This window comes from Alphaproteobacteria bacterium US3C007 (genome assembly GCA_034423775.1).
Taxonomy (GTDB): domain Bacteria; phylum Pseudomonadota; class Alphaproteobacteria; order Rhodobacterales; family Rhodobacteraceae; genus Thalassovivens; species Thalassovivens spotae.
This window is the reverse complement of sequence record CP139918.1, coordinates 2,651,612-2,709,282: the sequence shown is the minus strand read 5'-3', so window position 1 is coordinate 2,709,282 and position 57,671 is coordinate 2,651,612. Positions and strand designations below refer to the sequence as shown.

54 protein-coding genes and 1 pseudogene (2 of these 55 running past the window's edge) are annotated in these 57,671 nt (G+C 52.0%); 22 read left to right on the top strand and 33 right to left on the bottom strand.

The features are described 5' to 3' along the window. The 6 genes in view from UM181_12950 to UM181_12925 are tightly spaced (at most 33 nt apart) and all read right to left on the bottom strand, a layout consistent with a single transcriptional unit that may run on beyond the window. On the bottom strand, window positions 1–688 hold the 5' portion of the coding sequence (locus UM181_12950; protein WQC62223.1) for a carnitinyl-CoA dehydratase. The gene continues 98 nt to the left of window position 1, outside the view; 688 of the gene's 786 nt are visible here — the first part of the coding sequence; it begins with the start codon at window positions 686–688; its stop codon lies off the left edge, out of view. Beyond that, on the bottom strand, window positions 669–2,729 hold the full coding sequence (locus UM181_12945) for an acetate--CoA ligase family protein (protein ID WQC62222.1): 2,061 nt from the start codon (window positions 2,727–2,729) through the stop codon (window positions 669–671). The genes UM181_12950 and UM181_12945 overlap by 20 nt, the downstream gene beginning before the upstream one ends. Window positions 2,730–2,759: 30 nt before the next feature. Next, window positions 2,760–3,920, bottom strand: a complete 1,161-nt coding sequence (locus UM181_12940) for an acyl-CoA dehydrogenase family protein (GenBank protein WQC62221.1) — start codon at window positions 3,918–3,920, stop codon at window positions 2,760–2,762. Then, complete coding sequence (locus UM181_12935; protein WQC62220.1) at window positions 3,917–5,332, bottom strand: carnitine 3-dehydrogenase; 1,416 nt, start codon at window positions 5,330–5,332, stop codon at window positions 3,917–3,919. Before UM181_12935 ends, UM181_12940 begins: the two co-directional genes overlap by 4 nt. Window positions 5,333–5,365: 33 nt before the next feature. Further along, window positions 5,366–6,127 carry an SDR family oxidoreductase gene (locus UM181_12930; GenBank protein ID WQC62219.1) on the bottom strand — a complete coding sequence of 254 codons (762 nt, stop codon included), beginning with the start codon at window positions 6,125–6,127 and terminating at the stop codon, window positions 5,366–5,368. A gap of 5 nt (window positions 6,128–6,132) precedes the next feature. Continuing rightward, window positions 6,133–7,044: a 3-keto-5-aminohexanoate cleavage protein gene (locus tag UM181_12925; protein WQC62218.1), complete on the bottom strand. Its 912-nt coding sequence runs from the start codon at window positions 7,042–7,044 to the stop codon at window positions 6,133–6,135. Window positions 7,045–7,124: 80 nt separating this feature from the next. On the opposite strand from UM181_12925, the gene UM181_12920 reads away from it, so the two are divergent. Then, window positions 7,125–8,111, top strand: a complete 987-nt coding sequence (locus UM181_12920) for a helix-turn-helix domain-containing protein (GenBank protein ID WQC62217.1) — start codon at window positions 7,125–7,127, stop codon at window positions 8,109–8,111. Here UM181_12920 and UM181_12915 read toward each other — a convergent pair. Together UM181_12915 and UM181_12910 are read right to left on the bottom strand one after the other, a co-directional pair. Next, window positions 8,067–8,783, bottom strand: coding sequence for an RlmE family RNA methyltransferase (locus tag UM181_12915; GenBank protein ID WQC62216.1), 717 nt, complete (start codon window positions 8,781–8,783; stop codon window positions 8,067–8,069). The two genes, UM181_12920 and UM181_12915, sit on opposite strands and share 45 nt — an antisense overlap. Continuing rightward, complete coding sequence (locus UM181_12910; protein ID WQC62215.1) at window positions 8,783–9,895, bottom strand: Ppx/GppA phosphatase family protein; 1,113 nt, start codon at window positions 9,893–9,895, stop codon at window positions 8,783–8,785. Before UM181_12910 ends, UM181_12915 begins: the two co-directional genes overlap by 1 nt. A gap of 297 nt (window positions 9,896–10,192) precedes the next feature. Between UM181_12910 and UM181_12905 the strand changes: the two genes are divergently transcribed. The 5 genes from UM181_12905 (at window position 10,193) to UM181_12885 (ending at window position 13,742) form a co-directional block, all read left to right on the top strand. Continuing rightward, complete coding sequence (locus UM181_12905; GenBank protein WQC62214.1) at window positions 10,193–10,489, top strand: virulence factor; 297 nt, start codon at window positions 10,193–10,195, stop codon at window positions 10,487–10,489. 23 nt (window positions 10,490–10,512) lie between these two features. Next, on the top strand, window positions 10,513–11,445 hold the full coding sequence (locus UM181_12900) for a methylenetetrahydrofolate reductase (protein WQC62213.1): 933 nt from the start codon (window positions 10,513–10,515) through the stop codon (window positions 11,443–11,445). A gap of 3 nt (window positions 11,446–11,448) precedes the next feature. Next, the gene (locus UM181_12895; protein WQC62212.1) at window positions 11,449–12,504 is read left to right on the top strand and encodes a methyltetrahydrofolate cobalamin methyltransferase; all 1,056 of its coding nucleotides are present in this window, start codon (window positions 11,449–11,451) and stop codon (window positions 12,502–12,504) included. Window positions 12,505–12,645: 141 nt separating this feature from the next. Next, the gene (locus tag UM181_12890) at window positions 12,646–12,969 is read left to right on the top strand and encodes a hypothetical protein (GenBank protein ID WQC62211.1); all 324 of its coding nucleotides are present in this window, start codon (window positions 12,646–12,648) and stop codon (window positions 12,967–12,969) included. A gap of 152 nt (window positions 12,970–13,121) precedes the next feature. Next, window positions 13,122–13,742, top strand: a complete 621-nt coding sequence (locus tag UM181_12885) for a hypothetical protein (GenBank protein WQC62210.1) — start codon at window positions 13,122–13,124, stop codon at window positions 13,740–13,742. A 279-nt stretch (window positions 13,743–14,021) separates the two neighbouring features. Here the strand turns inward: UM181_12885 and UM181_12880 are convergent, their stop codons facing one another. After that, window positions 14,022–14,201, bottom strand: coding sequence for a hypothetical protein (locus tag UM181_12880; protein ID WQC62209.1), 180 nt, complete (start codon window positions 14,199–14,201; stop codon window positions 14,022–14,024). 507 nt (window positions 14,202–14,708) lie between these two features. On the opposite strand from UM181_12880, the gene UM181_12875 reads away from it, so the two are divergent. Together UM181_12875 and UM181_12870 are read left to right on the top strand one after the other, a co-directional pair. After that, window positions 14,709–15,737 carry a proline racemase family protein gene (locus tag UM181_12875; protein WQC62208.1) on the top strand — a complete coding sequence of 343 codons (1,029 nt, stop codon included), beginning with the start codon at window positions 14,709–14,711 and terminating at the stop codon, window positions 15,735–15,737. Window positions 15,738–16,168: 431 nt separating this feature from the next. After that, the gene (locus tag UM181_12870) at window positions 16,169–16,645 is read left to right on the top strand and encodes a hypothetical protein (GenBank protein ID WQC62207.1); all 477 of its coding nucleotides are present in this window, start codon (window positions 16,169–16,171) and stop codon (window positions 16,643–16,645) included. A gap of 111 nt (window positions 16,646–16,756) precedes the next feature. Here UM181_12870 and lpdA read toward each other — a convergent pair whose 3' ends face one another. From lpdA to UM181_12845, 5 genes are all read right to left on the bottom strand, one after another. Beyond that, window positions 16,757–18,151, bottom strand: a complete 1,395-nt coding sequence (gene lpdA / locus UM181_12865; GenBank protein ID WQC64755.1) for a dihydrolipoyl dehydrogenase — start codon at window positions 18,149–18,151, stop codon at window positions 16,757–16,759. A gap of 73 nt (window positions 18,152–18,224) precedes the next feature. Next, window positions 18,225–18,800, bottom strand: a complete 576-nt coding sequence (locus tag UM181_12860; protein ID WQC62206.1) for a DUF924 family protein — start codon at window positions 18,798–18,800, stop codon at window positions 18,225–18,227. Between the two features lie 95 nt (window positions 18,801–18,895). After that, window positions 18,896–20,167, bottom strand: coding sequence for an MFS transporter (locus UM181_12855; GenBank protein WQC62205.1), 1,272 nt, complete (start codon window positions 20,165–20,167; stop codon window positions 18,896–18,898). Between the two features lie 86 nt (window positions 20,168–20,253). Further along, complete coding sequence (gene queA, locus UM181_12850; GenBank protein WQC62204.1) at window positions 20,254–21,312, bottom strand: tRNA preQ1(34) S-adenosylmethionine ribosyltransferase-isomerase QueA; 1,059 nt, start codon at window positions 21,310–21,312, stop codon at window positions 20,254–20,256. A gap of 9 nt (window positions 21,313–21,321) precedes the next feature. Beyond that, on the bottom strand, window positions 21,322–24,597 hold the full coding sequence (locus UM181_12845) for a DUF3971 domain-containing protein (protein ID WQC62203.1): 3,276 nt from the start codon (window positions 24,595–24,597) through the stop codon (window positions 21,322–21,324). Between the two features lie 83 nt (window positions 24,598–24,680). Here UM181_12845 and UM181_12840 point away from each other — a divergent pair, with 83 nt between their 5' ends. From UM181_12840 to UM181_12825, 4 genes are all read left to right on the top strand, one after another. After that, window positions 24,681–25,142 carry a peroxiredoxin gene (locus tag UM181_12840; GenBank protein WQC62202.1) on the top strand — a complete coding sequence of 154 codons (462 nt, stop codon included), beginning with the start codon at window positions 24,681–24,683 and terminating at the stop codon, window positions 25,140–25,142. Between the two features lie 18 nt (window positions 25,143–25,160). Further along, window positions 25,161–26,012 (top strand): ferritin-like domain-containing protein, encoded by an 852-nt coding sequence (locus UM181_12835; GenBank protein WQC62201.1) that lies wholly within the window; start codon window positions 25,161–25,163, stop codon window positions 26,010–26,012. A 161-nt stretch (window positions 26,013–26,173) separates the two neighbouring features. Continuing rightward, entirely contained in the window at window positions 26,174–27,454 is a 1,281-nt protein-coding gene (locus UM181_12830; GenBank protein WQC62200.1) for a DUF5930 domain-containing protein, read from the top strand. Further along, window positions 27,444–27,956, top strand: a complete 513-nt coding sequence (locus tag UM181_12825; GenBank protein ID WQC62199.1) for a polymer-forming cytoskeletal protein — start codon at window positions 27,444–27,446, stop codon at window positions 27,954–27,956. Before UM181_12830 ends, UM181_12825 begins: the two co-directional genes overlap by 11 nt. A 69-nt stretch (window positions 27,957–28,025) precedes the next feature. Here the strand turns inward: UM181_12825 and UM181_12820 are convergent, their stop codons facing one another. After that, on the bottom strand, window positions 28,026–28,463 hold the full coding sequence (locus UM181_12820; protein WQC62198.1) for a PaaI family thioesterase: 438 nt from the start codon (window positions 28,461–28,463) through the stop codon (window positions 28,026–28,028). Window positions 28,464–28,510: 47 nt separating this feature from the next. Between UM181_12820 and UM181_12815 the strand changes: the two are divergent. The 4 genes and pseudogenes from UM181_12815 (at window position 28,511) to gluQRS (ending at window position 32,223) form a co-directional block, all read left to right on the top strand. Next, window positions 28,511–29,305: pseudogene (locus UM181_12815) on the top strand (enoyl-CoA hydratase). A gap of 81 nt (window positions 29,306–29,386) precedes the next feature. Beyond that, window positions 29,387–30,736 (top strand): methylenetetrahydrofolate--tRNA-(uracil(54)-C(5))-methyltransferase (FADH(2)-oxidizing) TrmFO, encoded by a 1,350-nt coding sequence (gene trmFO, locus UM181_12810; protein ID WQC62197.1) that lies wholly within the window; start codon window positions 29,387–29,389, stop codon window positions 30,734–30,736. Window positions 30,737–30,760: 24 nt separating this feature from the next. Next, window positions 30,761–31,372 (top strand): class I SAM-dependent methyltransferase, encoded by a 612-nt coding sequence (locus UM181_12805; protein ID WQC62196.1) that lies wholly within the window; start codon window positions 30,761–30,763, stop codon window positions 31,370–31,372. After that, window positions 31,369–32,223, top strand: a complete 855-nt coding sequence (gene gluQRS, locus UM181_12800) for a tRNA glutamyl-Q(34) synthetase GluQRS (GenBank protein WQC62195.1) — start codon at window positions 31,369–31,371, stop codon at window positions 32,221–32,223. Before UM181_12805 ends, gluQRS begins: the two co-directional genes overlap by 4 nt. Here the strand turns inward: gluQRS and hisI are convergent. Then, window positions 32,220–32,579 (bottom strand): phosphoribosyl-AMP cyclohydrolase, encoded by a 360-nt coding sequence (hisI, locus tag UM181_12795; protein ID WQC62194.1) that lies wholly within the window; start codon window positions 32,577–32,579, stop codon window positions 32,220–32,222. The genes gluQRS and hisI overlap by 4 nt on opposite strands. 67 nt (window positions 32,580–32,646) lie before the next feature. On the opposite strand from hisI, the gene UM181_12790 reads away from it, so the two are divergent. Further along, window positions 32,647–33,102, top strand: a complete 456-nt coding sequence (locus UM181_12790) for an iron-sulfur cluster assembly scaffold protein (GenBank protein ID WQC62193.1) — start codon at window positions 32,647–32,649, stop codon at window positions 33,100–33,102. 711 nt (window positions 33,103–33,813) lie between these two features. Here the strand turns inward: UM181_12790 and UM181_12785 are convergent. The 4 genes from UM181_12785 to UM181_12770 all read right to left on the bottom strand — a co-directional run bounded on the left by UM181_12785 (window position 33,814) and on the right by UM181_12770 (window position 36,218). Continuing rightward, complete coding sequence (locus UM181_12785; protein WQC62192.1) at window positions 33,814–33,981, bottom strand: hypothetical protein; 168 nt, start codon at window positions 33,979–33,981, stop codon at window positions 33,814–33,816. Further along, window positions 33,978–35,132, bottom strand: coding sequence for a glycine cleavage T C-terminal barrel domain-containing protein (locus UM181_12780; protein WQC62191.1), 1,155 nt, complete (start codon window positions 35,130–35,132; stop codon window positions 33,978–33,980). Before UM181_12780 ends, UM181_12785 begins: the two co-directional genes overlap by 4 nt. 463 nt (window positions 35,133–35,595) lie before the next feature. Beyond that, window positions 35,596–35,949 carry a transposase gene (locus UM181_12775; protein ID WQC62190.1) on the bottom strand — a complete coding sequence of 118 codons (354 nt, stop codon included), beginning with the start codon at window positions 35,947–35,949 and terminating at the stop codon, window positions 35,596–35,598. Between the two features lie 47 nt (window positions 35,950–35,996). Further along, window positions 35,997–36,218, bottom strand: a complete 222-nt coding sequence (locus UM181_12770; GenBank protein WQC62189.1) for a DUF1127 domain-containing protein — start codon at window positions 36,216–36,218, stop codon at window positions 35,997–35,999. Window positions 36,219–36,406: 188 nt separating this feature from the next. Between UM181_12770 and UM181_12765 the strand changes: the two genes are divergently transcribed. Further along, complete coding sequence (locus UM181_12765; GenBank protein ID WQC62188.1) at window positions 36,407–37,072, top strand: SOS response-associated peptidase; 666 nt, start codon at window positions 36,407–36,409, stop codon at window positions 37,070–37,072. Window positions 37,073–37,351: 279 nt separating this feature from the next. On the opposite strand, the gene UM181_12760 is transcribed toward UM181_12765, so the two are convergent. The 8 genes from UM181_12760 to UM181_12725 all read right to left on the bottom strand — a co-directional run bounded on the left by UM181_12760 (window position 37,352) and on the right by UM181_12725 (window position 44,836). Continuing rightward, window positions 37,352–38,575, bottom strand: a complete 1,224-nt coding sequence (locus UM181_12760) for a cysteine desulfurase (protein WQC62187.1) — start codon at window positions 38,573–38,575, stop codon at window positions 37,352–37,354. Window positions 38,576–38,581: 6 nt separating this feature from the next. Further along, on the bottom strand, window positions 38,582–39,139 hold the full coding sequence (locus UM181_12755; protein WQC62186.1) for a YIP1 family protein: 558 nt from the start codon (window positions 39,137–39,139) through the stop codon (window positions 38,582–38,584). Between the two features lie 11 nt (window positions 39,140–39,150). Further along, window positions 39,151–39,585, bottom strand: coding sequence for a YIP1 family protein (locus tag UM181_12750; protein ID WQC62185.1), 435 nt, complete (start codon window positions 39,583–39,585; stop codon window positions 39,151–39,153). 53 nt (window positions 39,586–39,638) lie between these two features. Then, a complete protein-coding gene (locus UM181_12745; protein ID WQC62184.1) occupies window positions 39,639–40,922 on the bottom strand; it encodes a SufD family Fe-S cluster assembly protein in 1,284 nt (427 codons plus the stop codon). Continuing rightward, the gene (gene sufC, locus UM181_12740) at window positions 40,922–41,677 is read right to left on the bottom strand and encodes a Fe-S cluster assembly ATPase SufC (GenBank protein WQC62183.1); all 756 of its coding nucleotides are present in this window, start codon (window positions 41,675–41,677) and stop codon (window positions 40,922–40,924) included. The genes UM181_12745 and sufC overlap by 1 nt, the downstream gene beginning before the upstream one ends. Before the next feature lie 107 nt (window positions 41,678–41,784). Further along, window positions 41,785–43,308, bottom strand: a complete 1,524-nt coding sequence (sufB, locus tag UM181_12735) for a Fe-S cluster assembly protein SufB (protein WQC62182.1) — start codon at window positions 43,306–43,308, stop codon at window positions 41,785–41,787. Between the two features lie 20 nt (window positions 43,309–43,328). Next, on the bottom strand, window positions 43,329–44,378 hold the full coding sequence (locus UM181_12730; GenBank protein WQC62181.1) for an aminotransferase class V-fold PLP-dependent enzyme: 1,050 nt from the start codon (window positions 44,376–44,378) through the stop codon (window positions 43,329–43,331). Further along, window positions 44,375–44,836: an Rrf2 family transcriptional regulator gene (locus tag UM181_12725; GenBank protein WQC62180.1), complete on the bottom strand. Its 462-nt coding sequence runs from the start codon at window positions 44,834–44,836 to the stop codon at window positions 44,375–44,377. Before UM181_12725 ends, UM181_12730 begins: the two co-directional genes overlap by 4 nt. 150 nt (window positions 44,837–44,986) lie before the next feature. Here UM181_12725 and UM181_12720 point away from each other — a divergent pair, with 150 nt between their 5' ends. Then, entirely contained in the window at window positions 44,987–45,640 is a 654-nt protein-coding gene (locus tag UM181_12720; GenBank protein WQC62179.1) for an alpha/beta hydrolase, read from the top strand. A gap of 47 nt (window positions 45,641–45,687) precedes the next feature. On the opposite strand, the gene mfd is transcribed toward UM181_12720, so the two are convergent. Both mfd and UM181_12710 read right to left on the bottom strand, forming a co-directional pair. Continuing rightward, on the bottom strand, window positions 45,688–49,143 hold the full coding sequence (gene mfd / locus UM181_12715; protein ID WQC62178.1) for a transcription-repair coupling factor: 3,456 nt from the start codon (window positions 49,141–49,143) through the stop codon (window positions 45,688–45,690). Window positions 49,144–49,183: 40 nt separating this feature from the next. Beyond that, the gene (locus tag UM181_12710) at window positions 49,184–49,756 is read right to left on the bottom strand and encodes a hypothetical protein (GenBank protein ID WQC62177.1); all 573 of its coding nucleotides are present in this window, start codon (window positions 49,754–49,756) and stop codon (window positions 49,184–49,186) included. A 62-nt stretch (window positions 49,757–49,818) separates the two neighbouring features. Here UM181_12710 and hemB point away from each other — a divergent pair, with 62 nt between their 5' ends. The 3 genes from hemB (at window position 49,819) to gyrA (ending at window position 54,369) form a co-directional block, all read left to right on the top strand. Further along, window positions 49,819–50,823, top strand: a complete 1,005-nt coding sequence (gene hemB, locus UM181_12705; GenBank protein ID WQC62176.1) for a porphobilinogen synthase — start codon at window positions 49,819–49,821, stop codon at window positions 50,821–50,823. Window positions 50,824–50,904: 81 nt separating this feature from the next. Next, on the top strand, window positions 50,905–51,504 hold the full coding sequence (locus tag UM181_12700) for a YSC84-related protein (protein ID WQC62175.1): 600 nt from the start codon (window positions 50,905–50,907) through the stop codon (window positions 51,502–51,504). A 120-nt stretch (window positions 51,505–51,624) separates the two neighbouring features. After that, on the top strand, window positions 51,625–54,369 hold the full coding sequence (gene gyrA, locus UM181_12695) for a DNA gyrase subunit A (GenBank protein WQC62174.1): 2,745 nt from the start codon (window positions 51,625–51,627) through the stop codon (window positions 54,367–54,369). A 48-nt stretch (window positions 54,370–54,417) separates the two neighbouring features. Here gyrA and UM181_12690 read toward each other — a convergent pair whose 3' ends face one another. The 3 genes from UM181_12690 to UM181_12680 form a co-directional block, all read right to left on the bottom strand. Beyond that, a complete protein-coding gene (locus tag UM181_12690) occupies window positions 54,418–55,902 on the bottom strand; it encodes a carboxypeptidase M32 (protein ID WQC62173.1) in 1,485 nt (494 codons plus the stop codon). Window positions 55,903–55,905: 3 nt separating this feature from the next. Next, complete coding sequence (locus UM181_12685) at window positions 55,906–57,054, bottom strand: COX15/CtaA family protein (protein ID WQC62172.1); 1,149 nt, start codon at window positions 57,052–57,054, stop codon at window positions 55,906–55,908. A 62-nt stretch (window positions 57,055–57,116) separates the two neighbouring features. Continuing rightward, window positions 57,117–57,671: the 3' portion of an RNA methyltransferase gene (locus tag UM181_12680; protein ID WQC62171.1), read on the bottom strand. Its footprint extends 192 nt past the window's final position; only the last 555 of its 747 coding nucleotides appear in the window; the start codon falls outside the window, past its right edge — the gene reads right to left on this strand; it ends in the stop codon at window positions 57,117–57,119.

Here is a 57,671-nt window from a genome sequence, read left to right as displayed (position 1 = left end):
GTGACTGCGTGATTTTATTCAGACAATCTTGAAATTTCATATCTTCCGCCTCGCGCACCACCTCTTTGATCGCGGCGTAAACCAAGGGCGGACCCGAGGCCAAAAGATCGGCGAGATCACGCGCCTTTTGCATCAGATCTTCTTTGGGATAAAGATGGTTGATCAAGCCCCATCGCGCGGCCTCTTCGGCCTCTAACCACCGTCCGGTCAACAACATTTCCATCGCGATATGATAGGGGATGCGTTTGGGCAGCTTGATACTGGCCGCATCGGCGATGGTACCGCTGCGAATTTCGGGCAGCGCAAAGCGGGCATGATCTGCGGCCAATATCAGATCGCAAGACAGGGCAATTTCCAATCCGCCCCCGCAACAAATACCGTTCACCGCGCAGATCACCGGTTTGTTCAACCCGCGCAATTCTTGCAGGCCGCCAAAGCCCCCCACGCCATAATCACCATCAACCGCATCGCCCTCTGCCGCCGCTTTTAAATCCCAGCCCGGGCAAAAAAACTTATCATGCGCTGATGTTAAAACCGCCACGCGCAAGTCAGGGTCATCGCGAAAGCTTTTAAACACCTCTCCCATAATCCGGCTGGTGGCCAGATCAATCGCGTTGGCTTTTTGGCGGTCAATAGTCACCTCTAACACATGGCCACGCCGCGAGGTTTTAATCGGAGTCTGTGTCATCTAACTGTCCTATTCTGATCAATGCATCCGCCGCAATCGCCGCGTTTGGCGTCACAATAAGCGGGTTGATTTCAACTTCTTCGATCTGATCTTTATGCGCAAGCACATAGTCCTGAAGCGCCAAAACAGCAGCAATCACCGCGGCCCGGTTGCCACTTGGCCTGCCCCGAAAGCCCCGAAGAATTTTGTTAACTTTCAAGCTGTCCAGCGCATGCTCAACATCCTGTGCGGTCACCGGCAACAATAAGGACGCACTGTCTTCCAGCAGCTCAGTCAGCACACCGCCAGCTGCCAGCGTTAACAAAAACCCATGCGCCGGATCGCGCACAACCCCGAGCAATAGCTCTACCACCGCCCCCTGCACCATATTTTCGATCAGAAAACTGCCCTGCGGCATCTCAGACAAGGCGCGCTGAACCTCTTTCAGATTGCCAAGGTTCAAATGCACTGCATTTGCTTCCGATTTATGCGCCAAGCCCATGGTTTTCAAAACGACGGGAAAGCCAAGCCCTTCCGCTTCCCGCTCGACCGTGGCCGCGGAAGCCACCAGCGCACCTGCCGGGATTAAAACCCCGAATTTGGCAAGATCTTGCTTGGCCTGCGCCTCAGAGATCAGCTGGATGCGGCGCGGCGGTGCGCCTAAAACAAGGGGCGGCGGCAGATGCGGTAGGTGCCGGCGGCCGATAAAGGCCGCCACTTCGATTGCGCAGAGCGCCTCGGGCAAGCCGCGCAACGCAACAACAGCGCCGCCGGATAGGTCTAAGGCCAACGCTTCAGGGATATTTTCTGGAAAGCTGCCCAGAAGGACCACTGGCTTGCCGCTCGTCTTAGCGGCCGCGCGCGCAGCAGCAATCACGCAGCGCCAAGCCGAGGGGTCGCATAGATCAGAGCGGGGGAAATCAACGATCACGCAAGCCAGCGCCACATCACCGCTGAGGATTGCCGCAAACGCCGCCGTCATGCGCGCCTCATCGCCCCAAATATAAGTGTGGTAATCCAGAGGGTTGGCCAGAGACACCATTGGCCCCAAAGCAGCGCGCAACCCGCTAAGCTGCTGCCCATCAAGAGGTGGAAATACCACATCATAGTCCAAAGCAGTATCGGCAATCAGGCTGGCCTCGCCCCCCGAACAGGAAAGCGAAGCGATATGATGGCTCGTAAGTGGCCCAATCTGGTTTAGCAGCACCAAAGTTTCGACCAATTCGGGCAACGAGCGCACTTGCCCAATGCCCAGCCGCGCAAGCAACGCATCGCCCGCCGCAGCATCGCCCGCAAGCGAGGCGGTATGCGATAAAGTGGCCGCCTGCGCTTGCAGCGAGCGGCCAACTTTTAACGCAACAATGCCTTTTCCAAGGCGCCGCGCCTCTGCCGCCAAAGCTTCAAACGCCCGCAAATCTCCCACGCCTTCAATATGCAACCCCAAGGCGGTGACACGCGCATCGCGCAGCAAGGCCAGACCAATTTCTGACATCCCGATCTGCGCCTGATTGCCAACCGTCACCGCATAGGCAATTGGCAGGCCACGCTGCTGCATGGTGATATTAATCGCAATATTTGAGCTTTGCGTGAGGATGGCCACACCCGAATTCACACGCACCCCACCATGCTGATCAGGCCAGAGCGCAGCCCCCTCAAGATAATTTACAAACCCATAACAATTGGGCCCGATGAAGGGCATCTCGCCCGCGGCCTGAAGCAAAGCCTCTTGCAAGGCCTCTCCATCTTCGGTTTCGTTTTGCGCCTCTAAGAACCCGGAGGCAAAGCAAACCGCGCCCCCTGCCCCCAATGCAGACAATTTGCCAAGACAGTCGATGGTTGCATGGCGGTTTACCCCGATAAACACGGCATCAGGCGCCATCGGCAGATCTGAAATATCCTGAAATGCTGATAAACCTGCAAGCGTTTGAGCAGAGGGATGTACCGGAAAAATCGGTCCCTCAAAGCCTATTTTCTGGCATTGCGCAATGACCGATCGCCCCCAGACGCCGCCGCCAATCACAGCGATGGATTTCGGGTTTAACAATCGATTGAGATCCTGCAATTTATCCCCCTTGCCTTATCTCAAAGCAACCTAAGCATTTAATGGGCGCAACAAATCGCGGCTGATGATATGGCGCTGAATTTCCGACGTGCCATCCCAAATCCGCTCAACGCGGGCATCGCGCCAAAACCGTTCGATTGGGAAATCGCTCATCAAGCCCATACCGCCAAATATTTGCAGCGTGGTATCGGTGACGCGCGCCAGCATTTCGCTGGCATAAAGCTTCGCGCTGGCAATTTCGCGGTTTGCGGGCAGCCCTTGATCCAGCCGCCATGCAGAGGCCAAGGTCAGCCAATCGGCCGCGTCGATCTCGGTGATCATATCAGAAATTTGAAAACTTACGCCCTGAAATTTCCCAATCTGTTGCCCGAATTGTTTGCGTTCAGCAGCATAGTTTAATGCATATTCAAAGCACCGGCGGGCGCGCCCAACCGCCATCGTGGCCACCGTGATTCGCGTTGCATAAAGCCATTCATTCATAACCGAAAATCCGCCATCGACTTCACCCAACACTTGCGCATCTGGCAATCGGCAATTGTCAAACTCCAAAATCATATTTTTATATCCGCGATGGCTGACCGATTTATAGCCCTCGCGAATGGTGAAACCGGGAGTGCCCCGATCCACTAAGAATGTGGTGATGCGTTTCTTTGGGCCCCGCGGCGTTTCATCCACCCCTGTGGCAACAAATACAATAACAAAATCAGCATGTTCCGCGCCTGATATAAAGTGCTTATTGCCATTTAAAACCCAATCACCTCCCGCGCGCTGGGCGCTGCAGGCCATGCCGCGCACATCGGATCCTGCGCCCGGTTCAGTCATCGCCAGCGCATCCATTTTTTCGCCACGTATGGCGGGTCGCAGATAACGTTCCACCTGCGTGCCCTGACAAGCCATTAGGATATTTTGAGGGCGGCCAAAGAAATGCGTTAGCGCCATCGAGCCTCGGCCCAACTCGCGCTCGACCAAGGCAAAATCAACATGGGAAAGACCAGCTGCGCCCACAGATTCGGGAAAGTTGCACGCGTAAAAACCCATATCAATGGTTTTTTGTTTGATGTCCTGGGCGATTTCGCGGGGTACCTCTGCGCTTTGCTCGACCAGATCTTCATGCGGGTAAATCTCTTTTTCAACAAAGCTGCGCACCGTGTTGACGATCATCTCCTGCTCTTCGCTCAATCCAAAATTCATAAGCTTTGCTCCTTAAGCGCCAATTTCAACGCATTCAAACGATCCGCCACCTCGGGCAAAGGCGCGCATGATTTTCGGGTGCTCAGGCTGACATGCAGCATGAATTGCTCGCAGCTTGCTAAGGTCGTACCATCATCGGCGCGCATAAAATGGCGCAGCTTCAATTTTTTGCCCTCGGCAAGCAAAACCTCGCTTTCAACGTAGATATGCTGCCCGGCATGGGCTTCTTGCAGATATTTCACAGTGGTTTCGGCGGTAAAATAGCTATGCCCAGCGGCGATATATGCAGCATCGGCCCCGATCGAAATCATAAAACTATCCGCAGCATCGGAAAACACTTGCCCGTAGCGCCCCTCATTCATATGGCCATTGTAATCCGTCCAATCAACGGGGATCACCCGCGATACGCTGCGCAGTTTCGTCGCGGGCTTAAACTTGGGCTGTAGATTACGATCATGTTTGCCAATCAAAGCCCCAGCGGCATTGCCCTGCTGCTTAAGGCTGCGCAAAATCGCCACCAAATTGTTATCGCGTTTGCGCTCTAAAGCGCGGATCGACAAATTCCCCGATTGGGCGTCAGATTGATCGGCAATTTGTTGAACCAACTCATCTGTCAATTCGGGCACATCCATCAATTTGGTCCAAGGCCAATCGAGGCATGGCCCAAACTGGGCGATAAAATGCGCCATGCCCTCTTCACCGCCCGCAATCCGATACGTCTCAAAAAGCCCCATCTGCGCCCAGCGCAATCCAAACCCATAGCGAATAGCATTGTCAATTTCTTCTGTCGTGGCGATCCCATCTTTGATCAACCACAAGCCCTCGCGCCAAACAGCCTCTAAAAAACGATCGGCAATATGCGCATCAATTTCCTTGCGCACCAGCAAAGGAAACATGCCCAGCGCGGTTAGATGCGCCTGCGCTTGGGCAATATGCGTTGTGCCACTGCGGGGGCTAGGAACAAGTTCAATCAAAGGCAGCAAATAGACAGGGTTAAACGGATGGGCGACAACTATTTGATCTGGAAAATCTGATTTTTCTTGCAATTCAGACGGCTTATACCCCGATGTTGAAGAACCTATGATAGCGTTTTGCAAACAGTATTTTTGAATATCTGAAATCACATTATGCTTAATCTCGAGCCGCTCAGGAACGCTTTCTTGGATCCAATCCGCAGCACTGACCGCCTGCTCGATGGTTTTGCAGATCGTCAATTCACCTTCTTTGGGTAAATCCCGCTCATAAAGCATTGGCAATGCGTGGCGGGCATTTTCCAAAACGGCGGCAATTTTGCGCTCAGCCTGTGGATCGGGATCAAATAAATTGACGTTCCAGCCATTCAGTAAAAAGCGCGCAAGCCAACCGCCGCCAATCACTCCACCGCCGATTATTGCTGCCGTTTTCTGAACCATTTCACATATTCCCCTTGCCTGCGCGCCTTTGCGCTAAACCATACTTTCGGTATGCCCATCCACCGCCAAGGCCTGACCAGTCACCTGTCGGGCTGCCTCTGAGCTTAGGAACACCGCCATATCGGCAATATCTTCTGGGCTGACGAAACGCCGCAACGACACGCCCTGGCTATATTGCTGGCGTATCTCTTCTAGACTGCGCGCGGTTGCGTTTGCCTCGATCTCAAGCACATGCTGCATGCGATCGCCCTCCACCGCGCCGGGGCAGATCGCATTTACCCGCACGCCGCTGGGGCCAAGCTCCATCGCCAATGTTTTGGTTAGGCCAATCAAGCCCCATTTTGCCGCCACATAGGGGCTGCGCATGGGGACGCCATGCAGCCCAGAACTTGACGACATAAACAAGATCACGCCCGCGCCCTGCGCGCGCATCATCTCTGAGGCCCAACGCGCACCCAGAAAAGCACCGTTTAAATTTACCGACAGACAGGCTTGCCACGCGTCATATTGCAATTCGTCAAGCGGCCCTGCCGGCCCGCCCGTGCCCGCATTGCTGATAAAAATATCAACCCCCGCGAAACGTTCCGTTACCTGTGCAAAAAAGTGCTGCATTTGATCTTCGTCGGTCACATCAGCCAATGCCGTTATAGCATTTGGAAGCGCCTCTTGCGCTGCGGCCAGATGCGCGGGCGAGCTGTCGCACAGCGCCACCTGATCGCCCAGATCAGAAAATCGTTTGGCCATCACCAAGCCAATGCCAGAAGCTGCCCCGGTCAGCACAACCCGCCGTGCCATCTACGCTAGCCCCGCGGGGCGCGTTTGATCAGCCCAAGCTTTTCACGCAAAGCTGCAGGTCCCATCACGCGGGCACCCATATTTTCAATTATGGTCTTTGCGCGCTCGACCAATTGATAATTCTCAGCCAAAACGCCTTTTTCCAGCCATAAATTATCTTCCAGCCCAACGCGTACATTGCCCCCGGCCAGCACCGCCGCTGCCACATAAGCCATTTGGTTGCGGCCTAAAGAAAACGCGCTGAACGTCCAATCATCGGGAACATTATTCACCATAGCCATAAACGTATTAAGATCATCAGGCGCGCCCCACGGCACCCCCATACATAATTGAACCAAAGCTTGTGGGGCCAGCGCGCCATCCTGTACCAGCTGTTTGGCATACCATAAATGCCCCGTATCGAAGGCCTCTATTTCGGGCTTTACGCCCAGTTCGCTCATCCGGCGCGCCATTGCCTGCAACATCCCCGGGGTATTGGTCATCACGTAATCGGCTTCGGCAAAATTCATTGTGCCGCAATCTAAGGTGCATATTTCGGGCAGGCATTCAGCAATATGCGCAATGCGTTCTTCGGCCGACACCATATCGGTGCCCTGTTGCAACGGCAAAGGCGCCGAAGCATCCCCGAACACGATATCCCCGCCCATCCCCGCGGTCAGGTTCAACACCATATCAACCTCCGAGGCGCGGATGCGCTCGGTCACCTCGCGATAAAAGGCCAGGTTGCGGCTAGGCGCACCGGTTTCAGGATCGCGGACATGACAATGCACCACTGCCGCCCCTGCGCGGGCAGCTGCAATGGCGCTATCGGCGATTTCCTGCGGGCTGCGCGGCACATGGTGGCTGCGATCTTGCGTGGCGCCTGATCCAGTAACGGCGCATGTGATAAACACGTCACGATTCATTGTAAGCGGCATATCAAATCCCTTATCGCTTGATCCAAGTCCAACAATACGCGCTGGCAGCCCGTTTATATTTGCCTTAAACGACAAATATTATGCAGAAATGGTCAAAACATCCTGCTGCTGCGATCAAAGTGGCCTTCGTTTTATTCGACCAGTTTTCCAATATGTGTTTGGCAAACTGTCTTGAGCCCATGCGCGCAGCCAATACGCTTGCGCATCAGCGTGTGTTCGACTGGAGCTTTCTGACGCTGGATGGCGCGGCAGTGCACACCTCAAGCGGATTGCCGATTCTGCCCCAAGGACAGTTGAAAGATCTTGAATTCGTCGATTATTTATTTGTGCTGTCAAGCTATCAGCATCACCTGCATGACGACGCAAAAACCCGTAAAGCGCTGCGCAATGCCGCAGGCCAATGCAAAGTAATGATTGGTTTGGACACAGCCCCCTGGCTGATGGCCGCCGCAGAGCTTTTAGAGGGCCGGCGGGCCACGATTCATTGGGATGTTTTGGAAAGCTTTGCCGAAAAATTCCTGAGCGTAGACAGTGTGCGCCACCGCGTTGTGAAGGATGGCAACCGGATCACCTGCGCAGGCGCGATGGCCAGCTTTGACTTAACGCGTCAGATCATTCAAAGCCATCTTGGCAATTCTATGGTGCTGGATATCGATGCCCTGATGCTACGCGATGATCCGTTTCCCGCCTTACAAAACACCCAAAGCCAACGCGCGGGCACGCCCCTGCAGCGGGCGCTCGCTGTGATGCAAAACAATATCGAACGGCCCTTAACGCTTTCTCAAATCACCCAGAAGATCGCTTGTCCGCCCAAAACCCTTGAGCGCCAATTCAAAGCTCAATTGGGGGCAAGCCCAGGCCAGGCTTACCGGCATATACGTTTGAGCGTTGCCCGCCAATTGGTGGAAAGCACTTCGTTAACGATGGCTGAAATTGCCTTGCGCTGCGGCTATGAAAACCAATCGGCCCTGAGCCGGGCTTTTAAACAGCGTTTTGGTGCCAGCCCAAGCCAAATTGCCCAGTTAGGGCGCGCCGCGATAGCCCAAAGCCACGACAAATTTTTCTGAACTATCGGCTCGGCTGGCCGGTGGTTTGACATTGGCCACTTTGGTAAACCTTTGCTTAAGAAGCTTTTGCAACTCACCTTCCGCTCCGCCAGACAGCACCTTTGCCACGAAGGTTCCCCCTTCTTCCAAAACGTCAAAGGCAAAATAAGCAGCGGCCTCGCATAATGAAATAATCCGCAAATGATCCGTCTGCTTATGGCCGGAACTGGCCGCCGCCATATCCGACATCACAACATCCGCCGTGCCCCCAAGCCAGTCTTTGACCTTTAGATCAGCCTCTTCTTCCAAGAAATCCAGCTGATATATCTCAGCCCCCGCAACCGGCTCGACTTCTTGTAAATCTATGCCCAACACATAACCTGTGGGTTTGTTCTTTTTATCGCCCAACGCATTGACCCGCCGCGCCGCCACTTGGCACCAGCCCCCTGGCGCACATCCCAAATCAACAACCCGCACCCCAGGTTTCAAAAATCCGTATTTGTCATCAAGTTCTAAAATTTTAAACGCGGCGCGCCCCCGATATCCTTCGGATTGGGCTCTTTTTACGTAAGGATCGTTCAATTGCCGCTGCAACCAGCGCACCTGAGATACCGAGCGGCCGCGCGCCGATTTTACCTTCACCTTTAAATCACGCTGACCGCGCCCAGATGTATTTTTCTTGTCCTGATCCATTACAGCGGTGCATCCTCTAATACGCCATCGCGGCTCATTTGGGCGTATAATAAACCCTCGCGCAAACCGCGATCCGCAACTGAAAGACGCTCGGTTGGCCAACAGCGCAACAAAGCTTGCAGGATGGCCGATCCCGACATGATTAAAGCCTGCCGGTCGCTGCCGATACGCGGATCCAACTGCCGCCCGGCCGGGCCCAGCGCTAAGTAAGAATTGATCACACGGTCAATCTGATCCGAGGTCATGCGCAACCCATCCACTTTGGTTCGATCATAGCGCTTCAACCCAAGATGACTGGCTGCAACCGTCGTGACCGTGCCCGATGTGCCAATGATTTGAAATCCATCACGGGGTTGCTCATCGCGATAAGGGGCAAACTCTGCCAAGTTTTCTTCGAAAAACCAGCTCATCAATGCATAGCGGGCTGAATCGTCTTCAACATCATTGAATTGATCGCGCAATGTGGCAACGCCCAGCGGCACGCTTATCCAATCGACAACTTTCGCGGCGGCAAAGGGGCTTTCGGCCGGGTGAAAACCGGCGTGCAGCCGCATGATGGCCCGCGGCCGCTCGCGCTGTGGCACAGAAGATAAGTCAATCCAAACCAATTCGGTAGAGCCGCCGCCAATATCTACCACCAAAAGCTGCTCGGTTTTAGTGCTCACCAAGGGTGCACAGGAAATCACCGCCAACCGCGCTTCTTCTTCCGGCTCGATGATTTCCAGCTGCAAGCCCGCCTCGCGCTTCACCTGGCGGATAAACTCACGCGCATTGGCCGCGCGCCGACATGCTTCGGTGGCGACCAGTCGCATCCGCGTCACGCCATGCTGTTTCAACTTCAGCTGGCACACCCGAAGCGCGTGAATCGTGCGCTGCATTGAGCTGCGGCTAAGCCGGCCCGTTTTTTCCAAGCCCGTCCCCAATTGAACAGATTTGGAAAAGCTATCAACCACGTGAAACTGGCTGCCCTTGGGTTGGGCAATCAGCATCCGACAACTGTTCGTACCCAGATCCAAAGCGGCGTAAAGCTCGGTTGGGCTGGGCGGTATCGGCGCAGGGCTTTCTACCGGTTTCGGGAACGCGCCTGCACCTTTGAGACGCTTAGGCGCCATATCTGCGCCCTCCTAAATTTTTAAGTTAGCCCCACGATAGGCTGCATCCTGTGCCCCCGCAAGAGAGCAGTTAAAGTTTTTCGGATCAAGGCGCCGATATCCCGCAGCACGCCGGCTGAAAAGAACCGATAAATTCATATCTATCTTGTAAATTTTGAGGGCCAGAGAAACTGGTCTAGAGGGCGTTTTAAAAGTAAAAGCACAGAGGTCGCTGACAGCTGTGTAAAAGTCGAAAACCGACTTAAGAACCCAAGCCTAGTGTCATACACACAGCGCACCGAAAAGGAGGAATCATCCATGCCCGACGTCACCATAGTGTATTGGCGCGATATCCCAGCGCAAGTTATCGTGGGCAAAGGCCGCCGGGGCTGCAAACAACAGCTCAGCGAACGCTTTGAACAGGCGATCGACCGCGCAGCAATGAAAGGCGGATTGGCGGGCACGGATGACTATCTGGCCGAATGGCGCAAAAGCGCCCCCGAAGCGCGCGACGGCAACGCCGAAGAGATTGTTTTAGCCGAAGCGCAAGCGCTCGAAGAACAATATGACAAAACGCGATTAAAAGCGTTAATCGATAATGATGGCTGGGCGTAACACGCGCAAAACCCGAGGGTAAAATGGCTTTATTCAACTTTACAAAAAAACCAAACCAGACCGGCGTACTTAATCAAGATCTGGAAAGCTTTCTCGCAGATTATTCGATCGAGGTGATGCCCAGAACCGCCCAAAAGGTTGAAGATTTTCGGGCGATCCTGCCGCAAGAGACGCGGGTCTATATCGCGCATATCGAAGGTACGCCAATCGAAGACATGGTGGCCACCGCAGCGCGATTGGCAAAAGAAGGATTTGCGGTGATGCCGCATTTTCCAGCGCGGATCATCAAGGATAAAGCCACGCTGGAAAATTGGATCGCACAATATCAAGGCGAAGCGGGCGTAGATCAGGCCCTGCTGCTCGCCGGCGGCGTCACCACGCCTCATGGCGATTATGACAGCTCAATGCAGCTGCTTGAAACCGAGCTATTCGACAAAGCGGGGTTTAAACACCTGCACGTGGCCGGGCATCCTGAAGGCAATAAAGACATAGATCCCGATGGCAGCATGAAAAATGTCGAAGCCGCGTTGCACTGGAAGCAGGCCTTTTCACAAAGAACGGGCGCGCAGATGGCTTTGGCCACCCAATTTGCCTTTGAGGCCGGCCCGATTATCGAATGGGCAAACGCCATCAAAGACGCTGGCATTGATATTCCGATACATATCGGGATTGCAGGGCCGGCGAAATTACAAACCATGATAAAATTTGCGATCGCATGCGGCGTTGGGCCCTCGTTGAAGGTTCTTCAAAAGCGCGCAATGGATGTGACCAAGCTTTTGCTGCCCTATGAACCCACCGAAGTGTTAACGCAGCTTGCGCAGCACAAAGCAAAAAATCCAGATTTTAACATTACCAACGTTCATATCTTCCCGCTGGGTGGAATAAAAACAAGCGCCACTTGGGTAACCGAACATGGCGGAAAATCGGGCATACCAGCCCAAATCGTGGAAGGATAAACCATGACGCGCACAGTCGTTGAATCAAAGACAAAAACAGCAACACTGGGGTTTGATGAACCGTTTTGTGTGATTGGGGAGCGCATCAACCCGACGGGCCGCAAAAAGCTTGCCGCAGAATTAGAGGCGGGTGATTTTTCAACCGTTGAAAAAGATGCGTTGGCGCAAGTCGCCGCGGGCGCCAATATTTTGGATATCAATGCGGGGGTGGTCTATAACTCCAACCCAAACCCGAATGAAACCGAACCCCCTTTGATGAAGCAAATGATCGAACTGGTGCAAGGCCTAACCGACGTACCGCTTTGCATCGACAGCTCGGTTCCTGAAGCGCTTGAAATGGGCCTTCAAATGGCAGAAGGCCGCCCGCTTTTAAACTCGGTGACCGGCGAAGAGGATCGCTTAGAATTTGTTCTGCCTTTGGTGCAGAAATACAATGTGCCCGTGGTCGCGATTTCAAACGATGATACCGGCATCTCGGAAGATCCGGATGTGCGCTTTGCCGTCGCCAAAAAAATTGTTGAACGGGCCGCTGATTTCAACATTCCCGCCTATGATATTGTTGTTGACCCGTTGGTTATGCCGATTGGAGCAATGGCCACAGCGGGCCAGCAAGTCTTTACATTGGTGCGTCGCCTGCGCGAGGAATTGGGCGTAAATACGACCTGCGGTGCTTCAAACGTATCGTTTGGCCTGCCAAACCGCCATGGGATCAACAACGCCTTTTTGCCCATGGCGATGGGCGCGGGGATGACCTCTGCGATCATGAACCCGGTTGCTTTGCCTGTGACCCAAGCCAAAATTGCCGAGAAGAAGGCCGCGGTCGAAGCTGCTGGAATCATTCTGCCCCCCGAAATGGATGACGAAACCTTTGTCACCCTGTTCGGCCTTGGATCCACCCAAGCGCGCCCCGGCAAAGAGATGGAGGCCATACGGGCCGCCAATTTATTAACCAATAATGATCCGCATGGCGGCGCATGGATCCAGTTTAATAAACCCGCTGGCAGCGGCGGCGAGGCCGGCGGGCGTGGCGGCAGACGCGGCGGGCGGCGGCGCGCATAAGCGCGCTGTTTGCCACATCTGAATAAAGTGTTCAAAACAGGCTGACCTGCCCAGCTTTGCCGAACAGGTCTTAGAGTTTGCTTCAAGTCGTGCAAATTTTTTGGGAAACTCGAAACTGCATTAAGGCTCTATGCGCGGCAAATGGGGTTTTATTCAGGTAAGCCGAAAGATTGGACAGAAAGCTGTACTGAAATCTTAAACAAACGCAATATTTCGCTGCGCTATCCAAATATCGACGGCGGTGAGTTTTTGATCGAAGCGCTTCAACAAATGGGGCCATTTACTTACATGCAGAGCGGAGAATTAACCTCTCAAAGCTGGGCCGAAATCACTGCGTTTTGTAGCTGCTCCGATTTGATCGAAACCACGCGAGAGGCGCAGCTATTACATGGGTTGTCTCAGGAGTTTTGCGAAGGCCATCGGCGCGGGGTAAATCCGCTCGGAATCGAGCCAATGGCCGAATAGCGCAGGGTTACGGGTTTGAAACACAGGTTTTCAGCCACAAAAAAGCCCTTTTTCTATGGTGAGGAGGTTTGCATATCATTGCCTTAGTGCAGCGAAAATGACCGCAGTATTTTAACGTAACCAATAGTATAGATGTTTTTGTAAAGAGTTTCATGTCGTTAAAGCGTTTCAAAATCCTCCTAGTAACCTGTATGATGTTCACCAAGCCCGCACTGGCAGAAGAGGTAGATCAATGCCCTTTTGTTTTAGGAGAGAGCGTTGAAGCTGTATCAAGAGCGAGACTGCAAGAGTTTGCAAACACCTTTCCTCTAAAGAAATCGCAGTTTGAACCCATCGCAAAATTTAAGGCGCGACAAGAGCGTTCTGTGAAAAACGCCATTCCATCCTTCGCAATTCTGCCGACAGAAACGCTAAGGGATGAATTGTACTATAATGCGGACGAGGAATATTTTTTTTACACTGATCAGTTCTTCTCAAGCGCTAGCTATCTGCCATACGACCCTGTAGGAGAACTTTTCAACGTCGATGAGGAGTCCGAGCCCCATCTGCAAGGGATTGCCCATTCGGTTTTCATAGAGAGAAAGGTTACCAGCGATTTCTTTTTAGTTCCTAGAGTGACGTATAATAATATCAAAATTTATGGCGAACATATTTTTGATAATCATGACACTATCAAAACCCGTAACGGCAAACGCTATTCAGTGGACAGATATTATGGCTATGAGCCTGTAGATATTTTGGAAGACGAAACTTTCTTTACTAAACTGTTCTGACCCTTTCACATTTTGCCGTGTGACATTAACGATGCTAAAAAGTTTTATAATGGTGTGCAAACTTTTACTGCAGTGGATATGAAATCGACTGTCATTTTTTCAGAAGTTAAAACGTGGCCAGCAAATTCGGACTTTCGAGAAGACAGAACCATTAATAACATATTAATAAAGGCTGATATTATTTGTTCATCCTTGGTTGATCATCATGGCAAAGTGACCCAGGTTCTGACACCTATGATTGGTTACGTAGAGTATGAGGATTATAGGTAGTTATCGCTATTAAAAACTGATGTCCAAGATTTCAGAAACATCATTGCCCTTTCTATCTTCATCCTGATTAACCCGTAATTCTTCCATGCTTGCGCTGCGCTGGATAATCCAAGCGCCATAAGCGCTGCTTAAGTAATCTTCATTACAATGGCTCAGAAAAAACCTTTGGTTGAAAAGACCAAGGGTCACTCAAGTTGTTACAATTTCAAAAAGGAGGCCTCATGGTTGATTTTGCAAAGCTCGTGCTTGAGTTGGATACATCAGATCTTGAGCAGGGCGAGGCGAAGCTAAAAACTTGACCGTAGCCGGTGATAAGGCCGAAAAAAGCGCGAAAAAACTGGGCTCATCGGCAAAGGCCAGCGCTGCGCAGTTAAAACAAGCAACCAAACAAGTCGAAAAATTCGGCAATGGCCTTAAGATCAGCGGCGGGCATACAGCCAACCTTACCGCACAGCGCATAGCAGGCGGCAGATAGCACGCAATAAATACAAAAACACCCAAGAACGGGCTTAAAACAACCCACTGCCACGCTTTGATCCAAATCAATTGCTTTGGATCGACCCAAAATATCCCTGCACAGATCATCCCATAATGACGGGCATTGCAATTCTTTACGGCGCAAAGCTGATCTCCGCCAAATCGCTCTTGTAAGCGCCGGCAATCACCCGCATCCTCGCCATATAAAGCGGAGGATATATGCGAAGTTCAAAAACCATCCACGTCATCTCGGCGCATGCAGAAGGCGAAGTTGGAGATGTGATCGTTGGGGGCGTTGCGCCGCCGCCGGGCGCCACGATCTGGGAGCAACGAAACTGGATCGCAAAAGATGAAACGCTGCGTCAATTTATGCTGAACGAGCCGCGTGGCGGCGTATTTCGCCACGTCAATCTTTTGGTCCCTCCCAAAAGCCCGGATGCCGCCGCCGCTTTCATCATCATGGAGCCCGAAGATACTCCGCCGATGTCCGGCTCAAACTCGATCTGCGTGGCCACTGTTTTGCTCGATGGCGGCCTTCTTCCGATGCAAGAGCCGATCACCGAATTTAGCCTTGAGGCCCCCGGAGGGCTGGTGCAGATTAAAGCCCAATGCAAGAACGGGAAGGCTGAACGGATATTTGTTCAAAATCTTCCCAGTTTCGCCCAACAAATTGCCGCGCCCCTTGAGGTTGCTGGGATTGGCACGCTGAGCGTCGACACAGCCTTTGGTGGCGATAGTTTTGTGATGGTGGATGCCGCCGCTTTAGGATTTCAAATTGCCCCGGATGAAGCCGCTGATCTTGCCAAATTGGGCCGCAAAATAACCGACGCGGCCAACCAGCAATTGCGCTTTTCTCATCCCACCAATGCCGATTGGAGGCATTTTTCGTTTTGCCAATTCGCAAGCCCATTGGAAGAAGATCAAGAGGAGCTGCGGATGAAATCTGCTGTGGCCATTCAACCAGGAAAGATTGACCGCTCGCCAACCGGCACTGCCCTCTCTGCGATGATGGCTGTTCTGCATAAAAAGGGCAAAATGCGCCTCGGCCAAACGCTCACAGCGCACTCTATCATCGGGTCAGAGTTTGCCGGACGCATTGTGGGTCTGTCTGACGTAAATGGCACCGCGGCCATTCTACCTGAAATAAGCGGCCGTGGTTGGATCACTGGCATTCACCAGCATATGCTGGATCCAGATGACCCATGGCCACAGGGCTACCGCCTATCCGATACATGGGGCGCAAATTAACATATGGCGGCAGAGCACTTTTTTTATGGGCAACCTCAGCGTTTTCCGCGCAGGATTAAAAGTAAAGATCCGTTTTTTTGAAATTGACTTTGCAAAATTCAGATAAAAAACCTCTTTGAGCCAACTTACCATACGCTGAAAAATATTTTTCCTGACACAGGCCCGATTTCTTGACCTCAAATCAAATCCTACATGATGAGAAGACGCGCCAGCAAGAAGATCGCCGCCGATGAGACAAAACGCCCAGCAAGCATAAGCAGGCCAAAATTAAAAACAAATTTTGAAAATAAGAAAAAACACCCTGACGCAAGAATGCCTCACTTTTAACATTTTTCCATGCCCATGGTGTTCCTGCACAGCGAAAAACTGAAACAGCGTCTGTCTCAGTCACGGCTGAGCATATGGTTAATTAGTTAAGTGGAGAGATTTTTATGAAGAAAGTCATATTGGGGATCGTTGCTTATGCGATTTTTGGGACGATGGCCGTGGCGCAATCTCCGGGAAGAGATCTAGCGGCGCTTGCCTTTGCCAGCGAGGATAGCAATGAGGACGGGTTTGTCAGTCTGGGCGAGCATCAAGAACAGGCTATAAACATATTTCTGTCAATGGATGCCAATGATGACGGACTGCTCAGCTGGAGAGAATTTTCTTTTTGGGGATTTGGAATGGAACTTATTGCGGATGACTCGCAGCGGTCACAGGCCTATGAAACTGCAAGAAAAGTTGTGTTTGACCTTTGGGATCGCTCAGATGACTGGAAGCTTACCCAAAAAGAGCAGCTGCGTGGCATAACCGCAGATTTTTTTCAAGCCGATGAAGATCGCGATGGACGATTATCAAAGGATGAGATGCTGAAACACTCAATTATCAATGTCACGTTACGCTCAGCGCTCAGGTTGGACCAATAAAAAACGCGCACATCTGCCGCAGTTCAAGCGGGCAAGCCGCAGACTAGTGCAAATCTTTGGGCGGCGGAGTGCAACGCATTTAGCGAGTTTGTGCTGCTCGCCCGATATGGTCTAAACGTGGATCACCTGATCAAACGCATCCAACACGCTTTCATGCATCATTTCAGACAGCGTCGGATGTGGGAAAACCGTTTCCATCAAATCTTGCTCTGTGGTTTCCAATTGACGCCCGATCACATAGCCTTGGATCAACTCGGTCACCTCGGCGCCAATCATATGGGCCCCGAGCAATTCGCCCGATTTTTTATCAAAAATGGTTTTTACCAATCCCTCAGGCTCGCCTAAAGCGATGGCTTTGCCATTGCCGATAAATGGAAACCGCCCAACTTTAATCTCATGGCCCTTCTCGCGCGCTTGCGCTTCGGTATACCCGACGCTGGCGATTTGAGGATGACAATAGGTGCAGCCTGCAATTGTTTCGGGGCGCACGGGATGCGGCTTTTTACCCGCAATTAACTCGGCAACCATAACCCCTTCATGGCTGGCTTTATGCGCAAGCCATGGGGCGCCAGCCACGTCGCCGATTGCGAAAATGGTTGGGATAGAAGTGCGGCAGCAAGCATCGGTTACGATATGGCTGCGATCAACAGCAATGCCCGTATCTTCCAAGCCTAAATTTTCAACATTCCCCAAAATTCCAACCGCAGAAATAACCGTGTCAAACGTTTCGGTGGTGATTTTACCGGCCTGTTCAATATGCGCCGTCACTTTGCCCTTTGCCCGATCAAGTTTTTTGACCATGGCCTTTTCCAGAATATGCATGCCCTGCTTTTCAAACTGTTTTTTCGCAAAAGCACTTATTTCGGCATCTTCTACGGGCAGGATCCGGTCCATAACCTCTACAACCGTGGTATCTGTGCCCAGCGTGTTGTAAAAGCTGGCAAATTCAATTCCAATCGCGCCCGACCCAATAACCAATAGTTTTTTGGGCATGCGGCTCGGCGTCAGCGCGTGCTTATACGTCCAAACCAGATCGCCATCGGCTTCAAGCCCGGGCAATTCGCGCGCTCTGGCGCCCGTGGCCAGAATGATATGCTTGGCTTTCAGCGTTTCCGTTTTGCTCTTCGTCGTTACATCCACGCTGGTGGCGCTTGAGATACGCGCCTCGCCCATCAGGGTGGTGATCTTATTTTTCTTCATCAAGAAGCCAACGCCTTGATTTAACTGTTTGGCAATTCCGCGCGAGCGCGCCACCACAGCCTCAAGATCGTAATCGATGCCTTTGGCGCTTAATCCGAATTCTTTTGCACGCTGCATTAAGTGGAACACCTCCGCCGATCGCAACATCGCTTTGGTTGGAATACAGCCCCAATTGAGACAGATGCCGCCCATATGCTCGCGTTCGACAATGGCGACTTTCAAGCCAAGTTGGGCGCCCCGTATTGCAGACACATAGCCGCCGGGCCCCGCCCCAATAACCACCAGATCAAATGCACGCTCTGCCATCACTTCCCTCATCTCAAAGAATTTGTTTAACGTTAAACTAAATTGGAATCGAGTTCAATGGGCCAGCACGAAATCAAATCGCAACGGTCAAATTTTGAAACAGGCTGCCATAGCCGCCATCGCGAATAAAATCAGTTTCGGCCTGGCTGCTCTTGCGCGACAACGCGCTGTTTCTTTCAGGAAACCTGCCAAAGTTACGAATAACCTCACGATGTGCTCTGGCATGCAGCAAATTTTGGCCGCCGCCATCGCACATGCGCTCTTTGAGCAAACGCACGCATCGATCCTGATCGATCAAATTCTCAGAATGCATCAGCGGCAGGTAAAAAAATTGCCGCGCAGGTTCATCAACGCGCAAATCCCATTTCTGATTGATGGCCGATTTTGACGCCGCCAAGGCCACAGTATCAGATGAAAAGCCTTTATCTTGACCACGAAACATATTGCGCGAAAATTGATCTGCGAGAATGATATAAGCCAAAGCCCCGCTCGGATATGTCAACCACAAGCCATAGCGTCCCTGCATCAATTCGCACCAAGCAGGCTCAAAGCGATGCTTGATTTCCGCATCAAGGTCCAAATCAACAGAATACCATTTTTCTGGCGCAGTCTCATCAAGCCAGAATTTTAAGATCTGATCAGGGGCCATGGCCGCTCCCTTATTTTGCTACAGTTCTTCTGTGGTTTTTATTAATGAAAATGAAAGGTTTTTCAATATTTTTCTATATATAGATGTATAAAACTTCATCCATCAACATCTTGGCTTTCTTCTTCTTCTTCCAGCGCGGTCTCAATCGCGATTTCTTGCGCGAACTCAACCGATAAAAGAGACGCCGTGGGCATAACAGTTTGATAGGCATTTGCCTCTTCGACGGATGGGGCCGCCCGCTGCGTGCTGCGATAGGCCGCGTAAAGCGTAAGACCTGCCATCAAAAGTGAAATAAGCACAAAAAACCCAAAGGCTCCGATGGCCTGCATAACCCATCCAACGATCAAAGGACCGGCAATTGCACCAATCCCATTGATGAACAGCAAACCTCCAGAGGCCGATACCATATCATCATATTCTAAAAAGTCATTGGTATGTGCAATCAGCAAGGAATAAAGCGGATTTGACGTCCCCCCTACGATGAAGGCTGAAACCAATAACAAAGTAAAATTCTGCCCCATAAACACCCCAATAAGCGCCCCAAAGGCCCCGATTGCAGCCACACTCATGATCAAGCGGCGCCGGTCCATTCGATCAGACAACCAACCAATCGGGTATTGTAGGAACACCGCCCCAATATAAAAAGTAGCAACGAAAAGCGAAATCTCACCCAGCGACAAACCCACTTCCGCCCCATAAACCGCCGCCATGCCAAATTGTGCTGAAAACACCCCGCCCAGCACAAACATCCCCGCGCAGCCCAAAGGTGAGGTTTCAATCAGCTTTTTCAACGGCATTGGGTTGGTGGTTTCAAAAGCGGGTGTCGGGCTGATCGACAGAAGGATCGGCGCAAATGACACGGAAACGAAAACCGAAATGATGATAAATAACGCATAGCCTCCAGGATCACTGGTGACCAATAAGCCTTGCCCAACAACGATCCCCACCATTTGTAATATCAAATAGAGCGAAAGGGATTGGCCACGGTTTTCATTTGTGGCGGCGTTGTTCAGCCAGCTTTCAGCGATAATATAAACGCCGCAAAAACAAAACCCGATGACCAAACGCCCAAACATCCAAAAAATCGGATTTAAATATAATGGAAACAGCACCAGCACAGCCGAAATGAAGGAGGCAAGCGCCGCAAAGACGCGCACATGGCCAACGCGGCGAATGAGCGAGGGCACCATACGGCTGGCGCCCAAAAACCCAACGAAATAGGCGGACATAATCAGTGACATTTCGAAAGGTAAAAACTGCTCTATGCCGCCACGCACCCCCAACAAGGTGCTTTGCAGACCGTTTCCAACCATTAACAACATCATGCCCAATAAAAGGGCCCAAGAATTCTTAAAAACTGACAGCATGGGAAGGCTCCAATCACCACGCAGAACGACAGGCAGAACGGTAGAAAGGCCCGCCTGTTCACCCTAATCGAATCGCTTACTTCTGTCTATCTCTGTGGAACCAAAAGCGAGGAATCACCATAGGAAAAAAACCGATATTTCTGTTTTATCGCATGGGAATAAATGGATTTCATCTGTTCAAGCCCGATAAGCGCTGAAACCAGCATCAACAATGTTGATTTTGGCAAATGAAAATTGGTCATTAATGCGCTTGCAACGTTGAATTGGAAGCCAGGAAATATGAAAATATCGGTTTCCCCCGTCCACGCCTCAATCTGGCCGCTGCGCCGCGCAGCGGTTTCCAGCAAACGCAGCGCGGTTGTTCCTACTGGAATAATGCGCCCCCCCGCAGCCTGCGTTGCGGCTATTTCTTCGGCGGCTTGCGGGGAAACACTTCCCCATTCAGAATGCATCTTATGGCTTCGAATATCCTCAACTTTTACGGGCAGAAAAGTGCCCGCGCCCACATGCAACGTCACATAGGTTATGCCAATCTTTTGCTCCGCCAATTGCGCCAAGAGCGGCGCATCAAAATGCAGCGAGGCCGTGGGCGCGGCCACAGAGCCTTGATGCCGCGCGAATACGGTTTGATAATCCTGTCGATCTTGCGCATCAGCGGCTCGTTTTGACGCGATGTAAGGCGGCAAAGGCATCATCCCAAAACGATCTAGCGCGCTCTCAAACGCCGCTTCGCTTCTATCAAAGCGCAGCACTGCTTGCCCTTGTTGTTTGTCGAGCAACTGCGCCGACAGGCCACCGGCGAATTCGATCCTCTCGTTAAGGGCGACTTTTCGCAACGGCTTGATCAGCGCCATCCAATCGCCATTCTCTTGCCGATGCAGCAATGTCACCTCGATCCGGGCTTCGCCACTGCCACCTGAAGCGGCGCTGCGCCGGCGAATGCCGCTGAGGCGGGCCGGAATGACTTTCGTATCATTCAGAACGAGGCGATCTTTAGGACCGAGGTAATCCAGCAAGTTTGCCACAGACCGATCCGCGAGCCCTTCCCCATTTGACACCAGCAATCGGGCCGAAGAGCGCGGAGAAACCGGCCGCGTGGCAATCAATTCTTCGGGTAGCTCAAAATCAAATTCTGTTAAGTTCATCTTTTGCGGTCACTCAAGTTTGGGGGGAGGGCGCCGGAACACATCGCGAAAAATCCCGGGCGTTAAAATCGACAAAGGGTTAACCTCTAAACTGGGCTGTCCTTTTTTTCCATCTAAGTTAAAACTAAAGCCAAAGAGACCATCGCCTTTTCTGGTCAGAGCCGAGCCAATACCGTTGATAAAGTAGATTGGCGATAAAACCCCCTGCATATCAAGGCTCTCTGCCTTTCGATTGTAATAGCCATCCAAAGACAAACCGATGGACGGCCCAAACGCAGAGGCTGATTCAACAATAATTTCTTCCTCAGTGCTTCTGAATTTGGCATCCACCTCCGTTAAAAGAATACCCGGCCCTGTCAATTGCTCTAATAGGCCAACAATGCTGATTGCGTTCAAAAGCTCTGCAAAAACGGGCGCTTTTTGAACTTTGACATTCCGGATTTCCAAAAGCCCATCAGTTTCACCCATTTGCTGCGTTGGACTTAAATTTAATTTCAGCCGCCCACCTGTGGCGCTTTGCAAAGCTCCAACCGATGTCAGCAAACGCCCTGCCTGTTCTGACGTAACGTCCAATGCCGTGCGGCCATAAAGCGGCGATAAAACTGCCTCAATGTGTGCCACGCCGTTCACTTTTGCCGAAAACGGACCCGACAATTGCGGTGCGCTGATCAAATCCGCACGAAATTCGGTAAGTTTATTTTCACCCAATACCACCTCATCCAAAGCCACCTTCAACGCAAGCGGCGCCGTCTGCGCACCGCTTGTTTCGGGCATGCCTGCCATCAGATTTGGAAAATTAAGCCATCCGCCAAATATTTCAACGCCCATCGCAGGGTCAAACTTGCCGAACACATCCAGCGTATCATCGACTCGAAGCTTAGACACTGATAACGATTTAAACTCCCCTGGTTCCGCATAATCTACCGCGCCCTCCAAATTCAAACCAGCGCCGGTTAGGGAGAATTGATCGGTCAGCGCCCGCGTATTATAGCGCCCCGTCAGCAGAAATTGAGCAGGTTTATTAGCCGGTTTTTGCCAATTTATTTGCTTTGCGTTTACTCCTAAGCCCACCAAATCAGAGCTGAGCGAAAATGATGCTTCTGCGCCGCTTGGCAAGCTTGCGGTTATCCGGGCAGGGCTGCTGCCGCTGATCAAGCCTTCGATCTCAGCCCCTGTAAAGCGGTTTACCAATTCAGAGGAAAGATCCAATTCAGCCTCAAGCAGGGCGGGCACATCCGCCTGATCTGGGCCCAATCCCTTTTGAAACTTTGCCGTGAAAGGTACCTGGTCAAACCGGCCTGTTCCGATGAGTTCCAATTGCTTGGGAGATAAAGCGATTTGCACCAAATCACTCGAGATCACAGCGCCTGTGTCACCGAGCTCACCTTCAAAATTCTTCACATCGCCTTTCGCAAAAATTTCAACAGAGTCGCCGCCATTTTCAACCATCGAAAATGAAACAGACGCGGTCAAAGCAACCTCGCCCGCCCCCGGTATTTTGGGAATTTTTGTTTCGCTATTTCGCGCAGACACGATGATATCAACAAGCGGCAGCACATCCGCCAGCTGCCCCGACACGACAACATCCGCCACCCCATCCGATGGGATTTTTTTCGTATCGGGGATCACGAAGCGCGTTCCGGAAACATCGACTGGCCGGGCCCCGCTGGCGGTCATAAATCCGGCACTCAAATTCGTTGCAAGCCGATTTGAATTTGACGAAAATTGCCCCCGCGCCCGCGTGATCATCGGCAATGATTTTGTAACCCGTAGCGCAGTATCCTCATAGGCGAACCCAAGCTCTAGCACAGGGGGCTGGCTTGCCGGCAATCTCCAGGCGAAACGCACATCACGTAAGCTCGCATGCTGTACATTTTTTGACACCCAATCTCTGGATCTGGGTTTAAATCCAGCGGGCCAATACTCCATTAAGGCGGCCTTGGTTAAAACTGGGCTGCGCGCGTCGAGCGCCACAGACCAACCCAGCGCCTCAGCGCTCACCCGCGCCTGACCCCGAACTGAAATCTCTTTTGCACTGTTTGTTGCGTAAAACTGCCCAATATCAAGCTGAAACGGGGTTAAATTTAGACGGAAATCAACCAAAGCGTCATCCAAGATAACTGCATCGAGTTGACTGTTCTGAAAGTTTGCTTTCGCCTCGGACAATCTAAGTTGGCCAAACAAGCTATCGGGCCAAGCCTCATTCATCTCAAGCGCGGCGTAACCTTGCCCCAGAAACGACACATCAGAACCTACAACTTTAATTTGATCAAACTCTAAACGGCGATCCAGCGGATCATAGGTGAAATACGTTTGCGCCGATTCAAACTGGATCGGCACCGCTGTTTCATTGGGTCTGACCACGCCTTGCTTTACCTGCAAACTCACGCTGAGCGCCCCCAAAGCGCCTGATCCATCTATCGCGCCGCTTATCGCGCCGGAAATTGGCCCCTCAACCGCGTTCAACCATGCAAAAAAGGGCAGCTGGCTCGCCATGTCCTGCGCTGGCAAATCTTCGAACGCGACATCAAATTGTGCAGCGCTCTCCCCAATTTGTCGTTCGAGGCCCAGGCGCAAGCTCGCATAATCCGCTCCTCCAGCCAGCAGCCCCATGCTGACGTCAAGCGATAAAGCCGCCCCTTGTTTTTTCAAAACAAGCCCTGCCCCATCAATCACCCAATTTCGCCGGCTGAGAAAATCTTGATAAGTAATCGCAATGTTATTGATCGCAATTGTCTTCAAACTTTCAAAGAGGGCGGATTGTACTATTTGATCCATCGGCATGATCAATGTTGGAAACAGCGTCATCGCCACATCGCTTGGCTTCAAATCCACGCTTTGAACGTAAATATCGCCCGTCTTCTGCCGGCTTAACGCCATAAAAACGCCATCAGCTATGAGCGTTTCTGGCCTGATCTGACCCTCTAAAAGCGCTGGTAAATTCAGTTCAACGCGCAGGGCTCTTACATCAAGCGGCGCATCTAACGCCCCTGGCAACGAAATCGAAACATTCTCAAACTGAAATTGAGGCGCCCAGTTTTCAGATAATGTCAGGAATAAATCAGAAAACTTAACTTCAACGTCTGGAAGATTTTCGCTTAAAACGCTCGCAATGCGTTCTTCAACCCAGTATGGCAGCGGAAGATCGCGACCCTTTAAAACCGCGATCAACAGCAACAAACACAGGATCAACGCTCCCAAAAGCGCGCTAAGCGCAGAGACCAATGCAGCAAGCCAGCGCCAGGGATGACGCGCAACGATCACTTTCTTCCCTTCTTCGCTCACTCTTTTATCACCCTACTCTTTTTTCGCAGTCATTTAGTTCTAACTGATAGCGCGAACGCCAAATTTTCACCAAGGAATGCATCATGACAAAATTGCCTTATCCCGCTCCAATTGTACAGCTGCCGCGGGATGGTGGCGGCGAATTAGCGCTCTCAGAGCTGCAGCCATCTTCGGTTATCCTGTTTTTCTACCCCCGCGATAATACAAGTGGCTGCACGAAAGAAGCTCAGGCGTTTACCGCCCATCAGGAAGCGTTTGAAAAGTTAAACATTAAAATTGTCGGCATTTCAAAAGACAGCGTGAAAAGCCATGATAAATTTGTCGAAAAGCAGGCGCTCGGCATGCCCCTGCTGTCAGATGAAGAGGGCGATATTTGCGAACAATTTGGCGTTTGGAAAGAAAAATCCATGTACGGTAAAACCTATTTTGGCATTGAACGCTCCACTTTTTTGATTGATGGCTCTGGTCAAGTGGTGCAGGAGTGGCGCAAAGTTAAAGTGGCCGGGCATGTCGAAGCTGTCTTGGCCGCGGCGCAAACCCTGTAACCAAAACGAGGTCGCTTGATGGGATTAAGCCTTGCTGAAATGGGCGCACAAGTACTGAACACTGCGGATGGGCGCGCAAAGACCGCCCTGTCTTTGCAATATGCCCAAGCCTGGCAAGAGGCGCGCGCTGCAGGCAACACGCTTGAAATTGGAACGGCGCCGGCACCAGATCACCCGGCGCGTCCAGAGGCCCCCCGTTTATGCGCGCCAAAAGACGTGGCGAAGCGCAAGCCCGGATCACCCGAGGGCCGGATCGCGCTGTTGCATGCGGTCGCCCATATCGAGCTGAATGCCGTGGATCTGCATTGGGATATTATCGTTCGGTTCAGCGAGACCCGCCTGCCAACCGGTTTTTTTGATGATTGGGTGCAGGCGGCTGCAGAAGAAAGCAAACATTTCAATTTAATGTGCGATTGCTTAGAAAATTTGGGCAGCTTTTATGGCGCGCTTTCGGCCCATGCCGGAATGTGGCGGGCAGCCGAAGATACAAAAACCGACCTTTTAGGGCGGTTGGCCGTGGTGCCCATGGTGCTAGAGGCCCGTGGCCTGGATGTGACGCCGAATATGATAAAACTATTCAAACAGGCAAAAGAAACCCAAGCCGTTGACGCGCTGGAACTGATCTATTCAGAAGAAGTGACACATGTAGCGTATGGATCAAAATGGTTTAATTTCTTGTGTGGGCGCGATGATAAAGATCCAAAGCAAGTTTTTCATGCGCTGGTGCGAAAATATTTCAAAGGCAATCTGAAACCACCCTTTAACGCCGAAAAGCGGGCAGATGCGGGCATCCCGCCAGATTTTTACTGGCCTTTAACCGAAAATATTGAATACCCTGCCTTTCTTGGTGGTAAAAACGCGCCTGGTTGAAAAAGCGACAGAACGCGGCACAGCGCCTTTAGAAAACAGCGCCCCAGAAAAATGACCCGCGCATCAGATGCGATTGCGGCGCCGCAAGCTGATTGACCTCATCGCGTGCGATCAGTATCACCGATACAATATATCTGGCCTTACAAATTTGCAGGAAAACTGTGCGACCCCCCTCAAAAAGATCTTTCTTTTGGTTTAGCGAAAAAACCATCTACGTGGAAACTGCCGGGCAAACCACAAGGCTCAGCCTGTCATCAAGGGCGCAGATTTTAGCTTTTATTTGCGCTATTGGAGTGGTTTTCTGGATCAGCTTTAGCGGCCTTATGCTGTTTTCGAAGGGAATTGGCGCGCCATCAATCCCGGCAAGCCCCATAAACAACGCAATCAACACGTCAGAAACTGAGGTGTTTGCAGAAGAATTGAACGCAATTACGCAACAAAGCCTATCAGTTAAGTCACAGCTTTCAGCAGCGCTTGTTGAAATGCGCCAAATGCAAAACGCGGAAATAACCGCAAGCGAACAGCAAGAGCAGCTACAGTATAAGCTGGCTTTGGCGCTCAACGAATTACAGGCATTAAAGCGGCAGCATGCAGGTGAACGGAATGCAAGCGCTGAAGGGTCCATCGCCCCTAACGCATTATCAGTGCCCCCGCGCCCCGAACAAGCCTCGCCGATCGACAAAGTGTCGCAAGCGCTTTCGCAAACAGCCAAAGCCAAGCTGGAAACCGAACAAAATCTTGCCGCCGCGCTGAGCGCGCGAGATGCGCTTGAGTTGGAAATTCGCCTCATTGAGCAGAAATACGAACAGTTATTCCGCCAGATCGAAGAAGCCCTGACAATATCCGTAAAGCCATTGGATAAAGTTTTACGCGCCAGCGGCCTAAACTCAGACTCGCTTTTAAACACCGTGCGCCAAGGATATTCGGGGCGCGGTGGCCCAGCTTTCGGGCTTGAAACGAACCTCGCTGACCTCTCTGCCGAAGAAGCCCGAGCGCTTGGCATTTTAAACTCTGTGGCTAAGCTGGATCACTACCGCATCGCAATAAACAAACTGCCTTTCGCGCCACCAGTCACTGCAGCGCATCGCTTTACCTCTGGATTCGGCCCCCGCTGGGGGCGCATGCACCGCGGCATTGATCTTGCCGCGCCCAAGGGCACCCCAATTCTGGCAACGGCGGATGGCGTTGTAACGTTCGCCGGCACGTTTTCCAGCTATGGAAAACTTGTAAAAATCAAGCATGACTTTGGCTATGAAACACGCTATGGTCATCTTTCAAAGATCCGTGTAAAAAAGGGGCAAAGAGTATCTCGTGGAGAGGCAATCGGTGGTATGGGAAATACTGGGCGCTCCACAGGGACGCATCTGCACTATGAATTGCGCTATAAAGGCAAAGCGTTAAATCCGATGAATTATATTAAGGCAGCGAAAGATGTTTTCTAAAAGCAAAATAAACGAACCAGGTCAAAAAGACAGCGATGCAGCAACGCCCAGCGCCCCTGCGCCCACGGCTTATGCGGCTGATCAAATTGAAACAAAGCCATCAGCACCTAAGGCAAAACCACCTGCATCCGTTCTGTCATCTGATCTGCACGTTACCGGAAACATGAAAACCACGGGCGACATTCAAGTGGAAGGCACGGTTGAGGGCGATATACGCGCGCATCTGCTGACGGTGGGCGAAAGCGCCACGATCAAGGGCGAGGTGATTGCCGATGATGTGGTTGTAAATGGCCGAATCGTCGGTCGGGTGCGGGGTCTGAAAGTTCGCCTAACGGCGACGGCGCGCGTGGAAGGCGATATCATTCACAAAACAATCGCGATTGAATCGGGTGCGCATTTCGAAGGTTCTGTTCAGCGGCAAGACGATCCATTAACCAAAACGGCCGCCGCGAAGCCTGCCGCAGCGGCTCCAGCGCCCCGGCAAACCGCCGCCAAAGTCTGAGTATCAGGCATAAACAGATAATGCGCCAGCTCTTCGCGAGCTGAGCGCATTTTTCGTTCCGATTACATCTTACTGCGTTTTAATCGTTTTATCGGGCGGTAAGGCATATGTCATGGAAGCCCGCGCCACGGGGTCGGCTTTACCCTCAGAATATATGAGAACATCGCAAACAGCCAATAAACGGCCAATTTTCAACACCTTACAATGCGCAATCAGATCACGACCTGCATCCGGTTTGCGCATAAAATCCAAAGATGCATTGGTCGTAACGGCAAGTTCTTTCGGCCCGATTGCGGCCAGAACGCTCATATAAACCGAAACATCCGCCAAAGCGAACATCGCCGGCCCTGACACCGTGCCGCCAGGGCGCAAATGCCGCTCTTGCACCTTCAAGCGCACCTCTATGTGCCCCTCCTGCAGCGCCTCAATGGCAAACTCACCGCGGATCTGGGGAAACACGTTTTCAAGATAGCTCATTAAGGTCTCTGCCGTGTAAGGTAATGGCATACTTTTCTCTCTCTTTATTTTAGCGTAGGGTCGCGGAAAATCAGAGGGAGGGCAAGATGGCTTTATTAGAACGTAACGATACGGGATCGATTGCCCATCTCACATTGAATGCTCCAGAGAAATTAAACGCGCTGTCAGAGGGGATGCTGGAGGCGTTACAATCCGAATTTGACGCCCTAAAAAACGATCAAGCGATCCGTGCGGTTATTTTAGAGGGCGCCGGCAAAGCGTTTTGTGCCGGCCATGATCTCAAAGAGATGACCGCAGGCCGGCAAGCCGAAGATGGCGGCAAAGCCTATTTCAAAACACTGTTCAATCGCTGCGCAAAAATGATGCAAACAATCCAGAAATTACCACAACCAGTGATCGCACAAGTGCATGGCATTGCCACTGCCGCAGGCTGCCAATTGGTGGCAAGCTGCGATTTAGCGGTTGCCGCCGAGGGCACAAAATTTGGCGTTAACGGTGTTAATATCGGATTATTTTGCTCTACCCCAATGGTGGCGCTTTCTCGTAATATCCCCCGAAAACAAGCGTTTGAAATGTTAACCACGGGGCAATTCATTGATGCTGCGCGCGCGCAAGACCTCGGGTTGATAAATCGGGTTGTCTGCGAAGAACAGCTCAGCGCAGAGACCCGGGCCTTGGCAGAATTATTGGCCAGCAAACTCGGCGTTGCGGTAAAAATTGGCAAAGAAGCGTTCTACAATCAGTTGCAAATGCCATTATCCGAGGCCTATGATTACACAGGCGACGTGATGGTCGAAAATATGCTATATCGGGATACCGAAGAGGGCATCAGCGCCTTCATTGAGAAACGCGATCCTAACTGGACACAGTAAACGGCCCAAAGCCCCAAGCCTGTGTTCAATAAAGGCGGGTCTTGGGCTGGTCATTCCGTTGCATTTCGTTAGGAAGAGCGCATGAGCGAGGTATTAAATATTATTGGCGGCGGCATGGCAGGATCAGAAGCTGCCTGGCAAGCCGCCCAAATGGGCGTGAATGTGGTGATCCACGAAATGCGTCCTCAAGTGAAAACATTTGCGCATCAAACAGCTGATTTGGGTGAAATGGTATGCTCTAACTCTTTTCGTTCTGACGATCATGAACAAAACGCCGTCGGCCTGCTGCACTGGGAGATGTTACAGGCCGAAGGCGTGATTATTCAAACCGCTTATGAGCATCGCTTGCCTGCGGGCGGTGCTTTGGCCGTTGACCGTGAGGTTTTTGCCAAAAACATAACGCGAAAACTCAAAGCGCATCCCAAGATCACAATTGTAAATAATGAAATCGACGCGCTGCCTCAATCAGGTCATTGGATCGTGGCCACCGGACCGCTAACCTCATCTGCACTGGGCGCCTCTTTGGCAAAAACAACTGGCCGCGATGCTTTGGCCTTTTTCGATGCCATCGCCCCCATCCTGTATTATGACAGTATTGATATGTCCAAAGCCTGGATGCAATCGCGCTATGATAAGGGCGAAACCGAGGCCGAGCGCACCGCTTATTTAAACTGCCCGATGGATAAAAGCCAATATGAACGCTTTATCGATGCGCTGCTCGAGGCGGAAAAAACCGAATTTCATGAAGGTGAAACAGCAGGGTATTTTGATGGATGCTTGCCGATTGAAGTGATGGCCGAACGGGGCCGCGAAACGCTGCGTTTCGGGCCGATGAAACCCGTTGGCCTGACCAATCCACATAGCAGCCAAAAGCCTTATGCAGTGGTGCAATTGCGCCGCGACAATGCCCTCGGCACGCTTTACAATATTGTCGGATTTCAAACAAAAATGAAATATGGCGCCCAAAAAGAGGTTCTGCGGCAAATACCCGGGTTAGAAACAGCTGAATTTGCGCGTTTGGGCGGTATCCACCGCAATACGTTTTTAAATTCCCCCACTCTTTTGGATCATCAGATGCGTTTAAAGGCGGCCCCACATCTGCGCTTTGCCGGCCAAATAACGGGCGTAGAGGGTTATGTCGAAAGCGCGGCAATGGGGTTATTGGCAGGGCGTATGGCGGCCAGTGAGATCCTTGGAAAGCCTTTGCCCTCTGTGCCGGAAGATACCGCCTTAGGGGCGTTAATGCTGCATATTACCGGCGGCGCAGATGCAAAAACCTTTCAGCCCATGAATGTGAATTTCGGCCTGTTCAGACCGATAGAGGGCACAAAGAACGGCCGTAAAGGACGCAAAGAGCGCTATAGAGCCTATACAGACCGGGCAAAAAGCGCTTGGCAGGATTGGTTGGCCAAAGCCCCTCTGGACGCCTAGCATCTGATTTGCTTAACTTACGGCATGACGAAAACATATCTCGATAAAATTTACAGCGCTGACAGCACCGATTTGCGGCCCTTTTACGCCCAATGGGCACAGAGCTATGATCAGGAAGTCGGCGAAAACGGCTATATCACACCGCTGAGAATTGCCGAGGCGCTGGCGCGGCATGTAAAAGATCTGAGCATACCCATCCTCGATTATGGATGCGGCACGGGCATTTCTGGGCAGGCGTTTCAAGAGGCGGGGTTCCTTACGATCGACGGGGTGGATATTTCGGATGAAATGCTGGAGGTTGCAGCACAAAAAAAAATCTATCGGCGCTTGGAGGTGTTTGCGCCCGAAACCGGCCCGGACGTGAAACTGGGGGCTTATAACATTATTGCCGCGGTTGGTGTGATTGGCGCCGGCGCCGCACCGCTCGCCGTATTGGATCAAATTATGGCTCTATTGGCTCCAAAAGGGCTATTGGTGTTTTCATTCAATGATCACACGTTGGAAGACCCTGCTTATGACGGGCGGGTTGAGAATTATGTAAAACAGGGTCAAGCGGCGCTGCATTTGAAGGATTACGGCGACCATCTGCCAAAACAAAAAATCAATTCCAATATTTATATTCTTGAAAAATTGTGACGTTTCGAACCAGATTTGCCCCCTCACCCACGGGCCCGCTGCATCTTGGTCATGCGTATTCTGCCTTATATGGCCACAGACTGGCCAAGGTAAAAAACGGGCTTTGGCTGCTTCGGATAGACGATCTAGACCACAGCCGTTCAAAACCAGAATGGACGCAGAAAATTTTCGATGATCTGCACTGGTTTGGACTGGCTTGGCCCGAGCCTGTTAGGTTTCAATCGCAGGAAACCGACACTTATCAAAGAGCGCTTGATGCGCTGGCACGCGCCGGATTGATCTATCCGTGTTGTTGCAACCGGGCCGATATTGCGCAAGCCGCAGCAGCCCCCCAAGAAGGCGTGCCCGAATTTGGGCCCGATGGCCGCATCTACCCTGGCACCTGCCGCCATCGCAGCCTGTCGCAGGCCCGCCCCGGCGACGCGCTGCGCTTGGATATGCGCAAAGCCGTTAAAGCCCTACAAAAACCCGTGACCTATGAAGAATTTGGCGAGCAGCATTCGAAACGGATCACGCTCAAAGCAGAGGCGCTTATTGCGCAGGTTGGAGACGTGGTACTGCGCAGAAAGGATCAGGGGGCAGCCTATCATCTTGCCGTGGTCATAGATGATGATGCGCAAAACATCACCGATGTGGTGCGCGGCGCAGATCTGAACGCCGCGACGCAAATTCATGTCGTGTTACAACAATTGCTGAATATTCCGACCCCTCGTTATCACCACCATTCCTTGATAAGGGATGAAACGGGCAAACGCTTGGCAAAACGCAGCGATTCTGAAGCGCTCAGCAGTTTGCGAAAAGCCGGCCACTCTGCCCAAGATATCACAGAGCGTTTATTTTCAGCGCCTTAAAACAGAATCGGCAAGCGTTCATGCTCTGCACCATCCTGCACGGTGATGTAAAAGCAACTGCGGCGATTCGTATGGCACGCAGGCCCAGTTTGATCAATCAACAACAGCAGGCAATCGCGGTCACAATCTACGCGAAGCTCAACCAGCTTCTGGATATGCCCCGAGGTTTCGCCTTTCACCCACATCGCGCGACGCGAGCGGGACCAATAGGTTACCCGCCCTGTTTGAAGCGTGAGCTTTACCGCCTGGGCATTCATCCAAGCCATCATCAGCACTTCGTTGCTATTGGCATCCTGCGCAATCGCTGGAATCAAGCCATCTTCGTTAAATGCAAGTTCCTCAACGTTAAATTCCATTCTTACAAACCTTTGCTTCTGCGCTGCTTCGCCTTATGTATTGTGTTGCGGGAAAAAGGGAAAGACTATGCCGGGCGACCCAGATCTGATAAAATTATACTCTAAAAAGATTTTGGCCTTGGCGGCCGATTTACCACATTATGCAGAGCTTGAGCATGTGACAGCTCGCGCAAAAAAACGTTCTCCCCTCTGCGGATCCAGCGTGAGTGTTGAACTCCAACTCTGCGAAGGGCGCGTGGCTGCCTTTACCCAAGACGTAAAGGCCTGCGCGTTGGGACAGGCCGCCGCGTGCATCACCGCCAAAGCCATCATCGGCTGCAGCGCCATGCAAGTTCGGGTGGCCTGCGCAGAATTGCAGGCCATGTTAACCGCAGATGGCCCGATACCTGCAGATCCGTTTAACGATCTTGAGGTTTTGCACCCCGCAGCTCAATTTAAAAACCGCCATGCTTCAATTTTACTGTCTCTTGAGGCCACCACCGAGGCATTAGAGCTTGCGCAAAAATCAAAAAATACGGGCTGAAATTAGGGGAAGTGCACGCGCATATCGCGTTCAAAACCGCTTGAGCAGTGCCCATACCAAGGCTTCTGAGATGCGTAACCCCGCCGCGTTCATACGCCATCGCAACGGGTAAACCACGTTCTTAACGGCAAAAAACCGCCCGCAGGATGGTTGATGCTGCCTTCCTACAGGAAAAGGGCGAATTTAACGCTACGCGTCAAAATTTGCGGATATTTAGGCAACCCATATTTTGCTTCTGTAATTGCTTTCTGGCCGAAAAGAACATCACGCGGCAGGTTTTGATTTGGCGCTTTTGCGCAAATTTTGCACCGCCCAAGCTAAATATTGAAAACCGGCATAAAAGCACCCCAGAAAAAGTAGCGTCACGATCGCGGACGGCGCGCGCTGCCTCCGTTCAAAAAAAAAGGCAGTGCTAAAAAGCACTGCCAAAAAAATTGAAAACATCTGGGAGGAGAATTTTCAACAATAGCAAATTAATGGGAGGAGAAACTTGCTGACCATTTAATAGCGAAAACCAGCCTCTGTCAGCAATGCACAAGATTGCATTGCCGATATGCATTCTATGCAAATCTAAAAGTTCTTGTGTTGCTTAATAATTAAGCTATTACTGTCGCTTTAACGCAGCTTGAGTTGTGTTGCATCGTCTCGTCATGTCAGGCTTGAGACATTAGTGGCTAGGCTCTCTGTTTGGGAGGAGAGCGAGTCTAGCCACTAAAATGTACACCCCATATTGCCACGGATCACACCATGAAAACCATACCAATCGGCTGTCCCAAGCGAGCGAGACTGCTGGCCTAAAGAATTGCTCCGATTGGCCGGTGCATCCGCATAGCCAAAGCAAGCTTTAAAGGGCAGCTTGGCTTTGTACAGAGTGTTCAATTTGAGAGCGCGGCGGCCGTGATCTTTTTCTTCGGGTCAAAAAATGGCCGTTCAACCACCAATGCGGTGCGCTGCTCCGCCCCCGCAAGAACACGCAGCTCAGTTCCCAAGGCAGTACGATCTACAGACACCATCGCAAGCGCAATATTTTTCTGCAAGCGCGGCGAGAAAACCGCAGAGGTCACCTTGCCAATCGTTTTTCCCTTATCTGTAATGGCCCAAAAACTGGTATTGGGTCCCGTCAAAGGCGCGCCATCCAAAACCAAACCAACTTGTTTGCGCTCTACCCCTTTGGCCTTGATACGGCGCAGCGAAGATTTACCAATAAAATTCGCCTCGATATCCAGGTTAACCAACCGGTCTAAACCCAGTTCAAACGGGTTCGTGTGAATATCCGCATCCGCATGATAAGATAGCATTCCCCCTTCGATGCGCCGGATTGAAGACGTGTGCCCCGGCTTCAGACCAAACCGAGCGCCAGCGGCCATGATGCGCTCCCAAAGCTCACTTCCATAGGCCCCATCCCTGAGGTAAATCTCATAACCCAATTCGCTTGACCAGCCGGTGCGTGACACAAGCAGTGGAATGCCCTCAAGCTCAAGCTCGCGCAGCCAATAATAGCGCAGATCTTCTATAGATTCTCCGAACAAAGCCTTCATGATTTTCCCAGAATTGGGGCCCTGCAATTGTAACGGGGACACATCCGGCTCACAAATACTTACATCCAAGCCAGAATGTACGGCCACCCCCTGCGCCCAGAGTAAAATATCGCTATCCGCCAAGGAAATCCAAAAATGATTTTCTGCCAGTCGCAAAAGAATTGGATCGTTTAACAGCCCACCATCGGCATTTGTGATAAGAATGTATTTACATTGACCCACCGCCATTTTGGAAAGATCGCGGGGGGTTAACAGTTGCACAAACGCTGCCGCATCAGGCCCTGTCACTTCGACCTGCCGTTCAACGGCGACATCGCATAGGATTGCTTCGTTCACCAAATTCCAAAAATTCTGCTCAGGGTCTCCGAAGTCACGGGGGATATACATATGATTATAAACCGAAAACCCTTTTGCCCCCCAGCGAACTGTGGCGTCAAAATAAGGAGATTTTCTAATCTGAGTTCCGAAGCCAAACTGATCTGTTGCTGTCATGATCCCTGCCTTTTTGCTTGAAATTTGGGTAAGCTCTGCCCAGTTAAACGCAGCGAGTATTAGAACGGATCATTTTACTTATTAGGGTCAAAAACGCCCTAAATTCTGACGAAAAAGACCCACCAACCTTTCAAAGGGCAACACTGTTTATCCGCGCTGATTAAATGCAGATTATGCTCTAAAATATCGCCGTATCCTGCATTAGGTGGAAGGCTTGCCATCACCAAAGCACAAAGGGCACTGGGCATCCTGTCTCATACACCACCTAAAAGTGACTTGCCAAGCGCGCCCAATTACCTCGCCTGCCCCAAGATGCCGCTTACGCCAAGATTTGCGTTTAGGTTTTATTTTATGCTTATTTTATATCTACTCGCCTGCGTCAAATATTTTAAGGCCCGTATTATATACCAAAACTTGGGTCGCGCCATCCGCGTCAGCACGCGAGTTCATCACCAATATCAGCTCAGACCCGCAGCGTGAAAAGGTAAAAAAATGAGGCAGGCGGACATTCTACACCGATGAGCTTAAACAGGCAGTGCAAAAACCCGTCGCGCTGGCGCAGCAGCTGTTTATACGCCACCTCAAGCAGGTCAGGATTGCCTGACCCCAAATAGACTGTCTGACCGCCTCGCGTCTTGCGGCGCCCTGCGCACGATGCGGTTTCCACCTCACGGCTCAGCCAAATTGTCACATCGCCGCGCTGATGCAGGCTTTTATTACAGCCGGGCCAGTTTGTGAGCCGATATCGCGTCTTCTCGACCGCTTCTCGAAGGGCGCCATTTGATTTATACGGTATCCTCAATATCGAATAGATCAAGAAAGCCCCTTCTTGACGGAACCGTTAGGATCCTTGCAACAAGGCCCTTAAACAGCCCCTACCAAATTTGGATTTGTCTGCATTTGGACGGCTTTTTCTTCATCCGCAGCATCCATTTCAGCCAAAACTTGAGCTTTGATTTCGTTCACATAGGTTGCGCGGGTGAAGCCGATATCTTGCAGCTGATGATCGCTTAAATGGCTGAGCGTTTCAAAAGCAGCACTGGCTTGGCGTGCCACGATCAATGATTTAAATATTTGTCTAAGCATCTCATTCTCCATTGCTTGAATTGCCGCCTAATTAGGCACTTTCTGCATGAGCAACATCATCCAAGTTAGAATTGCCGCCATGCAGCATTTGCAATGCTCGCTGGCTCATACCGCCACTGGCATTAAACGGGCGCGTCAGCTAAAATTTTTCGGGCAGAGACAGTTTTTGTTAAAGAGAGGGGACTGAGATGTGTGGAAGGTTTGCCATCACCATACCGCAAGACGCGCTGGTCAACCTGTTTCACGCAACGCCCGCAAATGACCTGCCAAGCACGCCCAATTACAATGTCTGCCCCACTACCCTTATTCATACGCTTATTGCGGCCGACGGAATGCGACAACTCAAACCAATGCGCTGGGGTTTTATACCAAAATGGTACAAAACAATGGCGGGAGGCCCTTTGCTAATCAACGCAAGATCAGAAACGATCGCTGAAAAACCGGCATTTAAAGAGGCCTGTCGATCAAGACGCTGTTTAATCCCCGCAGACGGGTTTTATGAATGGCAGCGCGTTGCAGGTCAAAAGCCGGTGCCCTACCGCGTCATGCGCTCGGATGGCAGCCCGCTTATAATGGCGGGGATATGGCAAAACTGGCAGTTGAATGGCGCCGAAATAACCAGCTGTGCAATCGTAACCACCATTGCCAATCCCAAAATGGCACAGATCCATCACAGATTGCCTGTGATCCTTGAGCCCGAGGACTGGCCCCTTTGGCTGGGCGAGCAGGGAAAAGGCGCATCAAAGCTTATGAAGCCGGTTTCTGATAAGAGTTTGGATATCAAAAAAGTGTCAAGCGCAGTGAATTCAAACCGATCAACAGGTGCAGAATTATGGCAGCCCGTTTCACCCTAACGCAACTGCAACAGCAAAACCGAACAATGAAGTAGCGCCGCGCATTTTGGTTTCTAAAATCGGCCAATGCGCAAATCTACGGATGTAAAAAAGGATGTATAAAACGCCCTCATTCGATATCTGGCATGACCATTTCATAGGAAATAGTCACCTCAAAACCCACGTAATGCTCTCAGAAGTTGCCCCCCCCCCGAAACCCAAAAATCAAAGCTTTATCAAACCGGGGGCTGCCCAACCGAAAAGCGCTTGGCTTATTTTTTCGCCGTTTAGCGAGATCAATCAGACCAAAAGATCATGCGCCAAATGCAGCCCATCCACCAAGCGGTCAACCTCTTCGAGCGAGTTATAAAAGGCAAAAGACGCCCGGCATGAGGCGGTGACGCCCATGAACTCCATCAAAGGTCCCGCGCAATGCTGGCCTGCCCGCACCGCGATGCCTTTTCGATCCAGGATCGTCGAAATATCATGCGCATGCGCGGCCCCCTGCAAAGTGAAGCTGAAAATCGGACCCTTATCCTGCGCTGCGCCTTGCAGGGTCAGCCAATTCAAACTGCCCAACTGAGATTGCGCATAATCGGTAAGCGTCTTTTCATGCGCCTGAATCGCCTCAAACCCGATGCCCATCATGTAATCCAGCGCTACACCAAATCCGATGGTTTGCACAATGCCGGGGGTCCCAGCCTCAAGCATCATCGGCGGATCATTATAAATCACGTTGTCTTTATGAACTTCTTTGATCATATCGCCGCCGCCGATAAAGGGGCGCATTTCCGCCATCCGTTCAGCGCGCATAAAAATCGCCCCCGACCCTGACGGGCCGCAGAGTTTATGCCCGGTGATCGCGTAAAAATCACATCCGATATCTTGCACGTCAACAGCGTGATGCACCGCCGCCTGCGAGCCGTCAACAAGCACAGGAACACCCCTGCTGCGGGCATGATGACAAATGGTTTTCACATCCACCACGCTGCCCAGCACGTTTGACATATGCGTGATCGCAATCAGCTTGCTGCGCTCGGATATGGCATCGATAACCGCTTGCGGGTCCAAATTGCCCTGCGCGTCGATATCGACCCATTTCAACACCACCCCATAGCGCTCGCGCAAAAAATGCCAGGGTACGATATTGGCATGATGCTCCATCACCGAAAGGATAATTTCATCGCCTGCGGTTAAATTTTCCATTGCCCAACCGTAGGCCACAGCGTTTATGCCTTCTGTCGTGCCCGAATTGAGCACAATCTCAGTTTCAGCGCCGGCGTTTAAAAACCGCGCCACAACGCCGCGCACCGCTTCATATTTATCGGTTGCCAGATTGCTAAGATAATGCAGGCCACGATGCACATTCGCGTATTCATACGCGTAAGCTTGCGTCACCGCATCGATCACCACCTGAGGCTTCTGCGACGAAGCGCCATTGTCCAAATACACCAAAGGCTTTCCGTTTACTTCACGGCTTAAAATTGGAAAATCTGCGCGAATAGAGGCGATATCAAAGGTCATAACAGTTTAGGTTCCCAAGAAAAATAAAGTGGTTAGCATCGCCAAACTCAGTACCCCGAGCATGCTGCCCAGCAGGGAAACGAACGTTGCCTTGATCATATTGTCAAACCCATGGGCCACATCGATAAAGGTGATAAAAATCCAAAATGACCACCCAATCAGCGCCAGTTGAAAAAAGGCCGCAACCGGTGGCATGGTGAGTAAAAAGAGGTAGGATATAATTTGCAATGCAAATTGTAGCACCTGCATCCAGGCCATCAGCGCCATAATTGATTTAAAATCACCCAAGCCCTGCAGCTTCTCGCCAATCCAAGCAATGCCAAACGCGACCGCGGTTGTCACAACAAAAATGACAACGCAAATTTTCCAAGGTACGCCAAGGATCTCAACCGCCTCGGCGCTTTGCGGCAAAATGAAATCAATGGTGAACATCAAAGCGGTGCTGGCGCAAACCATCGCCAGAAACAAAGAAAAGATCGCATCATAAGACAGGTTGAACGCAATCACCTCTTGCGCCGCTTCTCTGGGCTTTAAAAAACTATCTTGAAAAAGCTGCTTTATCATCAGTCTACCCGTCATGGGGCCACCGACCGCGCCGCGCGCAGCCCCGCCGCCAAAAACCAAAGAAACACCGCGAACCAAACAAAGCCAACGGCTTCTTTAATCCAAGTTTGACCAAAAAACCCTGTGATCAGCCCATGCAATAACATCAAGGGCGCGGCGGCTAAAAACGCCCAAAAAAGAGCAACGCGAACGCTATAGGCCGACAATGATGGCCCAAAAACGCCCCAGACCCATTTCACCAGCAAGGCCAGTATGTAAAACATCAACGGGGCCAAAAAGAACCAGCCAAACAGCGCGCCCCCCAACAGCATGTCCAAAGCTTTTTCTTCAAGATGCGCTTGTCGGGCGAGGCCCGGCCATTGCGCCAGAAAGGCCAATACGCAACCGGCGGCCAAAAACGCCAAGGCGCGATCTTCACGCGGGCCCGCTTGCAACAAATCGCTCACCACTTGGCCTGGCTTGGTGTAGCTTCTTACGATATTTCGCAACATTGACATGCTTAGCTGCGCCGCCGAGCCAGCCACGCCTCTAATTGCTCAAGCATAGTGGCTGACAATATGTCATTGTCAATTTCATCAAGCGCTTCTGCGAGAAACGCCAAAGTCAGCATATCCACCGCCAGCGGCGTGGGAACACCGCGCGAGCGCAGATAAAACAGCCCATCTTCATCAATCGCACCCGAGGTGGACCCATGCGAGCAAATCACGTCATCTGCGTAGATTTCCAGCTCAGGCTTGGCCAGAAATTGGCTGTCTTCATCCAGCAAAAGCGATTGGCTAATCTGATAACCATCGGTTTTTTGCGCGCCAGGTTTGACAAGGATTTTGCCTTGAAAAACGCCAACAGCCCCGTTCCGCAAGACTTTTTTGAACACCTGTCGGCTTTCGCAATTCACCGCATCATGAGTGATAAAAACCGTATCATCATGATGAAACGCCCCATCCCCCACGCAGGCTCCTGCAACATGCGCAACCGCATCATCACCCTTCAAGCTCAAAACGCAATCATTGCGGGTCAAAACGCCATTCACCGTTAAGGTAAATGATTTGAAAACGCTTTCCCGGCCCAAAGAAGCGAAGATGCTGCTGCAGCAGCGTTGTTCATGATCGCGGCCCTGCGCCCGTATGTGATGGAATTGCGCTTGATCCGCGACCTCAACCTCCATCACCAAATTGCTGCGCGCGGCGACAGGCCCGTTTTCAACCAACGTCAAAGACGCGTTTGGTTCAAGCTTGATCAGGTGGTGCAGCATCACATCGGATAGCGGATTTTCATGTCGGTACACGATATTTAAAATGGGCTTTACCGCAGCGGTGACATGGATCAATACACCATCGCTCGCAAACGCGGTGTTAAGCGCGGCCAAAGGCCGTTCCACCGGAACCTGCCCCTGCGCCTCTAAGGATCCATAAACCGGCTTTGCCCAATGCAAATCTAAATCTTGACAGGCGGCCAGCCGGTCGATTTGAACCCCAGAGCCAATCAAATCATCCGAAGCCTCGGGGTCAAACACCCCGTCAACGAACACAATTTTAAGGCGCTCGAGATCACCGCAAAGCGCCGCTTCGGGCAGACCTAAAACCTGAGCCGGCGCAGCCTCGGGCGCCACCAACGCCGCGGGGTTGGTATATTTCCAATATTCATCGCGCCGGTCGGGCAATCCCATCGCATTTAAAGTGTTGAGCGCCGCAGCTCGGGCCGAAGCACTCCAGCCCGTATCGATTGGCTGCATCCTAGATAGACGCGCCTCTAATGCACCCAGTTTGACTTGTGGCAAGGCCATTAAGCAACCTCCGCCAAAATATCAGAGTAACCGTTATTCTCCACTTCCAGCGCCAATTCGGGACCACCTGTTTTTACGATCCGCCCGTTTGCCATGATGTGAACAACATCCGGTTTGATATGATCCAGCAAACGTTGATAATGCGTGATCACCAAAAAGCCACGGCCTTCGTCGCGCAGAGCATTCACGCCTTCGGCGACCAGTTTCATCGCATCCACATCCAACCCGCTATCGGTTTCATCCAAAATACACATTTTGGGTTCCAACATCGCCATTTGCAAAATCTCATTGCGTTTTTTCTCACCCCCAGAAAACCCAACATTCACTGGCCGTTTCAGCATATCTGCATCGATTTTCAGGGTTTTCGCCTTGGCGCGGACAAGTTTCAAAAACTCGGCAGCGCTCATTTCTTCTTCGCCCCGTGCCTTGCGTTGGGCGTTCACCGCGGTGCGTAGAAACGTCATATTTCCAACGCCGGGGATTTCAACCGGGTATTGGAAGGCTAAAAACAAGCCGGCAGCCGCGCGCTCTTCAGGGTCCATTTCAAGCAGATCAACCGAATCTAATGCCGCGCTTCCGCCCGTCACCTCATAGCCATCCTTACCGCTTAAGACATAAGACAAAGTGGATTTTCCAGATCCGTTCGGCCCCATGATCGCGTGCACTTTGCCCGCTTCAACCGTTAAATTCACGCCTTTTAAAATTTGCTTATCTTCTTCTTCCAACGACACGTGAAGATCTTTAATTTCTAACATCTCTTACCTCAAATTGATTGATTAACGGGTTTGTTCTTCCACTCTGACACACCCGATCTAACGTTTTCATCGCACGCAGCTTGCCCCGGATCGCCACAACGGCGCGGCTAGCCCACCGAGCCTTCCAGACTGATCGCAACCAATTGCTGCGCTTCCATCGCAAACTCCATCGGCAAAGCCTGCAAAACATCTTTACAAAAGCCATTCACAACCAGCGCGACAGCCTCTTCTTCATCCATTCCGCGCTGTCGACAATAAAACAGCTGATCATCATCAACCTTTGACGTGGTCGCTTCATGCTCAACGCGCGAAGAATTGTTCTTCACCTCGATGTAAGGCACCGTATGCGCCCCGCATTTATCACCGATCAACAGACTATCGCATTGCGTATAATTACGGCTGTTTTTGGCCTTGGGATGCATTGAAACCTGCCCACGGTAGGTGTTTTGCGCCACGCCTGCAGAGATCCCCTTCGAGACAATCCGAGATTTTGTGTTTTTACCCAAATGGATCATTTTTGTGCCAGTATCCGCCTGCTGGTGATTGTTCGCGATCGCGATCGAATAAAACTCGCCCTGGCTTTCATCACCGCGTAGAATGCAAGAGGGGTATTTCCAAGTCACGGCCGACCCGGTTTCAACCTGCGTCCACATGACTTTGGCGCGATCGCCGCGGCAATCTGCACGTTTGGTCACAAAGTTGTAAATGCCACCTTTGCCTTCCTCATCGCCCGGGAACCAGTTTTGAACCGTCGAATATTTAATTTCGGCATCTTCTAGCAACACCAACTCAACGACCGCCGCGTGCAATTGCGTGGTGTCCCGCTTGGGGGCCGTGCAGCCCTCCAGATAGCTGACATAGGCGCCCTTATCGGCGATGATCAGTGTGCGTTCAAACTGACCGGTATTTTCCGCATTGATGCGAAAATAGGTAGACAGCTCCATCGGGCAGCGCACGCCCGGTGGAATGTAAACGAATGAACCATCCGAAAATACAGCGCTGTTCAACGTCGCATAGTAATTGTCAGACACCGGCACAACCGAGCCAAGATATTGGCGCACCAATTCGGGGTAATCTTTGATCGCTTCGGAGATCGAACAGAAGATCACACCCGCTTTTTTCAGCTCTTCTTTAAACGTGGTGCCCACAGAAACGCTGTCAAACACCGCATCAACTGCCACTTTACGGCCCTCGGCGGGAACCTCTTGATCGGATTCCACTCCGGCCAAGATCATTTGTTCCTTCAACGGAATCCCCAGCTTTTCATACGTTGCCAAAAGCTTTGGATCCACCTCATCCAGCGATTTTGGCTTTTCAATCATTGATTTGGGGCGCGCGTAATAATATTGATCCTGAAAATCTATTTTCGGGTAGCTGACCATCGCCCAATCCGGCTCTTGCATTTGCTCCCAGCGGGCAAAAGCTTGCAAACGCCACTCGGTCATCCAGTCCGGTTCATCATTCTTTTCCGAGATCAGCCGCACGATATCAGGGTTCACGCCTTTCGGGGCGTATTCCATTTCAATCTCGGTATCCCACCCGTATTTATAGGCACCGCCAACTTCGCGCACCGCGTCAACAGTTTCCTGATCGACACCCTCTTTGACGTCCATTTGATCCAAAGCAGCCATTTTGGCCTCCTTATTATTGGCTAGGCGCTACGGCGGCGACCTTGTAACCGATGTTGATGAGCGCCCCAAACCTCGACAAAGCGCTCGATATCTTCTTGTTTATTCTGCGGCCCCAAACTCACTCGAAGCGCGCAGGCTGCTTGCTCAGCTGAAAACCCCATGGCTTGCAAAACCCGGCTGCGTTTTACTTTTCCGCTCGAACAGGCAGAGCCTGCAGAGACTGAAAACCCCGCCAAATCCATTTGCATCACTTGGGTTTCCCCGCGCCAACCCTCCGAAATCATGTAACTCGTATTGGGCAATCTGCGACCACCCTGACCTACAAAAATAGTCTCCGAAGCGGATTGTGCAACCGCCTTTTCTAGAATGTTTCTAAGTTTTTCAACTTGCTCCCAAACGCCATCGGCCAAGTCGCGCTGTGCGGCCTCGGCCGCGGCGCCAAAACCGGCGATTCCAATCACGTTTTCAGTGCCCGAACGGCGGCCCATTTCTTGCCCACCGCCTTTGATTTGCGCTGCGACCTCGGTTCCGCGCTTAACGATCAATGCGCCAACGCCTTTGGGCCCACCAATTTTATGCGCAGAGACAAGCGCCATAGTGGCGCCGCTCCAGTGAAACGCAACGGGAAGTTTTCCAAACGCCTGCGTCATATCGCACAGCGCCAAACCATCGGGCAATTGCTGCAGAATGCCCGTTTCAGAATTTGCCAATTGCAGCGCCGTTGCCCCGGGCGCTTGGCAAGCCACCCCGCCATCTAAGCCGCAACTCAAATCGCTCTGACACCATGAGGACACGGCTTCATGCTCAATATCCGCGCAGCGAATGCCGCGTCCGGTCAGCGCCAATCCAGCCGCTTCAGTGGCGCCGGATGTAAAGATAACATCCGCGCCCTGCGCGCCCAGTGCCGCGGCAACCTGCTGGCGGGCTGTTTCCACTATAGCGCGCGCCTGACGCCCTTCAGCATGCACCGAAGATGGGTTTCCCGCAAGCGCCATGGCGTGCACCATAGCCTCGCGCGCCTCTTCGCGCAGCGGTGCACTGGCGTTATAATCTAAGTAAACCCGGTTCATTCCTCATCAACCAATGACAAAAACGAAGGAATCGCCGGACATGGCATAAGATCATTCTCGATCACATCCGATAAACGGGTCTGGTGCAAAAATACGTATACATGCGCGCTCAACCCCTCCCACAGGCGGTTGGTTAGTGATTGCGCGCGGCTGCCAGAAAGCCCCCCAGTGGCGCCCGCGCCTTTATGCATGGCATCCAGCTTTTCATCGACCGCCGACAAAACATCAATAATCCGCATCTCATGGGGCGATTTGCCCAATTTGTAGCCACCGCCCGGCCCCCGAACAGATTGTACCAAACCAGAGCGCCTTAATTTTACAAACAGCTGCTCCAAATAAGCCAACGAGATGTTCTGACGCTTGGAAATATCAGCCAATGTCACCAGCGCGTCCTGCGGTTGCAAGGCGATATCGGACAAAGCGACCATTGCATATCTGCCTTTCGTGCTGAGTTTCATCGTTTCATCCCGCAAATTGATTGACCTGCATTGCTGCACAGACTATCTGCAACCCCAATCAAACGCCGCAGAGCAATTTAGAATAGTTCTAATATGGTTGATATAAACTGTCAACAATAAGCCGCCGGCGCCAAGGAGAGAAAAAAGCGTATGCCTGAGGTAATTTTTCCCGGTCCTGAAGGTCGTCTTGAAGGCCGCTATCATCCGCAAAAAGATCGCGATGCGCCTATCGCCATCGTTTTACATCCGCATCCGCAATTTGGCGGCACGATGAACAATAAGGTCGTCTATAATTTGCATTACGCATTTTACAATATGGGTTTTACCGTTCTACGCTTTAATTTTCGGGGTGTCGGGCGCAGCCAAGGCGAGTATGATCAAGGCGTTGGTGAATTAAGCGATGCGGCCGCGGCGCTCGATTACCTTCAATCGATGAATAACAACTCAAAACATTGTTGGGTTGCAGGGTTTAGCTTTGGCGCATGGATTGGCATGCAATTGTTAATGCGCCGCCCCGAAATTACCGGTTTCATTTCCGCCTCCCCCCCCGCCAACATGTACGATTTCTCATTTTTGGCGCCCTGCCCGTCTTCTGGTTTGATCATCAATGGCACCGAAGATCGGATTGCCCCGCCCGCCGACACGGTTGGGCTGGTTGAAAAACTGCATGAACAAAAAGGCATTACCATCACGCATACGGAACTTGAGGGATCAGGGCATTTCTTTGAGGACCGGCACATGGATGACATGATCGGCCACGTCTCGTCATATGTGAAGCGCCGTCTCACAGAGACCAGCCGTTAGCACATTACTCCAAAACGGCCCAACGCATGGCAGGATGCTCAGGGCGCTTAAGGTTTTGGGCTGTCCACGGGCTTGGGCTTGGCTTTCGCCGCTAAATCTTTTGCAATAGCAAAAGAGCCCTTGATCTTATCACTGATTTTTGTCCAATCGCGCCGCACAACCAATTTGTTATCTTTAATCTTTGCCAAACCGCGTTGATCTTGAATGAACTCAACAAGGCCTTCAGGGGCGGCAAATTTATTATTGTGAAATTGCAAAACAGCGCCTTTTGGGCCCCCATCCAGCTTGGCGATACCCGCGCGTTTGCACATTGCCTTTATCCGCACAACCAATAACAGCGTATTGACCTCGCGGGGCAAGGCGCCGAACCGATCGATGAGTTCGGCGGCAAAACCTTCCAACTCCACTTTCGTGCTAAGCCCAGAAAGCCGGCGATACAGCCCGAGCCGCACATCGAGATCCGGGACAAAACTCTCTGGTATCAGCACCGAAACGCCCAAATTGATTTGCGGGGCCCATTGATCATCACCGTCAGACAAACCCTCTAATTGGCCCGATTTGATCTTTGAAATCGCCTCTTCAAGCATATTTTGATAGAGCTCATAGCCCACATCGCGCATTTGTCCGGATTGCTCTTCCCCCAGTAGATTGCCCGCGCCGCGGATATCCAAATCCTGCGAGGCCAAAGTAAACCCCGCCCCTAAAGAATCTAATGAGCCCAACACCCGCAGGCGTTTGCTGGCCGTGTTGGTTAATTTAACCCGGGGCTTGGTGGTCAAAAACGCATAAGCGCGGGTTTTAGAACGCCCAACTCGACCGCGAATTTGATAAAGCTGGGCCAGACCAAACATATCGGCGCGATGCACAACCATGGTATTCGCGCTTGGAATATCCAAGCCCGATTCAACGATCGTTGTGGCGAGCAAAATATCATATTGGCGATCATAAAACGCATTCATGCGCCGATCCAGCTCACCTGCAGCCATTTGACCATGCGCAACCACATAGGTCAGCTCGGGTAACTGTTCTTGCAAAAAGGCCTCGATTTCGGGCAAGTCGCTGACCCTGGGCACCACGTAAAAGGACTGACCACCGCGATAATGTTCCCGCAAAAATCCTTCGCGAATGGTCACGGCATCAAATTCACTGACATAGGTGCGAATAGCCAAGCGATCCACGGGCGGCGTGCCGATGATCGACAGATCGCGCACCCCAGAAAGGGACAATTGCAACGTACGCGGGATCGGCGTGGCGGTCAGAGTTAAAACATGAATGTCAGAGCGCATCTGCTTCAGCCGTTCTTTATGCTGCACCCCAAAATGTTGTTCTTCGTCAATAATCAGTAGCCCTAAATTCTGGAATTTGATCGATTTGGCGAGCAAGGCATGCGTGCCCACAACAATATCAACGGTTCCGTCGCTAATACCATCGCGCGTGGCTTGCGCCTCTTTGTTCGAAACAAATCGCGATAATTGGCGCACGTGTAATGGAAAGCCGCGAAACCGCTCGGCAAAGCTTTGCGCGTGTTGACGCGCCAGCAACGTGGTAGGCGCGATCACGGCGACTTGCGTGCCTGACATCGCGGCAACAAAGGCCGCCCGCAAAGCCACTTCGGTTTTGCCAAACCCCACATCCCCGCAAATCAACCGATCCATGGGCGCGCCCGATGTTAAATCATCTACGACATCTCCGATTGCCATCAGCTGGTCGTCGGTTTCCTGATAGGGAAAGCGCGCACAAAACGCATCCCAACTGCCGGGCGGCGGTTCTAAAATCGGCGCTTTTCGCAAAGCCCGTTCGGCAGCAACGCGGATCAACCGATCAGCCATATCGCGAATACGTTGCTTGAGCTTGGCCTTTTTGGCCTGCCAGGCCCCCCCACCCAATTTATCCAAAAGGCCTTCGTCATGGCCATATTTACTAAGCAATTCAATATTTTCAACGGGCAGATAGAGACGCGCGCTTTCCGCATATTCCAACACCAGACATTCATGCGCCGCCCCCGCCGCCGTCACCAATTCAAGCCCGTGATAGCGGCCGATCCCATGATCGACATGCACCACCAAATCACCCGCAGATAAGCTTTGCGTCTCGGTCAAAAAATTTTCAGCTTTGCGGCGCTTTTTGGCGCTGCGCACCAAACGGTCCCCCAAAATATCTTGTTCAGAAATGACCGTGAAATCGGGGGTTTCAAAGCCATGTTCAAGCCCCCAAACCGTGACGTAAAGCCCCGCATCGCCAATTTGCGCCCGGGTGTTTATTTTGACAGGATCGCCAAACCCTTCATCGCTGACCAATCCACTTAAGCGTTCACAAGAGCCGTCGGAATAGCTTGCTAAAATCACGGGGCCAATCACTGATTTTTTCTGAATATGCTGACATAATGCATTGAAAAGGCTTACCGTTTCCTGTTGGCGCTCTGGCGCAAAATTACGCCCCATACGCCCTTGCGCGTCAATCACACCCGGCCCGCTGGCATGCGCCAAAGGATGCAATTTTAACACTTTATGCCCGTTTAAACTGGCCGCCCACGCCGCGTCATCTAAATACAGCGCCGTTGGCGTGACCGGTTTGTAAACGGAATCCAAGCGTTGCTTGGCCTGCATCGCCAATTTACGCGTTTCATATTGGTCCTCAATACCTTCCCAACGCGCCAGTCGCGCGGGCTCGAATTGGTCATCAAAGCTCACGCAAACCTCTGGGAGGTAATCGAACAGGCTTTCCAAATGCGCGTGAAAAAACGGCAACCAATGTTCAAACCCTTGAACCTTTTGGCCTGCACTTATCGATTCATACAACGGATCATCGCTGCGGGCTGCCCCGAATTCGCTACGGTAATTTTGACGAAACCGGGTGATTGCCGCCTCATCCAAAATCACTTCCGAGACGGGCGATAATTCAATCTCAGATAATGTTTCAGTTGTGCGTTGACTGACCGGGTCAAACCGACGCGCCCCATCCAATACATCCCCGAACAAATCCAAACGAATTGGGCCCAAATCACCCGGAGGATAAATATCGATAATCCCACCGCGAATGGCGTAATCTCCGGGCTCCAGCACCGTCGGCGCCTTAGAAAAACCCATACGAACCAAAAAAGAACGCAGCGCCTCTTCATCGATTGGCCGGCCGACCTCGGCCCGAAATGCCGCATCGCGCAACACCTGGCGCGCCGGTAAGCGCTGCATCGCCGCATTCAACGTGGTAAGCAAGATGAATTGTTTGGGCATGCCATGCACAAGCCCGGCCAATGTGGCCATCCGACGGGCTGAAATATCCGCATTCGGCGATACCCGGTCATAGGGCAAACAATCCCAAGCGGGAAACTCTATCACGGGCATGTCTGGTGCAAAAAACCGCACCGCTTCGGCAAAGGCCGCCAACCGCTTATCATCCCGTGCAATATGCATAAGAGGGCGCCCATCTCGCTGCATTTGGCGCAAAATAATATCTGCGTCAAACCCCTCTGGTACGCCCCCAATTGTTACGGTGTTGGCCATCATTCAAACCTTGTTGCGCAAAAAGTAAACCATCCGGCTTTTTTCATAGGACCAGCTTATTTATATTGAAAATCATCCCCCAGAACGCCGTCAGAAAAAGCGTGAGCACGCCGATACAAAACGTCCAAAACCGGATCCATCGGAGTTTTATGTAGACCTGCGCGAAATCGGGCTGGGCGCCGGTAATACTGCGGGCAAAGCGCAAGCGCAAGAGCAAGACGGGCCAAAGCGGCACCACCAAAAGGAATAAAGCCTGCAGCACCTCATTGCTATATCCAAAGGCTGCCACCGCCCAAAACCCCACCGCGAATCCAGCCCCCAAGGCCAAGCCCAAGCGCACAGCAGCAATCGCGGGGGGAGCCACACGCTGCGCCTGCGCAAACAGCCGAATTAAAGCTTCCTCTTGCGCCTCCGCATCAGCCTTTGACGCGCGCTGTAAATCGGAAAAAGGAACGCCCAGGATATATTGGCTGGTCACCGCCCAAACAAGCACAAGGATAACCCAGAACCAAACGCTGGTAAAAGCCGTAAAATCAAGGTTATCAATGAGTAGCACGATAATTTTCTCTGGGTTACGGCGAATAAGCGCATCGAATGGGCAGCGCTTTAAGCGCAATCAATCTCTTGCTCGGCTGCTTGTTACATGCCACGATGTGGCCGGTCAACTGGAGGATCATAATGGCAACGAACCCAATCGCGGCATTTCCCGCCAGCCGCTTTCGCCGCGCGCGGCAATCGGCAGCCACGCGCGCGCTCATCCGCGAGAACACGTTGAGCGTGGGAGATCTAATCTGGCCGGTATTTGTCTGCGATGGTCAAAATATCGAGCAACCCGTGGCCTCGATGCCGGGGGTTTTCCGGCGCAGCGTTGACAAAGTGGTCGAGGCGGCAAAATGGGCTGCTGGCTTGGGAATTCCGGCAATTTGCCTCTTTCCTTATACGGATCCCGCGCTGAAAACGCAGGATTGCGCTGAAGCGTGGAACCCAGAAAACCTTTCAAATCGGGCCACGCGCGCGATCAAGGCCGCCGTGCCAGAGATCGCCATTATGACCGATGTCGCGTTGGACCCCTATAATATCAACGGCCATGACGGTTTTGTTGTCGATGGCAAAGTGGAAAACGATTCAACGCTTGAAGCGCTTGTAAAACAGGCGCTCTCGCAAGCGGAAGCCGGCGCAGATATCATTGGGCCCTCGGATATGATGGATGGCCGCATTGGGGTCTTGCGCCAGGCGCTTGAGCAGGCCGGCCATCAAGATGTTATACTTCTGTCTTATGCGGCAAAATTTGCCAGCGGGTTTTACGGCCCATTTCGCGACGCGGTCGGCGCTGCGGGTGCCTTAAAGGGCGATAAATCCACCTATCAAATGGATCCAGCCAATTCAGATGAGGCGCTGCGCCAAGTGGCCAGAGACCTCTCCGAGGGCGCCGATATGGTTATGATCAAACCAGGCATGCCTTACTTGGATATCTGCCGACGGGTCAAAGATGAATTTGGCGCCCCAACATATGCATATCAAGTGTCGGGCGAATACGCGATGTTGCAAGGCGCGATCGAAAATGGTTGGCTTGATGGTGATAAGGTCATTTTGGAAAGCCTGATGGCCTTTAAGCGCGCAGGCTGTGACGGTATCTTAACCTATTACGCGCCCTATGCGGCCCAAAAACTCAAAGGAATGTGAGCGAAATCTAGGATGACAAACTGCGTAAGACAGGCTAGAGACTGAGGCAACCCGGTACCACTATAAATCGAGCAAAATGAAATGAACAAGCTGACCTCAAAATTACGTCTCTTTGCAAGCCTTTCTGCCGCAGTCGTTATGTTAAACGGCTGCACGGCGGCGCTTGTTGATACCGAGGCTTTAAAGGCAGAAGCCGAATATTTAAAAGAAGATGCCACCAAAATTGACGCCAGAGTAGACGCCACGCTCGAGCAGCTTTATCAAACCCATCCCCATACGCAAGACTTAAGCCAACGCGCCGCGGGTATGTTGGTCATGCCGCTGATAACCGAGGCCAGTTTTGGCTTTGGCGGCTCTTACGGGCGCGGGGCACTGCGCGCGAAAGGAGAGACGGTCGAATATTATTCTATGGCCTCCGCCGGCTATGGCTGGCAGTTCGGCGCGCAACAATATGCGCATGCGTTGTTTTTCATGAGCTCGAAAGCGTTAGACGATTTTCGCAATTCCGACGGTTGGACCGTAGGCGGCGATATTGATTATGCGTTTCAGGGTGATGGTGAGTCGCTACGGCTTGACACCACCACGCTGAATGCCCCCGTGATCGCGGTGGTTTTTGGCCAAGCCGGTCTGAAATTCGGAGTCAGCCTAGAAGGGGCAAAATACACGCGCATTCTGCCCTAAATCTTGCAGAAATTACCGTCTTTGACCGAATGAAACAGCCTCTGCCATTGCGCAGTATATGGTTGTTCTGCTAAGGTTAAATCACAAGATTTAGATTAGGCATCGAAAAGAGCAGTTTATTTGACCGACACGCCAGAAACCCCCGAAGCCACCGAAGAAACGCCCCCGCAACGCGCTGTCTATGACGGGCCCAGCGTTTCGATCGCGGAGGAAATGAAAACCGCGTATCTTGACTACGCGATGAGCGTGATCGTCAGCCGCGCGATCCCGGATCTGCGCGATGGATTAAAGCCGGTGCATCGCCGGATTTTATACGCCATGCATGAAACCGGCAATACGCATGATAAATCCTATCGCAAATCAGCCCGCCCCGTGGGGGACGTCATGGGTAAATATCACCCGCATGGCGACAGCGCGATTTACGATGCTTTGGTGCGCATGGCGCAAGATTTCTCAATGTCGCTGCCGCTGCTGGATGGGCAGGGCAATTTTGGCTCTATGGACGGAGATAATGCCGCCGCAATGCGCTATACCGAAGTGCGCATGGACAAGCCGGCCTCATTCTTATTGGCCGATATCGATAAGGATACGGTCAATTTTCAAGATAATTACGATGGCAAAGACCGCGAGCCAACCGTGCTTCCAGCCCGATTTCCAAATATGCTGGTCAATGGCGCGGGGGGCATTGCCGTTGGCATGGCAACCAACATCCCGCCGCATAACTTGGGCGAAGTGATCGATGCCACTTTGGCTTTGATCGAGAATCCCGACCTCACCAGCGAAGAATTAATGGGTTATGTACCGGGGCCCGATTTTCCGACCGGCGGCATCATGCTTGGCCGTTCGGGCGCGCGCAAAGCGTATTTAGAGGGGCGCGGCAGCGTTATTATCCGTTCGAAAACCCGCGTCGAAGAAATTCGAAAAGACCGATTTGCCATCATCATTGATGAAATCCCTTATCAAGTAAACAAAGCCGCGATGATTGAAAAAATCGCAGAACAGGTGCGCGAAAAGAAACTCGAAGGCATCTCGCATGTGCAGGATGAAAGCGACCGGGTCGGGGTTCGGGTTGTGATCGAATTGAAACGCGATGCAACCGCAGAGGTTGTTTTGAACCAACTATTCCGCTTCACCCCGATGCAAACCTATTTTGGCTGCAATATGTTGGCCTTAAACGGGGGGCGGCCGGAACAATTGACGCTGCGATCGTTCTTAACCAATTTCATCGCCTTTCGCGAAGATGTTGTGGCGCGCAGAACCGCGTTTGAGCTGCGCAAAGCGCGCGAACGCAGCCATATTCTATGCGGGCTGGCCGCGGCCGTTTCAAACGTTGATGAAGTTGTAGCGACCATTCGCAGCTCGGTTGACGCCGCCGATGCGCGCGCCAAATTGATGACGCGGGCATGGCCGGCAGAAGAGATACTTGAATATATTAAACTAATCGATGATCCGACCCATCCTGTGAATGCAGATGGCACCTATCATTTATCAGAGGTACAAGCCCGCGCGATCCTTGAATTGCGCCTTCAACGCCTGACCCAAATCGGGGTAAAAGAAGTAACCGATGAATTGCAAGAATTGGCGGGAAAAATCCGCGAATATCTAGAAATTCTAGGCTCGCGTGACCGTATTATGGCGATCATCACGGATGAGCTAAACAGCGTGAAAGAGCAATTTGCGGTTCCGCGCCGTACAGAGATTATCGAATGGTCCGGGGATCTGGATGACGAGGATCTGATTGAGCGCGAAGATATGGTGGTGACGATCACCTCGGGGGGCTATATCAAACGCACCCCATTGGTGGATTTTCGTGCCCAGCGTCGCGGCGGCAAAGGCCTGTCAGGCATGCAAACCAAAGATGAAGATTTGGTCACCTCGCTCTTCGTGGCAAATACCCATACCCAATTGTTGTTTTTTACGACCGATGGCATGGCCTATAAGCTGAAAACCTGGCGCCTGCCCCAAGGCGGGCGTACCTCAAAGGGCAAGGCTGTAGTGAATATTCTGCCCATTCCAACCGGAGTTTCGATCGCTGCAATCATGCCGGTTGATATCCCCGAAGAGGAATGGGAAAACGTGCAAATCATTTTTGCGACATCGGCTGGCGATGTGCGCCGCAATGCGCTGTCTGATTTCACCAATGTCCGCGCCAATGGTAAGATTGCCATGGATCTGCCAGAGAATGTAGAGCTGGTAAACGCGCGCATCGCAACTCAAGACGATGATGTGATGTTGGTCACCAAATCAGGCCGGGCGATCCGCTTTTCAACCAACGCGGTGCGGGTTTTCAAGGGGCGCAAATCCACCGGTGTGCGCGGCGTGCGCCTCACCGGTGATGATTGCGTTGTCTCAATGTCGATCCTACGCCATTTTGAAGCCAGCTCAGATGAGCGCGCCGCCTATCTCAAGATGCGCCGCGCCGTCGCGGGAATGGTTGATGACGAAGGAGCTGGCACTGAGGATGAAGAGGTCAGCGCCAATGCAACCATAAGCCCAGAACGCTATGCCGAAATGTCAGCCGCCGAGAACCTGATCTTAACGATCAGCAGTCGCGGCTCCGGAAAACTGTCCTCTAGCCATGATTATCCCGTCCGTGGCAGAGGCGGCATGGGCGTTGCTGCAATGGATAAAGCGATGCGGGGCGGCGATTTGGTTGCCAGCTTCCCGGTCGATTTGGAAGATCAGATCATGCTGGCCACCTCAAAAGGCCAATCCATCCGGGTGCCCATTGAAGGTATTTCTTTCCGCTCGCGCAGCGCCGGAGGCGTGAAAGTTTTCAACACAGGCAACAACGAAGAAGTTGTTTCCGTCGCCCGGATCGTCGAACAGTCGGAGGACGAAGAAGCCCCGGAAGGCGAGGCTTAAATTCTAAACCCGCAAAGCGGCCAAGCCTAGAAAATGATTTGCACCTATCTATGCCAAATCATAGAGGTCTGAAAACTTTGCGTGGATATAACGCAGGAATGCCGCTTCGGATGGTGCCTTGCCGCAAGCGGCAGTCATCAATTCATGGGCCGGCAAAAGATTACCGTGGCGTTGCACATTCTGTTTCAACCATGCACAGGCAGGCCCTAAATTACCCGAAGCTAGATCTGTATCTAAATCTGGAAGCGCCGATTGCAGGCTTTCAAACAGGCAACCCGCATAGACATTGCCCAAAGAATAAGTTGGAAAATAGCCGAATAACCCAATTGACCAATGCACATCCTGCAGCATCCCATGCGACGGGCGATCAACCGCATATCCGAAATCTGACAAAAACCGATCATTCCAAGCCGCTTCAAGGTCCGACACCGCAAGCTCTCCAGACATCAAATCACGCTCAAGATCAAACCGCATCATCACGTGCAAATTATATTGCAATTCATCAGCTTCGGTTCGGATATAACCACGGCTGACGCGATTCACCGATTGGTAAAACTGCCGCTCAGAGCCAACGCCAAAAGAGCCAAATACGTCGCGCATCCGGCCATAAAGAAAGCTGGTGAACGCTTCAGAGCGGCCCAATTGATTCTCGAAAATGCGGCTTTGACTTTCATGAACCCCCATTGAGCAGCCATGCCCAATCGGCGTAAAGGCATAAGATTGATCTATATTCTGCTCATAATTGCCATGACCCACCTCATGAATGGTCGAATAAAAACACCCTAACGGATCACTGGGATCGGTGCGTGTGGTAATCCGTACATCCGCGCCAGTTCCGGAACAAAAGGGATGCACCGCCCTATCGATCCGCCCAGAGGCCATGTTATAGCCAAAACATTCTGCCAACTCTTGGCTCATTTTCAACTGTAGCTGCGGATCAAATTGCCCCTCTAATTCAGGCGCAGACGGGCGCTCAAGCACCGCGGAGCGCAGCGCGACCAATGGGCTGCGCAAGGCATCAAACATTTTTGAAATTTCAGCCGTGCTGCCATCGGGTTCATAATCCTTAAGCAAGGCATCATATGAGCTGAGCCCTGTGCCATCGGCCAAGGCGGCGGCCTCTTGCTGGCGCAGCGCAACCACCTCGGCCAATATCGGTGTAAAATCTGCAACCGCCTCATCCGCGCGTGCTTGGGCCCATATATGTTGCGATTTTGACGTTAATCCGGCCAAAGCCACCGAAATCTCTTCGGGCACTTTGCAATTGCGTTGATAGGATTGCTCAATCAACTGCACGTGCCGCTGTTCTGCAGCGGCCAGTTGTGTTTGGCGCGCCGCGGCCAGCAACTCCCCCAATTCGGTGCTGCTGCGCCGGGCATGCAAAGTTTTTTCAAGCGCGGCCGATTCCTGTGAGCGGTCTGAAATGGCGCCTGACGGCATCATCGTTTCCTGATCCCAGTCAAGGCGGGCCGCGATTTTTGACAATGCCTCTGTTTGATGCTGATACTCCATCAAAATCTGATAGGCGCTCATGATCTAGGCTCCCTTTATGAATTGCTCGGGCGGGAATCCGGCCACGAAACGCGCCCGAATAACCAAGACCCACAGCGCAATGCCCCCCAATTGGTGCAGGATCGCTAAGGACCAAGGCGCCGAATGCATCACGGTGACAACGCCCAACACCATCTGCAGCACGAGCATGCCCATCACCCAAGCAAAGCCAGAGCGCACCAGGCTATTTCCTGATTTGCGCGACCGCCTCCAAACCACCACGCCAAAGACAAAGAGCAGATAACCCGACATCCGGTGAATAAATTGCACCAAACCATCATCTTCGAAGAAATTACGCCACCAAGGCGTTAGGCTGAATGGATCGGGGGGAAAAAAACCGCCCGCCATTAAAGGCCAGTCGATATAATTGCGCCCCGCATCAATTCCCGCCACCAGCGCTCCGATTAAAATTTGCAAAAAGGTAAAATGCATCAATCCGGTGCTCATGGAAAACAGACGCTGTTCGCGCCTGCGGCGCTGTTGCAAAAGCGCTCTTTCTGAAAGGCCGAGCGAGAGCGCAAACCAAGCGATGAACCCCAAAATAACAAAGGCCAACCCCAGATGCGTTGCCAAGCGATAGCTGGCCACGTCCAAACGCTCGCCAGTTAGGCCGCTGGCCACCATCCACCACCCAATCGCGCCTTGCATGCCACCCAAAACACCCAGCAACAATAAACGGCCAGTCCACCCAGCGGGGATTTTACGGGCGGCGAAAAACACTGCAAACCCAACGGCCCAAACCAATCCAATCACGCGGCCCAGTTGCCGATGCCCCCATTCCCACCAGTAAATAAATTGAAATTCTGCCAGGCTCATGCCTTTGTTTTGAAGTTCATATTCGGGGATGGCTTTGTATTTCTCGAACTCGCTCTGCCATGCCTCGGCAGATAAGGGGGGCAACGCCCCGGAAACGGGTTTCCATTCGGTGATGCTTAAACCGCTATCGGTCAGGCGTGTCAGTCCCCCAAGCAGAATCATCGTTACCACCAAAGCAAATAAAAGATACAACCAGATCCGGATCCAAAACCGGGCCCCGGCGCCGCGACCCTGATCAATCATACCCTGAACCGGCGCCCCGTCAGTTGCTGCGCTCTGCGATCCAACCTCTTCAAATATCGATCTTTTATCATTCATCTTCGTAAAAAAACCCTTATCACTACATGCTAAAAGTTAGCCTAAGACGGCGGCTGTTCAAGTCAGTCTTGGCCTTTGTTACCTCGCACCAATTGCCGCAGCACCCCATGCAACATTTGCACATCCGCGCGGGTCAGTGAAAAGCGAGACCACATATTGCGCAAATTCACCTTCATGCCGGGCGCCTTGGCCTCGGGAAAGAAAAACCCAGCATCCTCAAGCCGTTCTTCATAATGTTGGGCCAGCTTTTCAACCTCAATCGCCTCTGCCCATTGGGTTTTTGCCAGTTCCATGCGCGCCAGCTCAACCTGCCCCTGCGCGCGGCGCCACTCATAGGCCATCAGCAGCACGCATTGCGCCAAATTCAGTGATGGAAAATCAGGGTTAACCGGCACCGATATCAACGCATTTGCCCCCGCGATATCTTCATTTTCCAACCCCGCGCGCTCTGGACCAAATAACACGGCTACTTTTTGCCCCTGAGCGATTTTTTCTGCAGCTTGGCGCATCGCCTCTTCCGGCGCTAAAATAGGCTTGGTTAAGCCGCGGCCGCGCGCTGTTGTGGCGAAGACAAAACTGGTATCGCCCACCGCTTCGGAAACTCCATCAAAATGCTG

Excerpts from the sequence above, each read along its gene's own strand:
- UM181_12755 (WQC62186.1), bottom strand. The coding sequence starts at position 39,139 with ATGATAAAGCAGCTTTTTCAAGATAGTTTTTTAAAGCCCAGAGAAGCG.
- UM181_12885 (WQC62210.1), top strand. The coding sequence starts at position 13,122 with ATGTCGTTAAAGCGTTTCAAAATCCTCCTAGTAACCTGTATGATGTTC.
- UM181_12725 (WQC62180.1), bottom strand. The coding sequence starts at position 44,836 with ATGAAACTCAGCACGAAAGGCAGATATGCAATGGTCGCTTTGTCCGAT.
- mfd (WQC62178.1), bottom strand. The coding sequence starts at position 49,143 with ATGATGGCCAACACCGTAACAATTGGGGGCGTACCAGAGGGGTTTGAC.
- UM181_12780 (WQC62191.1), bottom strand. The coding sequence starts at position 35,132 with ATGACAGCAACAGATCAGTTTGGCTTCGGAACTCAGATTAGAAAATCT.
- UM181_12935 (WQC62220.1), bottom strand. The coding sequence starts at position 5,332 with ATGGTTCAGAAAACGGCAGCAATAATCGGCGGTGGAGTGATTGGCGGC.
- UM181_12890 (WQC62211.1), top strand. The coding sequence starts at position 12,646 with ATGGGGTTTTATTCAGGTAAGCCGAAAGATTGGACAGAAAGCTGTACT.
- UM181_12805 (WQC62196.1), top strand. The coding sequence starts at position 30,761 with ATGACGAAAACATATCTCGATAAAATTTACAGCGCTGACAGCACCGAT.
- UM181_12745 (WQC62184.1), bottom strand. The coding sequence starts at position 40,922 with ATGGCCTTGCCACAAGTCAAACTGGGTGCATTAGAGGCGCGTCTATCT.
- hemB (WQC62176.1), top strand. The coding sequence starts at position 49,819 with ATGGCAACGAACCCAATCGCGGCATTTCCCGCCAGCCGCTTTCGCCGC.
- UM181_12910 (WQC62215.1), bottom strand. The coding sequence starts at position 9,895 with ATGGCGCCTAAGCGTCTCAAAGGTGCAGGCGCGTTCCCGAAACCGGTA.
- UM181_12765 (WQC62188.1), top strand. The coding sequence starts at position 36,407 with ATGTGTGGAAGGTTTGCCATCACCATACCGCAAGACGCGCTGGTCAAC.
- UM181_12690 (WQC62173.1), bottom strand. The coding sequence starts at position 55,902 with ATGAGCGCCTATCAGATTTTGATGGAGTATCAGCATCAAACAGAGGCA.
- UM181_12875 (WQC62208.1), top strand. The coding sequence starts at position 14,709 with ATGCGAAGTTCAAAAACCATCCACGTCATCTCGGCGCATGCAGAAGGC.
- lpdA (WQC64755.1), bottom strand. The coding sequence starts at position 18,151 with ATGGCAGAGCGTGCATTTGATCTGGTGGTTATTGGGGCGGGGCCCGGC.
- sufB (WQC62182.1), bottom strand. The coding sequence starts at position 43,308 with ATGGCTGCTTTGGATCAAATGGACGTCAAAGAGGGTGTCGATCAGGAA.
- UM181_12930 (WQC62219.1), bottom strand. The coding sequence starts at position 6,127 with ATGGCACGGCGGGTTGTGCTGACCGGGGCAGCTTCTGGCATTGGCTTG.
- UM181_12720 (WQC62179.1), top strand. The coding sequence starts at position 44,987 with ATGCCTGAGGTAATTTTTCCCGGTCCTGAAGGTCGTCTTGAAGGCCGC.
- trmFO (WQC62197.1), top strand. The coding sequence starts at position 29,387 with ATGAGCGAGGTATTAAATATTATTGGCGGCGGCATGGCAGGATCAGAA.
- UM181_12840 (WQC62202.1), top strand. The coding sequence starts at position 24,681 with ATGACAAAATTGCCTTATCCCGCTCCAATTGTACAGCTGCCGCGGGAT.
- UM181_12835 (WQC62201.1), top strand. The coding sequence starts at position 25,161 with ATGGGATTAAGCCTTGCTGAAATGGGCGCACAAGTACTGAACACTGCG.
- UM181_12790 (WQC62193.1), top strand. The coding sequence starts at position 32,647 with ATGCCGGGCGACCCAGATCTGATAAAATTATACTCTAAAAAGATTTTG.
- UM181_12825 (WQC62199.1), top strand. The coding sequence starts at position 27,444 with ATGTTTTCTAAAAGCAAAATAAACGAACCAGGTCAAAAAGACAGCGAT.
- queA (WQC62204.1), bottom strand. The coding sequence starts at position 21,312 with ATGAACTTAACAGAATTTGATTTTGAGCTACCCGAAGAATTGATTGCC.
- UM181_12770 (WQC62189.1), bottom strand. The coding sequence starts at position 36,218 with ATGCTTAGACAAATATTTAAATCATTGATCGTGGCACGCCAAGCCAGT.
- UM181_12860 (WQC62206.1), bottom strand. The coding sequence starts at position 18,800 with ATGGCCCCTGATCAGATCTTAAAATTCTGGCTTGATGAGACTGCGCCA.
- UM181_12820 (WQC62198.1), bottom strand. The coding sequence starts at position 28,463 with ATGCCATTACCTTACACGGCAGAGACCTTAATGAGCTATCTTGAAAAC.
- sufC (WQC62183.1), bottom strand. The coding sequence starts at position 41,677 with ATGTTAGAAATTAAAGATCTTCACGTGTCGTTGGAAGAAGAAGATAAG.
- UM181_12700 (WQC62175.1), top strand. The coding sequence starts at position 50,905 with ATGAACAAGCTGACCTCAAAATTACGTCTCTTTGCAAGCCTTTCTGCC.
- UM181_12895 (WQC62212.1), top strand. The coding sequence starts at position 11,449 with ATGACGCGCACAGTCGTTGAATCAAAGACAAAAACAGCAACACTGGGG.
- UM181_12685 (WQC62172.1), bottom strand. The coding sequence starts at position 57,054 with ATGAATGATAAAAGATCGATATTTGAAGAGGTTGGATCGCAGAGCGCA.
- UM181_12855 (WQC62205.1), bottom strand. The coding sequence starts at position 20,167 with ATGCTGTCAGTTTTTAAGAATTCTTGGGCCCTTTTATTGGGCATGATG.
- UM181_12870 (WQC62207.1), top strand. The coding sequence starts at position 16,169 with ATGAAGAAAGTCATATTGGGGATCGTTGCTTATGCGATTTTTGGGACG.
- UM181_12760 (WQC62187.1), bottom strand. The coding sequence starts at position 38,575 with ATGACCTTTGATATCGCCTCTATTCGCGCAGATTTTCCAATTTTAAGC.
- UM181_12920 (WQC62217.1), top strand. The coding sequence starts at position 7,125 with ATGCAGAAATGGTCAAAACATCCTGCTGCTGCGATCAAAGTGGCCTTC.
- hisI (WQC62194.1), bottom strand. The coding sequence starts at position 32,579 with ATGGAATTTAACGTTGAGGAACTTGCATTTAACGAAGATGGCTTGATT.
- UM181_12900 (WQC62213.1), top strand. The coding sequence starts at position 10,513 with ATGGCTTTATTCAACTTTACAAAAAAACCAAACCAGACCGGCGTACTT.
- UM181_12905 (WQC62214.1), top strand. The coding sequence starts at position 10,193 with ATGCCCGACGTCACCATAGTGTATTGGCGCGATATCCCAGCGCAAGTT.
- UM181_12940 (WQC62221.1), bottom strand. The coding sequence starts at position 3,920 with ATGAATTTTGGATTGAGCGAAGAGCAGGAGATGATCGTCAACACGGTG.
- UM181_12915 (WQC62216.1), bottom strand. The coding sequence starts at position 8,783 with ATGGATCAGGACAAGAAAAATACATCTGGGCGCGGTCAGCGTGATTTA.
- UM181_12925 (WQC62218.1), bottom strand. The coding sequence starts at position 7,044 with ATGCCGCTTACAATGAATCGTGACGTGTTTATCACATGCGCCGTTACT.
- UM181_12730 (WQC62181.1), bottom strand. The coding sequence starts at position 44,378 with ATGAACCGGGTTTACTTAGATTATAACGCCAGTGCACCGCTGCGCGAA.